Below are 54,434 nucleotides of genomic sequence, written 5' to 3'. Positions count from 1 at the left end.
GCTGGTTGTTCTTCAAGGTCTTCTTCGCCGGCTGGGTTGATCCACAAACCGCCACAGAGTATATCGCCGGCATGATCCTGCTGGGCGTGGCGCCCTGCACCGCGATGGTGTTTGTGTGGAGCCAGCTGACCAAAGGGGATGCCAATTACACCCTGGTGCAGGTGTCGGTGAACGACATCATCATGGTGTTTGCGTTTGCTCCCATCGCCGGCTTGTTGCTGGGGGTCAGTGACATCACGGTGCCCTGGGATACGTTGCTGTTGTCTGTGGTGCTGTATGTGCTGTTGCCCCTGATTGCCGGGTTCCTTACTCGCCAATGGCTGGGCAGTGATGAGCGGGTGGCCCATTTTGTCGGGCGTCTCAAACCGGTCAGCGTTATGGGGCTGCTGGCTACCGTGGTGCTGTTATTCGGGTTCCAGGCCGAAACCATTCTCGCCAAACCCATGGCCATCGTGCTGATTGCCATTCCGTTGTTGATTCAGACCTACGGTATTTTTGTCATCGCCTACTGGGCGGCAAAACGCCTGCGGTTGAAACATAACGTAGCCGGCCCTGCCTGCCTGATCGGGACCAGTAATTTCTTCGAGTTGGCGGTGGCTGTTGCGATCAGTGTTTTTGGTCTGCATTCCGGTGCCGCCCTGGCGACCGTGGTCGGGGTGCTGGTGGAGGTGCCAGTGATGTTGTCACTGGTGGCGATTGTGAATCGTACCTCGCACTGGTTTGAAGAGAGCAATGAATAGTTAATAGTTAACAGCGAAATCAAAACCGTTTTTGATCAAGGATTCGTCGTTCCCACAGAGGCCCTTCGGCCACTTGTGGGAAGCGATGCTTGCATCACGAAGACGGCCTCCATTATTGCGAAAGAAGTCATCGTGCCATGAAAGATATGCCCAATCTCGATAACGATTGTTTCCAGGTCCCCACTGCCGACAGCGTATTCCGGGATCAGCCGTCCATACACAAGCCGCGTATCCTGCTGTTGTACGGATCGCTGCGTCAGCGTTCCTTTAGCCGCCTTGTGGTGCAGGAAGCAGCACGTTTGCTGCAGGCCATGGGGGCAGAAACAAAAATTTTCCATGCCGATGGTTTGCCGTTACCCGACAGCGAAGACGTGACACACCCCAAGGTGCAAGAACTGCGTGATCTGGTGACCTGGAGTGAAGGCATGGTGTGGTGCTCGCCAGAGCGTCACGGCGCCATGACCGGCATCATGAAAGCACAAATCGACTGGATTCCTTTATCGCTTGGCGCGGTTCGCCCGACCCAGGGAAAGACCCTGGCGGTGATGCAGATCAGTGGTGGCTCCCAGTCGTTCAATACGGTCAGTCAGTTACGCGTGCTGGGACGTTGGATGCGGATGGTCACTATTCCCAATCAATCTTCTGTGCCGAAAGCTTTCCTGGAATTTGATGAGAATGATCGTATGAAGCCGTCAGGCTTTTATGATCGCATCGTGGATGTGATGGAAGAGCTGGTGAAGTTCACCTACTTGACCCGTGATCGTAGTGATTACCTTACCGATCGTTATTCAGAGCGCAAGGAATCTGCCGAACAGCTCATGGCGAGAGTCAATCAACGGAGTATGTAGCGGGATACGCTACACGCTGCACGCAACAGGCCTTCATGCTACAGCGGATGGCGGCTGTGACTTACAGCAAAGGCAGGCAGGAATTATAGCGGTCATGGTCCGGCGCGTGGCGAAAGCATAGCTGCTTATCGCGGCGCGTTAGCGTGTCTTCCTTGCCCGGTGTCCAGGGGTTGTTCACCGGGTTATCTGTCTCCGGTTTATCAAGTTGTTTCAGTAACGCCATGCGTGCATCCAGATGCACCAGCCGCAGTAGATATTGTTTGAAATCCGGCGACGCGGTTTCCAGCAGAACATTGCCGATGGGGTTACGAATCGCCTCGCTCATCGAGGCGGGATCGGGGTGAAACTGGTCGGCTTTGATGGCGTCCACAGGTTGCTCAGCAAGCTGCGCATAGTGTTGGTAAAGCGGTAGCATGCGGTTAACGCTAATATGTTTTTTCAGGCCCGCCCTGAATTGTATTTCTTCAATCCAGCTTGCTGCTTCATTGCCATCCCGATATTGCTCATCAATGAAAAAATGCGCCATCATCGCGAACTCTTTCTGCAATGGTGCCTGAAAGCTTTTTTCCGCTGTGGTGAGCGGCACAAGCCTAAGCGTGGGCATTTTCCCTTGCTGCACCAGCAGGGCAGTCAGTTGCAGTTTTTCTGCCAGCATCGCATTGGCGATCATCTTGCTGATCAGGCTATGGTCCTGGGCCAGCCAGTGCCGTAGCTGCTGTATTTCCCTGTCGATATTTTTTTCGGGCGCGTCACTGAGGGCCCAGGCGAGGGATTGCAGTCGTGAGGCGGTGATCAGCAGGCTGTATTCAGGAAAGGTGGCATCCAGACGAGGCGGCGTGTTGTCCGAAAAATACGCAAAATCCAGGAAAGTCTGATAGCGATCAATCAGGAACTGATACCGGTTCACCAGAGCCTCAGCTTCCACGCGTTTTTCCTGTTGCTGAAGCAGGCAACTCGCGTCCATATTCCGGCATAGCAGGGGAGATGCATTCAGATCCCGGTAGCTATTGGGAAGTGGCAGATCAGGATGGTTTTTTTGCCGCTGTGCCAGTGCCTGGCCCTGCCGGGCAGGGGATTGATCGGCGGGCGCGCCAAAGCCCAGCAGATAAGCGTAAGCAGGGTTGTCATCGCTGGGTGTGGTGTCCAGCCACTGCCGGGCGGCGACATCAAGGGGCGCGTCCTGTAGCCACCAGGTGGTAAACCCTGCCAGCGCCAAGACGCCAATCACCAGTATGATTTTTTTCATTATCCCGATTCTTTACGTGTCGTGGGTTGTGATGATGTGGGCTTTGACCGCGTTACGGATCATTGCGTTGATATTGGCGGGCACCCAGCGCCACCATCACCAGCATCCAGCCGTTCATGATCAATTCAATGGCCAGCAACAGGCCGATCACCCATTGTCCGGATTGCGGCCACTGGGCAAAGATCATCCACGCCAGGGCCAGGCCAATAAGTGCGCTGAGCACCAGTAGAAAGACATTGGCGCCGCCGCGAACGTGCCAGGCAATCATTAATCGCAGGGCGGAAACAACGGCGATGGCGGCACCGATAATCAGGGTGAGGCCGTCGGCGGCGATGGCGGGGTGGGCCATCATGTAGCCGCCCAGCAAGGCATACAGCAGGCCCATTACCAGAAACGGCAGGCTGCGCGACAGAGTGGGGGTGCGAAATGCCTGAACGATTTGAATCAGCCCGGCCAGCAGCAAAAGTCCGCCTACCCAGAACACGCTGATCAGGGTGAACAGGCCTGTGGCGCCGAGGCCCAGGGTGCCGAGCACAATAAACACAATCCCGGTAATCAACAGGCCTTTCCAGTGTTGGGAAAGGTGTTCAAGCAGAGGTGGTGGTGTGGCGGGCATGGCGAACTCCGTGTCGGCGATGCGAGGGAAAGCACGGTGTGAATGTAGCACAGCTGCGCTTGAAATAACGGGTGCTGGGTTGGAGCGGGGCGATTGAACCGTTGTTAGGAAGGCGCCGGCTGAGGTGCCGACGCGGGTATCGTTGAGGTCTGCGTTGCGTGAATTCGGCTAGCCGGCACTGCGCGTATGTTTGATGGCCCGGATCATTTTCTTTTCCACGAACGGTGAGGTCATGGCGCGGACCAGAGCGCTGTAATTCACCCCGAAACGTACCTCGTCCCCTACCCGCAGGTGCTGTTTGCCGCAGTCCAGCAGCAGGTGGTCGCCGCTGGCGCCAAGAATGGTCAGGCCCTCCGGAGCCAGCAGGCCGTCCGGGTCCAGGTCCTGTTCGCCCACCGCCAGAATCGCCCGTGCCATGGCGCCACTATCGGTGGAGATAACGTCACCGCCGAAGGCGGTTTCCGCCAGTGTGCCCCAGGGCAGGGACGGTTTGGTTTTCGACTCGATTACTTCCGCCACCAGCGTGATGGCGTCGGTGTGCAGGCCGTCAACGGGCTCGCGGTGCAGGGGTTCGCAACCGAGAAAAATGGCTTCACCGAGGCGCAGATGGTTGATGCGGCCGGTGGCGCTGTTGCTCAGTGCCCAATCCAGGTTGGCAGAATTGCCGCCGGAGATCAGGGCCAGTTTCACATCCAGTTCCGCTTCCACACGGTCGGCCAGGGCGGACAGGGCGCCCATGTTGTCCGCATCCGGTGCCATGCCGCTGTGGCAGGCCAGGTTAGTGCCGATGCCGGTGAGTTCCAGGTTGGGCAGCCGCATGACTTCGCGGGCCGCACTGACCAGATCTTCGGGCAAGATGCCCTCGCGCAGGTCGCCCAGTTCCACCATCAGCATGATACCGTGGCTGCGTTCGGCTTCCTCGGCGGCGGCGGAGAGCCGGCGCACCACCGACAGTTCGGTGTTGAAGCTGATGTCTGCGTTTCGCACTACCCGTTCCACCTGGCTGAGCATGGGCGAGCGGATAAGCATGATGGGGGCAGAAATGCGCTGCTGGCGCATGGCTTCGATGTTCTCGATGCGCGAATCCCCCAACCCGCTCATGCCGGCCCGCAACATGGCCTTGGCAATGTCCAGTGAACCCAGCGCTGCCTTGGTGACGCCGGTGACGGCGATGCCCCGGTCGCCCAGGTCCTCCACCAGCATACGAGCGTTGTGGCTGATCTTGTCCAGATTGATGTCCAGTCGCGGCGCGCTCATTGCGGTGCGCCTGTCAGTCCGTGGCGCAGGGCGGGGAAGGCGGCAAACACCATCTCCAGCAGATGCCGCACTGGCCGGTTCAGGGTCAGGCCGATCACGCGGGTGTCGGCAAAGGTTTCGATCAGGGTAATTTCGTCCGCCGGGTTTGGCATGGCCATGGTGTCGAAATCGCAGCGGAAAGTTCGCCCTGGCGCATGCTGCAGCACCACCGCTTGCGGGCAGGCGCCGCGCAGAATAAAGGAGGTGGTGGAGAACGCTGGATGGCTCAGGGCGCCCTGGCCTTCGATGATGATCACGTCCGGCTGTTCGTTGTCGAACGCCTCGACGATGGTGGCTTCCAGTTCGCCGGCGCAAAACTGCGAGGGCACCGAATCCAGTGCCATACCGTAGCGGGCGCCCTGGATCAGTCCGGTCTGGCCGGTACCCACCAGCACCGCCTTGAGGCCGATGGCATTGAGAGCGGCGGTGAGCACGGTGGCGGTGGTGCGTTTGCCGATGGCGCAGTCGGTACCCAGCACGGCGATGCGCGGGCAGGTGACCTGATGGATGCTGCCGCTGAACATGCGCAGAAATTTCTTCGGCCGGGGCCGGCGCACATCGACGATATCCACTTTGTGGGCAATGCGGGCGGCGGCGAATTCCGGGTCGTCGTTAAGGAATTCATGCAAACCGTTAACGATGCTCATGCCCTTGCCCATGGCGGCCAGCACTACATCGCGCTGGACTTCGGAGAGCAGGCCGCTGGCCGGTGCCATACCGAAAATCAAAAAATCCGGCAGGGTGGCGGTCTGGCTCAGGGCGTCATCCATATCCCGGCATACCGGGATGCCGTTGGCGGTGCCGTCCAGAATCATGCCGGTATCAAGCCCGGCTTGGGTGCTGTCGATCACTGACAGCACGGTATATTTTTCCGAGTGACGAATCAGGCCGTTGGCGGTTTTACCGTCGATGTCGCCGAACTGACCTTCACAATAGATGATCGCGGTGGCGGTGCGGCTGATAGCAGGTTGGGGCAGGGTGTGGGCGTTATGCAAGGGGGGGAGGTGTTGGCGGGCGAAGGCTGAGTGCTGGCGGGCGGCGCCTGGGCTGAATAGGGACGGGGGCGTAACGAGATCGGGGAAACGGTACTCATGGTGGCTCCTCTGGGGGCACGAAGCTTAGAGGGGCAATGGCGATGGGCCGGTTTGAGGCACCGGTGAGCAGCGAGACGTCCCCACTAAGCGGTGGGGTTAAACGGCAAACAGAGTAACACGGACGGCGGCCGGACGTTGGGATTTAGCTGGGTGCCGCGTTTGCGCCGCCGCGGTGGGCGGCGATGACACCGGCAGTGGTAAGGTTGTACGTCAGGGGTACCACTGTGAAAGCGTTATTTCCTCGCTCTGTTCGGTGGTGCCGAACCAGACCTGACCGTCCTGAATCATGGCCTGCAACTGCATGGCCCGCTGGGCACAGGTGGCCAGTGCTGCTTCGCTGTCCGCATCCACATGCACAATGGTCAGGTTGTCGAAGCGACGTACCTTGTTCTTCATGCTGTCCCACCATACCTGCGGGGCGCGTGGGCCGTAACAGTAAATGGTCACGTGCTCGGCCAGGCCGCAGGCCTTGCGCAGGCGCTTCTCGTCGGGCATACCCAACTCGATCCAGTGTGCCAGGGTGTCGTTGGGGTGCCGCTGCCACAGGTCCGGCTCTTCCGGATTGGACAGGCCCCGCGAGAACGCCAGGTCTTCATGGGCATTCAGCGCAAAGGCCAGTAGCCGCAACATCATTCGCGATTCGGTTTCCGAAGGGTGTAACGCCACCGTCAGGTTATGGGTGGCGTAATAATCCCGGTCCATATCGGAGACGGTGAGCTCGGCTTTGTAGATGGTGGCGGTGAGGGCCATGAATGAATTCCGCTTGAGGCCAGATGCCGGACGCCAGACGTTGGCGCCTTGCAGCGCGACTAGAGTTGTAAGTATAGCGCGTGAGCATACGCTCTTTGGCGTCAGGCGTCAGGCGTCAGGCGTCAGGCGTCAGGCGTCAGGCGTGGCTACACCAACGCCCAGACCCCGAAACCGACAAACAGCACTGCGCTGATGCGATGGGCCCAGGTTTCAAAGCGCTTGCTGCCGAACTGGTGAGCCAGCCAGATCACCGGCAGGTTGGCGGCAACCATGCCCAGGGTGGAGCCACTCAGCACCGGCCAGAACTGGTCCTTGAACTGAACGGCCAGGGCGATGGTGGCCAGCTGGGTCTTGTCGCCGATTTCGGCAATAAAAAACAGCACCAGCGCGGTGAGGAAGGGGCCGAAGCGCGGGTTATCATCCACGGCTTCATCGCCGTCTGGAATCAGCATCCACAGGCCCAGGCCGATAAAGCTGATGCCCAGAATCCAGCGCAGCCATTCCATCGGGATGGCATCGGCCAGCCAGTCGCCAAACCAGACGGAGGCGCCGTGGTTGAGCAGGGTGGCGATGACCACGCCGGCGAGGATGGGCCAGGGTTTGCGGAATTTGAGAATCAGCGCGAGGGACAGCAGCTGGGTCTTGTCGCCGATTTCCCCAAGGGCAACCAGCAAGAAAGAGCTGAGCAGGGCTTCCATGAACGGTTCCAGCGGGGCGGGATTGAACGACAAGAGACATCACCGGCCAATCCCGCCCCTGCGGAATGCCTGCGATGTCTCAGGTCTCGTCAATCCGTAAGGATGCGGACGCAGCCACCATGCGCATGAGGCGCAACTATGTTGATGACCGCCAAGGGGCTTTGTGTGAAAGCGATCGAGCGACTACTCCCCCAAGACGGGCAAACCATAGCGGCAATATTCCGGGCAGGCAAGTACAATGGGCGCAGATGATGTTTGTAGGAGCGTCGCTGGCGGCGCGATGCAGACGGGAAGGCGTGCAGCCCGACGGTGGTTATAAGTGAGCAGAATATGAGTGAAGACCGTTTTCTTGATATCGAAACCAAGCTGGCCTATCAGGAGGATCTGGTGGAGTCGCTGAACAAGGTGGTCAGCGACCAGCAGCGTCAGATCGATGCGCTGGAAAAAACCTGTCGGAAGATGGCGGATCGGTTGATGGATCTGTCTGAGGCATTCGAGGCCACCCAGGTAGAAGACGCCCCGCCGCCGCATTACTGATTAGCTGCGAGCAACGAGCTTCCAGCAAAGAGAGAACCGCCGCTATTCGTTCAGGCTTGCATGGTTTCGGAAGTAAGCCATGCTCCTGCAAGCTAGAAGCTAGAAGCTAGAAGCTAGAAGCTAGAAGCTAGAAGCTAGAATGAAACAGGCCGCGCTCAAAGGATGGGCGCGGCCTGTTTCATTACAGCAAGGAGCCAGTTCGCGTTGCAGCTTGTGGCTTGCTTTTCTTCAGGCAGGAACGGGCTCGCCCTGGGCGGTCTCGCCATTGCGCTCGGAAACCTGGCCATTTAGCGTGAACAGGTCGTAGAGCACGCCGAAACCAAGCAGGCCGAAGGTCAGCAAGTAGAGAATGCCCGTGCCGATCTTGCCCATGTAGAAACGGTGTGCGCCAAATACGCCCAGAAACAGCATCAGTACCCAGGCTACGCTGTAGTCGGTGTCGCCGCTTTTGAACTGATTATTGGCATCCTGATTCATGCGGGGAATCAAGAATGCGTCCACGACCCAGCCGATGAAAAAGACGCCGAGGGTAAACATCCACAGCAAGCCGGTGAGCTGACGACCATAGTAAAACCGGTGATAGCCAAACAGGCCGCCAAAAAACCATAGCAGGTAGCCGATGGGTGTCAGGTGTGTTTCCTTTTCTTGTTGCATGGGTTTCCCCCTCCGTTGGTAAAGTAAAAAGCGTCCTTGTTATCGCGAGATCCAGTAGTAAGCGCAAAGCGGCAACGCGGGCGTTTCTCTGAAATGAGTAAGCCGCGCCCGGTGGATGGGCGCGGCCTCGTTGTTTTCAGGACGCAGGTGGCTTCATCCGCGTTGTTGCGTGAAGCGTGCCGCCTGCAGCGTCTCCTATTCCGTATCCTCGATACTCAGTCCCCGCGTTGCCACGTCCAGGCTGGAAGCGTCGGTTTCGTTGCCCAGCTTGATCATCAGGCGCAGGTCGTTGGGCGAGTCCGCGTGGAGCATGGCGTCTTCGTAGGTGATTTCGCCGGCGGAGTAGAGGTCGTAGAGGGCCTGGTCAAAGGTCTGCATGCCCTGCTCACGGGATTTGCTCATCAGCGCCTTGAGCTGGTGCACTTCGCCCTTGCGGATATGGTCCTGGACCAGCGGCGTGCCCAGCAGCACTTCGATGGCCGCGCGGCGCCCTTTGCCATCCGGGGTGGGAATCAGCTGCTGGGCGACGATGCCTTTCAGGTTCAGGGACAGGTCCATCCACAGCTGGCCGTGTCGGTCTGCCGGGAAGAAGTGGATGATCCGGTCCAGCGCCTGGTTGGCGTTGTTGGCGTGCAGGGTCGCCAGACACAGGTGCCCGGTTTCAGCAAAGGCGATGGCCTTGTCCATGGTGTCGGGGGTACGAATCTCGCCGATCAGAATCACGTCCGGCGCCTGACGCAGGGTATTTTTCAGGGCCACGTCGAAGGACTCGGTATCAATGCCCACCTCACGCTGGGTGACGATGCAGCCCTGGTGCTGGTGGATAAATTCGATGGGGTCTTCGATGGTGATGATATGCCCCTTGGAGTTCTTGTTGCGGTGGCCAATCATGGATGCCAGCGAGGTGGACTTACCGGTACCGGTGGCGCCCACGAAAATCACCAGGCCACGTTTGGTCATGGCCAGTTCCTTGATCACCGGCGGCAGGCGCAAGTCGTCCACGTTGGGGATCTTGGTTTCAATGCGACGCAGCACCATACCCACCAGGTTGCGCTGGTAGAACGCGGAGACCCGGAAACGGCCCACGCCCCGGGCGGAGATGGCAAAGTTGCACTCGTGGTTGGCGACGAATTCCTTGCGTTGTTGCTCGGTCATTACGCCGAACACGATGTCCCGGGTCATGTCCGGGGTCAGCGCGCTCTTGGTCACCGGCAGGATCTTGCCGTTGATTTTCATGCTCGGGGGGACGCCGGCGGTGATAAACAGGTCCGACCCGCCTTTCTGTACCATTAATTTGAGAAGCTCTTCGAATTCCATGCTTAAGGCCTGCCTGTGCTGATTCCGCCGGCGCCCTCAGTGGGTGCCGGTGCCGTGCGTTCGGGGTTAGATTGAGTCCGGGCTCTTGGCTTTTTCACGGGCCACATCACGGGCCACCAGGCCTTTCTGCACCAGCCCTTGCAGGCACTGATCCAAGGTCTGCATGCCCAGCGCGCCGCCGGTCTGGATGGCGGAGTACATTTGCGCCACCTTGTCTTCACGAATCAGGTTCCGGATCGCTGCTGTGCCCATCATGATTTCGTGAGCTGCTACCCGGCCGCCGCCGTTTTTCTTCATCAGCGTTTGCGATACCACCGCCTGCAATGATTCCGACAGCATTGAGCGAATCATGGATTTTTCTTCTGCGGGGAATACGTCGATGACCCGGTCAATGGTCTTGGCCGCAGAGGTGGTGTGCAGGGTGCCGAACACCAGGTGGCCGGTTTCTGCCGCGGTCAGTGCCAGGCGGATGGTTTCCAGATCTCGCAGCTCACCCACCAGGATGATGTCCGGATCTTCCCGCAAGGCCGAGCGCAGGGCTTCGGAGAAACCCAGGGTGTCGCGGTGCACTTCCCGCTGGTTGACCAGGCACTTTTTCGATTCGTGTACGAATTCGATGGGATCCTCAATGGTGAGGATGTGCTCGTAGCGGGAATCGTTGATGTAATCGATCATCGCCGCCAGGGTGGTGGACTTACCGGAACCGGTGGGCCCGGTGACCAGTACGATGCCCCGGGGCATTTCGGAGATCTTCTGGAACACCTTGCCCATGCCCAGGTCTTCCATGGTCAGCACTTTCGAGGGAATGGTCCGGAATACCGCACCGGCACCGCGGTTGTGGTTAAAGGCATTCACCCGGAAACGGGCCACACCGGGCACCTCGAAGGAGAAATCGGTCTCGTAGAATTCCTCGAAATCCTTGCGCTGCTTGTCATTCATGATGTCATAGATCAATGAATGGACTTCCTTGTGCTCCATGGCCGGCAGGTTGATGCGGCGCACGTCGCCATCCACCCGGATCATCGGGGGCAGGCCGGCGGACAAGTGAAGGTCAGAGGCGCCGTTTTTGGCGCTGAAAGCGAGCAGCTCGGTAATATCCATGATTTATACTTGCGTTGTCAGGTATTGGAAAGGACGCCCATAAGCACCCTTTTGTTATTATGTCGGCAGCCGGATCTCGGCTTACTCAGAAATTCGTCGCATGCCTAAAGTAACCCGACCTCTTGAGCCGTTCAATAATGACTGACGTCAAATCACCACTGCTGCACATTGATGAGCAAATAAATGCACTTTGCGCGCGCTCAGGCCGCGATCCACACAGTGTGCAGCTTCTCGCGGTCAGCAAGACCCGCACCGCAGACGAACTGGCCCAACTGGCAGACCAGGGGCAGCGCCATTTCGGGGAAAACTACTTGCAGGAGGCATTAGACAAGATAGCGGCGCTGCAAGGGCGAGGGCTGGTGTGGCATTTCATCGGGCCGATTCAGTCCAACAAGACCCGTGATATCGCCGCCCACTTTGATTGGGTGCACTCAGTCGATCGGCTCAAGGTGGCCCGGCGCCTTAGCGAACAGCGCGGGCCGGATCTGCCACCGTTGAATGTGTGCCTTCAGGTCAATGTGGATGATGAGGCCAGCAAGAGCGGGGTGCCCCTGGCGGGCGTAGCCGAGCTGGCGGAACAGATAGAGGCCTTGCCCAACCTGCGTCTGCGGGGGCTGATGGCGATTCCCCGGGCGGATAATACGGACGGCAATCGCGCCGCCTTCCGACAGCTCGCCATGACACTGTCACAATTGCGCAATACAATGCCCGCCCTCGATACGCTCTCCATGGGTATGAGTGCGGACTATGCGGTGGCCATTGAAGAAGGCGCCACCGTGATCCGGCTGGGCACTGCCCTGTTCGGCCCGCGCCGGCCCAAGGCCTGACAACAAGGACTGCGCAGTTATGGCACAACAACTAATCGGATTTATCGGCGCCGGCAACATGGCAACCAGCCTGGCCGGTGGCATGGTGGCGAAAGGAATTCGCCCGGCCCGTATCTGGATGAGTGATCCCTCCAAAGACCGCCTGGACGAGGTGGCCCAGCTCCACCGGGTGCACGTGAGCACCGAAAACCGTGATGTGGCCGGGCGCGTTGACGTACTGGTGCTGGCGGTGAAGCCGCAGATGATGGAGCAGGTCTGCACCGACCTGCGCGACCTGATCGCTGAGCGCCAGCCGCTGGTGATCTCCATCGCTGCCGGTGTCACCGTGGGCAACCTGCGCAACTGGCTGGGTAGCACCCCGATTGTGCGCTGCATGCCCAATACGCCGTCGCTGGTTCAGGCCGGTGCCACTGGCTTGTATGCCGCCGATGACGTGAGCGATGCACAAAAAGCCATGGCCAGGGAGATCCTGGGTTCCGTGGGTATTGCTTTCTGGTTCGACGAAGAGAAAGAGCTGGATGCGGTCACCGCGGTGTCTGGCTCCGGCCCGGCCTACTTCTTCCTGCTGATGGAATCGCTGATCGAAGCCGCCAAGGCCCAGGGGCTGGATGCGGGCACCGCCCGGCAGATGGTGCTGCAAACCGCCTGGGGCGCCGCCCAGCTGGCCATTACCAGCGAAGCCGGCCCGGATGTACTGCGCCAGCAGGTCACCAGCCCCGGTGGCACCACCGCTGCCGCGCTGAATGTGTTCGAAGAAGCCGGTTTCCGCGAGCAGGTGCAGGCGGCCGTCGCCGCTGCCCGGGAACGCTCGGAAGAGCTGGCGGGGTAAAAACAGCTGCGAGCTTCTAGCTGCTAGCGGCGAGGCGCGAGATAGGCTTGGTGTTTGTGCAGCTATAGTGCCCGCGTTTAAGAGTATGGCGCGGGCACGGTATTTCTCAGGCACTCACAACCTTGCCCGCGTCTCGACGCTAGTTGCTCACATCTCGCCGCTTGATTTTCCTTTCTTTTGCCCCAAACTCTGTCCCAGCTTCTGGCTAAACGCCGGTCAAGACATCGCAACGGAGTGATCCATGAACCCGCAGGGTGCCCTGGTTTTTCTGCTGGATTTTGCGTTCAGCGCCTACATCTTCATCGTACTGACTCGCTTCGTGCTGCAACTGGCCCGGGCGGATTTTTATAATCCGATCTCCCAGTTCGTGCTCAAGGCTACCAACCCGTTGCTTAAGCCTCTGCGCCGGATTATTCCTGGCTACGGCGGGCTGGATGTGGCGTCCTTGGTGCTGGTAGTAGTGCTGATCATGCTCAAGGCGGTGCTGATTCTCGGCATCCAGGTGGGTGGTTTCCCGGCCGGTATCGGTGGGCAGTTGGTAATTTACAGCCTGCAGGAGCTGGCCAGCCTGATCCTCAACTATGTGTTCTGGGCGGTGCTGATTCGGGTGATTCTCAGTTGGGTAGCCCCGGACCCGTATAACCCGGTGGTACGGGTCATTGTGCAGGTTACCGAGCCGATCATGGCACCGATTCGCAAACTGCTGCCGCCCATGGGCGGGTTTGATTTGAGCCCGCTGATTGTGCTGTTGGGCATCCAGTTACTGCAGATCCTGTTTAAGCTGCACTGACTGCCAAAGTGGGAAAAGGCGCCGTATGGCGCCTTTTTTTGTTTCAGTGGTATCAAAAAGCGGGCCTTTCTCTGGTGCAAAACGTTGCAAGGGTTTTTACTTGCCCAGCGGCTTTGGTTACAAAAGAGAAATAACAACGGCGCACCAATGCGTTGGGCGCTAATCCCGGGGAAAAAGATGGAAAACCGTGCAGATTTCAGTCTGATCGGCCTGAGAGAGTTACACCACCTGTCATTGCTGCCTGGCAGTGACTTTGCGCAACTGTATGCCGCTTACCTGGAGGTGGGTCGCCGCCTGCTGGGCCTGTCCATTGGTATTGTCAGTCGTATTGAGGACGGAGACTACGAAGTACTCGCGGTGCAACCGGGCGATGGGGGGATCAGCACTGGCGATCATTTTCCGCTGGGTGATACCTACTGTTCTACCGTGGTCAGCAAACAGGGGTCGGTGGCGTTGCACCATGTGGGCGAACTGGAAGAAATGCGCTCGCACCCGGTTTATGTGGGGATGAAGCTGGAATCCTACATGGCCGTGCCGCTTTATGTGCAGGGCGAGATTTTTGGCACCCTCAATTTCAGTGATCCGGTACCCCGCCACGAGCCGTTCGGCATCGAAGAAATGGAATTTCTGGAGTTGATGGGCAAGTCCCTTGGCCAGGCGCTGGAGCAGGACCACCTGGATCAGCAGCGGCAATTGGCCGTCAACAAGATGGAAGAGAACATGGCCCTGTTCGAGGGCGCGTTCCGTCACGCGGCCATTGGCATGGCCATTGTGTCCCCGCAAGGGGGCTGGATGCGGGTGAATCAGGCGCTGTGCAACATTCTGGGCTATGACGAGCAGAGCTTGCTGGCAAGTGATTTCCAGACCATTACCCACCCGGACGACCTGGAAAAGGACCTGAACCACGTGCAGGCGCTGTTGGCAGGCAAGCGCAACAGTTACTGGATGAAGAAACGGTATTTTCACCAGGACGGTCGTATCGTCTGGGTCTTGCTGGCGGTATCTATTGTCCGTAACGCGGATGGCACGCCCCGGTATTTTCTCTCCCAGATTGAAGATGTGTCTGCCCAGGTCACCGCAGAGCGTGCTTTGCGCCAGAAGCAGGACGAACTGGAGCAGCTCAATCAGGAGCTGGCGGACATGGCCCGCACGGACCCGCTTACCGGGCTGAATAACCGGCTGGTGCTGATGGAAAATCTGCGTCAGGAGTTCCGCCGCTGCGAACGCAGCCGTGAGCCGATTTCTGTGGTGTTCATGGATGTGGATTATTTCAAGCACTACAACGATACCTACGGGCACATGGAAGGGGATGTGGCGCTGCAGGCCGTGGCGGCGGCGCTGCGTCCGGTGATCCGTGATACCGATGTGCTGGCGCGTTACGGGGGCGAAGAGTTCGTTGCCTTGCTGCCCACCGCCAATGTGCAGGCGGCAGAGGGCGTGGCGGAACGTTGCCGCCATGCGGTGGCCGGCATTGCTTCGCTCAGCGCGCCGGTGAGCCTGAGCGTAGGAGTGGCGACTCTGTTGCCCTGCGGCGAAGCCGATGAAGCGAAGGATCCGGAAGCACTGCTAAGCGCGGCGGATCAGGCGCTCTACGCTGCCAAGGAAGCCGGCCGTAACCGCGTTCGTACGGCGTTGCTGTAACGCGCTCGAGGCGTTTCTTTTATGGCGGGGGCGGAAATAATGGCGCTCAAGTTGTAAGTTCCAAATAGGAACCTATAATGCAGGCAACGCCATTACCCCTGAGAATGACCATGAACCCTGCCACCATGACCGGCCTGGAAATCATGCAGGCTTTCGCCGCCGGCAAGATTCCCCGTGCCCCCATTTCTGAAACCATCCCCATGGACCCGGATACCGTGGAAGAAGGCCGTGTGGTCTTTATCGCGACCCCGGACAAGCGCCACACCAATCCGCTGGGCGGGGTACATGGTGGTTTTGCGGCCACCGTATTGGACTCGGTCACCGGCTGCGCCACCCACACCGTACTGGCTGCCGGCGAGAGCTACGGCACCACGGACCTGAACATCAAGATGTGCCGGCCGCTGACCTTCGACAAGGCCTACCGGGCGGAAGGGAAAGTGATTAACCGGGGGCGCAATCTGGTGATCTCGGAAGGGCGTATCGTGGACGAGGAAGGCAAGCTGTACGCCCACGCCACCTGCACTTGCATGATTGTGGCCCCGCGCGCGTAAACGTCTGCTGTAGGAGCGTCGCTGGCGGCGCGATACGATAACTTCAGTCTCGAGTTGCGAGAAGCGAGTTTCGAAAGGCAACCCCAAACCAGGGGAAAACCCAACGATTTTCGCTTCTCGTCACTCGTTACTCGCAACTGGGTTATCGCGCCGCCAGCGGCGCTCCTGCGGAAGTACGGGATTACCCTATGCAGGGTGTCTTGCCCTGTTTCTCCTGGGATTCCATCCAGTTCAGAATACGCCCGCCCAGCGGTCGCTGGGTCGCTTCGGCGGCCAGCGCCACGGCGCCCCGCAGCCCCTCGATATCGATACCGGTCTTCAGCCCCGCACTTTCCAGCAAGTACACCAGATCTTCCGTGGCCATGTTGCCGGTGGCACCGGGGGCAAACGGGCAGCCGCCCAGCCCGCCCACGGAGGCATCGAAACGGCGCACACCCAGATCCGCCGCCGCCCAGGCCATGGCGGCGGCCAGCCCGCGGGTGTCGTGCAGGTGCACATAGAATTTCTCTGCGCCGAATTCCCGAATCAGCGGCGCCATGATGTCTTTCATCTGCTGGGGGTTGCCGGCGCCAATGGTGTCGGCGATGGCCACCTCGTCGGAGCCGGCGGCAAACATGCGCTCGCTGAGTTGCTGGGGCAGCGTCACTGGCACCGGGCCGTCGTAGGGGCAGGCGAAGGCGCCAGAGATATAAGTGCGGGTGGCGATGCCGTCGGCTTTGGCCGCTGCAATGATCGCCTCACAGCTCTGCGCGGCCTGCTCCAGGCTCATGCGCAGGTTGCGCTCGTTGAAGGAATCGGTGGTGGACAGCACCAGCGCCACCGTGGGGTAGCCCGCATCCCGCGCCAGCTGGTAGCCCTTAAGGTTGGGCACCAAAGCGGTGTAGTGCAGTGCGTCACCTTGCGGCAATAGCGGGGTGAGGGCGGCAGCATCGGCCATCTGCGGGATCGCCTTGGGGCTCACAAAGCTCACCGGCTCCAGGTAGCGCATGCCTGCGTCGACCAGTAACTGGGCCAGTTTCGCCTTGGTGGCGGTGTCCACGGTTACCGGTTGATTCTGAAGGCCGTCGCGCAGCCCCACTTCGTTGATGATTGCCTGGTCTGTCATGGTGCTTGCCGTCGTACCGAAAAGGGCCCGCAAGTGTGCCATCGGTGCTGGCTTTGTGCACCCTGGGCGGACAGACGGTGGCTTGGTAGGGTGGCCAGAACTGACAGGTTCTTGGTGGTTTCGGTTTTCCTTGGTGGCGGCGTCTGCGGCAACCTTGGGGGGTAAGGAGCATCATTGCCGCCACTAACAATAACAGGAGCCAACCATGAGCAGCCTGCCCCCCTGCGCCATGCTCAAGCACGTGCACCACAGCGCCTACCGCTGCCGAGATGCCGAGCAGACCCGCTGGTTTTATGAAGATGTTTTGGGCCTGCCACTCACCCTGGCCATGGTGTTCGATGAAGAACCCGGCACCGGCCGCAAGATCGATTACATGCATCTGTTCTTCAAGATGGGCGATGACAATTTCATTGCCTTCTTCGATGCCCCGGAAGGGGCCGATGAAAAAATGTTCCGCCCGCGCAGTGCCTTCGATCTGCACCTGGCCTTTGAAGTGGACACTCTGGAGGAACTGAAGGAGTGGCGCCGACGAATCAACAAGGCGGGTCGCCCTTGCTTCGGCCCCATCGACCACGATTTCATTCACTCCATCTATTTCTTCGACCCCAACGGCATTCCGCTGGAGATCACCATCAAGGATGCCCGCTACGAGGCGGTGGTGGCGGAGGATGCTGCCAACGCCCATGGGGTGCTGAAGGCATGGACCGAAAAGACCCGCGCGCTGAAGGAAGACAATTTTGGTGCCGCGGCCCTGGATATGCGTGGCCTGGACATGAGCAAGACTGACTTCTCGAAAGTGAAGGGCGCCATGGACCAGCAGAAGGGCAAACAAAAAGAAGAACAAAAGGACGCCCCGCAATGAGCAAGCATTACGATCGCACCCCGTATCTGGTGACCTTCATGGAGCAATCCAGCTTCAAGGACACCTACGCCGGCCCCATGGATCTGGTGGCGCTGGAATCCCACCTGCTTACCCCGAAAAGCGGCCCGGGCAAGACCGTGGTGATCTTTATGCACCCGGTGGGTGGAGGTGCTTACCTGCCCATGGTCTCGGCGCTGGCGAAGGCAGGGCTCTCCGTTATCTATTGCAACAGCCGTTATCGCGGGGCCGACAGCGCGTTGCTGATGGAAAAAGTGGTGGCGGATCTGGGCGCCTGCGTGCGCGATGCCAAAGAACGGCTGGGTTTTGAAAAAGTGGTGCTGGCAGGCTGGTCTGGTGGTGGCTCCCTGAGCCTGCTGTATCAGGCCGAAGCGGAAGACCCACAGATTACCCACACCCCGGCGGGAGATCCTTATGACCTCACCGCGCAAAAGTTGATCCCGGCGGACGGCATCATGTTGCTGGCGGCCCATGTATCCCGGGCCATCACCATGACCGAATGGCTGGACCCGTCCGTGAAGGACGAAACCAACCCGGACGATCGGGATCGGGAGCTGGATATCTACCACCCGGACTGCCCCAATCAACCGCCCTACAGTGCTGAGTTCGTGGCCCGTTTCCGTCAGGCGCAGATCGACCGCAACCGCCGCATCACTGCCTGGGTGAAGGGCAAACTGGAAGATTTCCGTAGCCAGGGCCTGCACACGGAGGAGTACGGCTTCATCGTGCACCGCACCATGTGCGATGTACGCTGGCTGGACCCACAACAGGACAGCAATGACCGTGCCCCCGGCACCTGTTATCTCGGTGACCCGCAAACGGTAAACAACGGCCCGGTGGCGCTGGCGCGCTTCAACACCCTGCGCGGCTGGTTGAGCCAGTGGAGCTTTGACGATTCCCGCGCCAATGGCCCGGCCTGTGCCGCGCGTATCACGGTGCCGGCCCTGGTGATCGGCAACACTGCCGACAATGCCTGTACTCCCAGCCATACCCAACGGCTCTTCGATGGCTTCCAATCAGGGCAAGCCACCTTGAGAGAAGTGGCCGGTGCCAATCACTATTACTTTGGCCAGAACGACAAACTGGCTGAAGCGGTGGCGCACTGTACTGCCTGGCTGAACGAGCAGGGGCTGGGCTAGCGAGGTTGTGGTTTTTCCAGGCGGGAAGCCATGTGGCTCCCGTTGACGGGATGACTGGCGGTCAATTGTGAATTCTCTTCACGCCTTGTCCGACAGTCATACCAGCCCCGCTTCATCCTCCCCGGCACTGGCCTAGCGTCAGTAAAAACAACAACGGAGTAATCACGGGATGGGTTTGATCATTTTTCTGTTGGCACTGGCGGTGCTCGCCACGGTGTCCATCACCCTGCTGTTCTACCTGTGCTGGTACTACGACCGCCGCAGTTTTCCGCAACAGGCCGAGCTGCCCGGTGAGCAGCCGCTACGGCTGGTGCCCGCCATGTTGGGCATGGCCAAGGAAGCCGCCGCGCTGACGGTTTTGGTGTTCAGTTATCCGTTGCGGTTGATCCACGATACCTCGCCGGCGCGCAGCCGCCATCACGGTGAGCCACCGGTGATTCTGGTCCACGGCTATGGCGGTAACAGCGCCAACTTCCTGTTTATGCAGTGGCGACTGAAGTGGCGGGGCTGGTCCAACGTCTATTCCGTGAGCTATACCCCGCCACACATCAATGCCCGCAAGCTGTCCCAGCAGGTGGTGGACCATGTGGAGCGTATCCTGGCGGCCACGGGCGCGGAAAAAGCGCACTTGGTTTGCCACTCCATGGGCGGCCCGCTGACCCGGTACGCCCTGAAAAACCTGGGCCTGGCCGGCAAGGTCGATCGGGTAATCACCCTGGGCAGCCCGCACTATGGTTCGCGGGTCGCCGGCCTGTTTCCGCCATTGGGTGCTGCCGCCCAGCTGCGCTACCAGAGCCCTTTTATCCGGGAGCTGGCCACTGAAACAACCTGCCCGGGTGGCGCGCGGTACTTTTCCATCTTTTCCAACATGGATAATTTTGTGCTGCCGGTCTCCACGGCGGTGTTGCACGGTGCAGAAGAAAATATCCATGTCCCGTATCTGGGCCATTGTGCCTTGTTGTACAGCACGCGGGTGATGGATCAGGTGGAGCGTTGCCTTCTGGCCCCGGTGAAGGACAGCTGATCAGACATTGATCTGGAACATGGTTGCCTTTCCTCTCTTGCCGGATCATGGTGAAAGTGATCACGCGAGAGAGGGAGTTTGACCATGAGTGAATACGGCGCAACAGTGGCCTGGCACCTGCAGCGGGGCACTGAATTCGATTATGAACACTTCAACCGGGACCACGAATGGACCTTCGCTGGCGGCGAAGTGGTGCAGGCGTCCGGCTCCCCGGAGTTTTACGGCTGCGCCAACCGGGTGAACCCGGACGAAGCCGTCATTGCCGCCACGGCCAGCTGTCATATGCTGACTTTCCTGTCCATCGCCGCCAAGCGTGGCCTCAACGTCCTCAGCTATATTGACCAGCCGGTAGGCACGGTAGAAAAGAACCCGGAAGGCCGCATGGCGATCACCCGGATCGTGCTGCGCCCCCGAGTCGTCTTCGACGGCGAGGAGCCGGATGGCGATGCCCTGGAAAAACTCCACGACAGCGCCCATCGCAACTGCTTCGTGGCTAATTCCCTGAAGGCGGACGTGCGCGTAGAGCCAGCCTAGTCGACCGGGTTTCCCTCAAGCCTGACGGATTCTGTAGGAGCGCCCTTCCAGGGCGCGAACCCTCGTACGCCAATCGTAAACCCCCAAACTCCAGATTTGCCGGCGCAGGTCAAAGGCATCGATTCGCCTCACCCGTCGGGACCGGACAGTCACCCGGCAGTGATGTGACCGTCACGCCTTATGGCTAGAATGTGGACCATTGTTTCGCGGCCCACCCTGCGTGGGTCGTTGCCGTTCACTCACAGGACTAGCCAACATGCTTGATCAGAACGAAATCGAACTGTTTCGCGATAACGTCAAAAAATTCCTCGAAAACGAAGTCGCTCCTCACTACGACCAGTGGGAAAAAGCCGAAATGTTCCCCCGCGAGCTGTGGAACAAGATGGGCGAAAATGGCCTGCTGTGTGTGGACGTCCCGGAAGAATACGGTGGCTTCGGCGCCAACTTCCGCCTGTCTGCGGTGATTGTGGAAGAAGCGTCCCGCGCTGGCTTCGGTGCCCTGGCGTCCAACATCTCCGTGCACTCCGACATCGTTGCTCCCTACATCCTTCACCTGGGCAACGAAGAACAGAAGCAAGCCTGGTTGCCGAAAATGGTCACCGGTGAAGCCGTAGGCGCCATCGGCATGACCGAACCCGGTGCCGGCTCCGACCTGCAGGGCATGAAAACCCGTGCCGACAAAGACGGTGATGGCTACAGCATCAGCGGCCAGAAAACCTTCATCACCAACGGCCAGCACTGCGACGTGATCGTGCTCGCCACCAAGACTGACCCGAATGCCGGTTCCAAAGGCATGACCCTGTTCACCGTGGACTGCGCACTGGACGGCTTTGCCCGTGGCCGCAACCTGGAAAAAATGGGCCACCACGCGGCGGACACCTCCGAGCTGTTCTTCGAAAACGTGAAAGTCGGCGCCGACCAGATTCTCGGCGGTGAAGGCAAAGGCTTCGCCAACCTGATGAACGAACTGCCCCGCGAACGCCTGATCCTGGCCCTGGGCGCCATCGCCGCCTGCGAAGGCATGATCGAGCGCACCATCGAATACACCAAGGAGCGCATGGCGTTTGGCAAGCCGATCTCCAGCCTACAGAACACCCGCTTCGTGCTGGCGGACCTGCACGCCCAAGTCGTCGTCAACCGCGCCTACGGCGAACAGTGCATCGACCAGTACGATCGCAGCGAACTCACCGCCACCAACGCCTCCATCGCCAAGCTCACCACCACTGAGTTGCAAGGTGTGGTCGCCGACAAATGTCTGCAACTGTTCGGTGGCTACGGCTACATGCAGGAATACCCCATCTCCCGCGACTACGTGGATGCACGCATCCAACGCATCTACGGCGGTACCAGCGAAATCATGAAGGAAATCATCTCCCGGGAGATTATCGGGCGGTAAGTTGCTTCATTTTTCCGAATAAAAAAACGCGGCCGATGGCCGCGTTTTTTTATGCCTCCTCTTTCTGTAGGAGCACCACTTGAGGTGCGAACCTGATCCAGCCAAACGCCGGCGAATCCATGCTCAACAGAAAACCCGGCTTATTTGTAGGATATGGCTTACATAAAAAGCTAAACGGTTGATATAAAGTGGGTTTCACTAGGGAGAGGGTCAAGAAAGCGCAGGAAATAACCCGCTACTTCGACTTTTGTCAGATGATATCAATTCTCGACGGTGCTCCAGATCATTGTGGCCATTGAATTATTTGGCTCAGTGGCTGTTGCCTGGCTAAGAATTATGTCGAAAAAAGATATGTCGAACCGTTCGACTGAATACGCTGTTAAATCTATAGGGTGACGGAATGCGGGTTGCGATTTTTATTTTTTTCTTGGTGGCTTCATCCCCTTCGTTTTCAAGAGTTTGTGCTTTGGACGCTGAGAGGCCTAAAGCGGCGACCCATGAGGAAAAAATAGAATGTATACGTGAAGATGCTAAATACCTTTGGACCCAGATTGATTATTTTAAGTTTACTGTGGGTCGGTATCCCACGAACGAGGAGGGGTTTGAAGTGCTGGTTGCAGGCAGCGCCTTGCCTAAGCCAAATAATTACAGTAGGTGGGGTTATATTAAAGAAGAACTTAAAGACCCATGGAGTCGCAGGTACATATATCGGGAAAGCCCTTTGTCAATCATTTCCTATGGTCTAGATGGAAGCCCAGGTGGTGAGGGTAAAAGCAAGGATATAGTTTTTACGCGAAAGTAAATTTAACAATGCCATGCATACGACAAGCGCATGATGGCCGGCGTTAGCAGTCTTAGTCATGAAACTAGAAATTGATAACTATTGGGAGCTTCTAGCTCTCCATAAAAGCATGATGGCCGTAAAATTTGATAAAAAATCATGCTTGAAAGAGGCTCAGGGTAGTCCTTATACGGGTAGCTTGGCGTTCAAAATCTTTGATTTATTGCTTGCAAACTGCAATGAGAAACAACGTCAAGAATGGTTGGAGTGGCAATTGGCAGATGAGAGTCGCCTTGAAACTCAATTGCTAAAGAAACACATTGTAGATTCAAATTGGTGGGCAAGCTCAAGTATAGAGCAAAGGGAAAGCTTTGTTCGTGATTTCATGGCTCCCCTAACTCTTGAGCAGCAGCTCTTTCATGAGGTAACGACCAGCTGCTAACAAGCAGCGGCAGAGCGACAGCCAACGCTACGCACCTTTTGCGTTACTCGCTGGCGCTCAAACATTAACACAAAAGGCGCTCCGCGCTGGCTGCGCCTGCGCTGGGCGTTAGGCGTCACTGGAGGCATCAATGGAAATTGAGTTCCAAATTGGAAATACTCCTGTCAAGTTTCAGCGCAACTGGTTATTCGGTGGCATGCGCCTCGTCACTCCGCACGAGACAGCCCTGCTACAAAACCCGGCTAATCCGCTCACTCACTTTTCCACGCGGCTGAAGCAATCATGGAAAGGTCGAATCGAGGGGAAGAGCGTTGTGGTGGAGAAAGTCCGCCCGCTCTTACTAGCGGGTCTTCGGCCTCAAAGTTACAAGGTGTTCGTGAACGATCAGTTGGTGGCAGAGGCGCACGGCTACTAGCGTGTCGCCTAACAATTCGTTCAAGCCGAACTTGCTTCGCTATACCGACAGCGTGGCAGATAAAGCTTGCTACGCTGTCGGCTACGCTACGCAAGTCGGCTTAACTCGGGCGTTAAGTTTGGAGTCTATCTATGGATCACGACGAAGATATAAAAATTATAAATGGCTTTGTTGGTCGTGATTGCGAGAGGACGCTGGCCTGTAATTCGATTAAGTTAAGGTTTGCGGATAAGGGGGAATACATTTGGATTGATCCTCCATGGACCCTCAATAGCTCATCCGGAACGGTTATGTGCTCCGGCGAGTATCCCGGAGATACAAGCGAATTCGAGGAATGGAGTGAAGGTTTGAGCCCTCTTGATCATGTACGACTTACGTCATTTGAGTATCGAAGAGGCTGCTTGGCGCTGTTTTTCAATAATGAGCATACGCTGATAATTCCTCCTTCTTTGGCAGAAGTAGCCCAGGAAGATTTTTATCATCACTGGTATGCAAGTGCCTAATAACTTAACAAGGGCCTCCAGGCCGACCTTCGGCGGCTGAGGCAGGCGTTATGTGAATTCCATGTTTCCTAAGGAGGGGTGATGGAAGAGGAAGAAAACGAGGTTTTAAAAGCTCTGCTTAGTTGTGTGCCTCTCATAGTGCTGGGTGTTCTTGCGCCGGTTGCAGCGTATTACTCTTTTCTGCGTCCAGAGTCAGAGGCTGCAGATATTTGGTTTCAGCGTAGTGGTGCATTAAGTGTGCTCTTTGGAGTTTGGGCAGAGTACAACCTTTCAAAGGTTAATGAGCATATCAATCTCTCTGGGATCGTCGTGAGTTCGCAGACCGAGCTCAGTCAAAGATATAAGTTTCCGTATCGTGTAGCACAGTACTTAGGCGTCGTCCTGGCAATATCGGGTACGGTTATTTGGGGCTACGGTGATCTATTCGTGTAGGGCACATAACAAGCGGCGGCAGGCGGATCAAATTTCCGCTCGTTCCTCGCTCCAATTTGCCTGATCTGTAACCACTTTTGTGGACAGAGTTTTCTGTTCATAAGAGAGGTGTAGTGTGGGACACACAAGAAAGAGAAATTACGACCGTTATACCCTGGCTTATAAACTCCAAGCCGTTAAATTAGCTAATCACCCTGACGTTAGGTCCAAGGATGTGGCAGAGTCTCTGGGTATCCACCCGGTCATGCTTTATCGCTGGCAGATGGAGCACCGGCGAGGGGAGCTCAGGGAGAACAAGCACATGAAATCGTCATCGCCACCCCCGAAACGTCGTGCCAGCAGAGCGGATCCTGCGAAGGAAGCAGAGGAGAAGCTCGCGGCAGCTGAAAAGCGCATCAAAAAGCTCGAGCGAGAGCTTGAAAACCGAAACGATGAGATCGATTTACTAAAAAAGGCCGAGCGGTTCTTCCAGCGGAAAAAGTAAGGCTCTATGAGCTGGTTGAGAAGAACCGCCAAGGTCGGAATGTGCGTCGTTTATGTCAGCTTCTTGGCGTGTCGAGGAGTGGCTATTATGCCTGGCGTTCACGGTCTGAGAGTGAGCGAAGTCAGTATGACGGAAGGCTGAAAGAGGCCATGGTCGAGCTGCATCAGGGATTTCGGCGAGCCTATGGCGCTAGACGACTTCACCAGCAACTCCGCAAAAATGGCTTCACCTGCAGTGTCCGTCGGGTATCGCGGTTGATGAAAGAAGCCGGAATTCATGCTTCCAGCAAAGGATTGTACGTCTGGAATCCCGGAAGGCATGAGTTCTACAGTTCAGCAGGGAATGTGCTGGGGGCGGAGGAATCTGCTGACAGTGAGGGCAAGCACTGGGCCGGAGACTTTACCTATATCCGAACGGGCTCGGGTTGGCTTTATCACGCGGTAGTCGTGGATCTATATAGCCGCAGGGTTGTGGGTTGGTCATTCAGCCGTAAGCGAAACAGTGAGCTGACCAAGAGTGCGTTACGAATGGCGCTGTCACGTGAGCAGCCTCGCTTGGGTTGTGTGTTTCACTCGGATCAGGGAATTGAATATGCCGCTCATGAATATCGAGATCTGGTGGCTGCTGCGGGATTGCGCAGGAGCATGAGCCGAAAGGCAACGCCCCTGGATAATGCGATGGTGGAGTCGTTCTTCCATACGCTAAAGACGGAATTGGTTCATTTGCGTAAGTTTGAAAATGATATTGAAGCGGTTGCCGGGATTGTTGAGTTTATCGAGTTCTATAATCGGGAACGGCTTCACTCTGGGATTGGGTATCAAAGTCCGGCAAGCTATGTGCGGGCGTGTGTCTAAAAGTGTCCACGAAAGTGGTAGCAGATCAGCCCGCTGCGCCGGGCGTTAGGGCTACAAAGGAATCAGGATGCGGAGCGAGTTTCAATATTTCATGAGTCAAGATGATCATGCAGCCTTTGATGGCCACCTGCTTACCATCGATGGGGTAAGTATCAAGCAGGGGAAGAGCTTCGATGAGATTCTATTCGGTGATGGTTTCATTCAATATGAACGAAGCATCTTAGAAGAGGGAGTTCTTACGTCTGGCCGGATAGCAATTGCTTCAACTGATCGAGAAGGTGTCTACAACTTCTCCTCACACAAGGCTGTTGAAGAGCTGTACAAAAATTTAAGAAATTGGCTTAAAAAACGTAGTATCAACACGCTGGTTTGCTATAACGAGAAATAGGAAAACTACACGGTTGAAGCCGTTAAGAGCTTTTGGTTGGCAGCTGGCGCCGAGGCGCTGCTCAACGAGTCCGCCGTTAAGCTAAAACAGTTTAAATCGGGCAATGTCGTATTCAAACTGGCATAAAGCCCTAACAAGGCGCTCAAGCATGGACGCAGCAAAGCTGCGCCGCTTAGCTTGGCGTTATGTGTTGCGGGGGGTGTGAAGATTGAGGAGAGTGTTTCTGGTTTCTTTGACCGTTTCCCTGAGCCTAATTGTGGGGGCGGCAGTAGGTTGGTGGGCAAATTCTCCAGGCATGGACCTATTGTGTTCTAAGCCTTTTGTTGCTGAGCTGGTAGAAGATGTGGTGGCTAAAGGAGTCACTATTGAGGCCGGAACATTGGTTGATCTTCGTTCTTGTGAGTATGCCGAGCGGTTTACTATCAACCTTTACTACCCGAAGCATCCGGCGGCACCAATTTTTAAGCCAAGAAATAGTGCACCGAATCTGGGGAATCATGGCGCCGATCAATATGAAGTCAAAAAAGCCGAAAAATAAACACATAACAATGCCATGCATGCGACAAGCGCATGATGGCGGGCGTTAAGTGAAAGGGGGTGGGATGGCTATCACACAAGTACAGGTTGAAGCCGCTTATGCAGTAGCCAAAAGGGAATACGGGAAAGCCATTACGTCTGAAGCAGCAGCAAATCACTTGGTCTCTAAATATGGGTGGAATGAAAGCTCGGCTTATGGCTATGTCCACACATTTTTATGCATGATGGATGGCAAAGAGTATCAAAGAACAATTAATGCATATGCGACAGAATATTACCTGAGAAATATTCGTTCGGATTTTGGTTTTCCAAGGTTTCAGTGCGCCATTTCTGCTGTCAAGAAACATTTGGAATATTACATAAAAAAAGGAAAGTCTAAACAGTATAAAATCCAAGCCATTATAAAGAAGCTTGAGAATGAATTTTTTGTTGATAATAGCTTGGAGGTTATTAATAAAGACTTTCAAAAACAAGTTTATGAATCATTGTCGCTGAATAAAGAAACTAGAGATAAGCGCTTGGAAGTGGCGCCAAAAAAACCAGAATCCATTTCTGTAACAATAAAAGTGTATGTTCGTAATCCAGATGTTGTTGCTGCTGTTTTAGCGCGCGCAAAGGGTGTATGTGAAGGCTGTAAAAAGCCTGCACCATTCATTAGAGCAAAGGACAATTCTCCATATCTTGAGGTTCACCATAAAATTCAGTTGGCGAAAGGTGGTGAAGATACAGTTCTGAATGCAATTGCTTTATGCCCAAACTGCCATCGAGAGTATCACTATGGCATATAAAGCACTTAACAATGTCATGCATGCGACAAGCGCATGATGGCGGGCGTTATGCGGAGCAAGGGATGAATCATATTATACTGACGCTGCTCATTGCCGTGATGTTATCCGGTTGTGTGAATTTATCAAAAAGAAACTACATGATGGTGTCAGATGGAGGAACTGATTATTTTGATTCCTCTTGCGGTTATGATGCCTCTGTTGAATGGGCTAGGTTTGGTGACGAGAACAAAGCTTCATTTAAAGATGAAGGAATTCATGTCTCTATTTGCGCAAAATCATTTTATTCGAAGAGTGTTGCTTTCGGTCTTGTTGTTCCTTTATTTCCTGTTATTGGTGGTGAAGGTAATGCTGGTGTTGAGGGTAATGTAAATTCAGCTAGATGGATAAAAATTACTAACTTGAATGAAGAAGATGGGGTGCTGATTGAGGCAAAACTTCAGATTTGTGAAAGTAAATACCCCTCCGATAGCTGCGGGATAAATAGTGGTGTCAGTATTGAAAAAGGAGATTATCGGTGGGTGGCGCTTCCTGATTTGGATGAATACGAACTGAAAGTGAAAAGCTCGGGAAAACTCTATCTGCTGAGGTTTGTAAAGCAGTCAGCATATTCATGGTGGATGGTGACTGTATAACTTCGCATAACAAGGCGCTGCTGCCGACAAGCGGCAGAGCGCGGCGTTAGTTTTGAAGGAAGGGGTCGTGCCTAATCAAGACAAAATAAAGCTAGATGCGCTGCTTGAAGAGTACAAAGCTCAGCCAGTCGGCGATGGATATATTGATATTATTGTATCGCGGGCAAACTACCTACCATTTGCAAACGCGCTTTTAGAAAGCGGATTCATCATCGAAGCGATAAGCTGGTGGGAGTACCTTGAGAGCATTGATCTGCCAAACACTTATGGCATGGGTGGACCCGCAAGTAAGTATTATCCCGGGTGGTTTGCTGAAGCTTGTACGGATCTAGACACGATACCCGTGCCAAGTGATTCCTTATCAGCCATTATTGAAACCGTCGAAGGCAAAGTGCTTGGTGAGTATGAAGGGAAGCTTGTGAGTTTTAAAACCTCACATTCATTAACACCAGCATTTTGGCTAAAAGTCGATGAGAGCTGGAAGAGCAAGCAGTAGCGTTTAAAAACTAACAATCCAAGGCAGTGGGGCATATTTTGCTTCGCTGCGCTCAAAACGCAAAATATGCCCCTACTTGGGGCGTTATAAATTTCTATGAAAACACTTCTTCCTCTATCCATTTTGCTTATCACTGGCTGCGATTTCTCGCAGAATGCCCCGCACCTTGAGGAAACATTAAAGTCCTTAGAGTGGGTTGATGAGGCGGATCCTGTGGCAGATTCGCAGAACGCGATTGAGCGTGAAGATTTTCGGTTCAAAGGAGTTTACGGATACTCGTTATATGTACCGGGGGCCCCTAACGATTGCATTTTGGGTTCCGAAGGACGAAATAAGATTGTAGTTCCAATTGAAGGAACTTCTGACGCTATTCCTAGTTACGAGCATGCGCGGCTACAGGCAATAGCAACTGAATATGCCGAGTGGTACAACATGCAGATCCTCATATATCTTATCGAGAATGAGGCTTGGCAGTGTAATTTATAACAAGCGGCGGCAGTCGGACCAAATTTCTGCTCCTCCGTCGCTCCAATTTACCCGCTGTGCCGGGCGTTCGAGAGTTAAAAACCGGAGAGTCTGCTTGGAAAAGCGAAGACAAACGCACCTGGAGTCCATCAAAAAAGAGAGTGCCGAAGAAGGGCGTCAGCTTCTACGTATGCTGAAATTGACGCCTTTGATTGTCTTCTACGGTATGTATGTCTCTGGAATTTATAAAGCAGAAGGACTTTTATCTGCTTCAGTTGCCTGGCTGTGGGTTGTTTTTTTGATTGTCGATTGGCCGAAGGGGATCATAAAGAAAACGGGATTGGCCATGGTGTTTGGTGTTTTTCTTCCGTTTGTTGTATTGCCGTATTTGGGTCATTAGTAGAGGCGACGGCCATGTGTTCTGCAAACTGCCCCGTTATGGCAGGAGTGAGATGTCTCATCTATGTTTAGTGTCATGAACCAGCACAAGTATCTCGATATGGTTGAGATACAAGAAACCCATAAGGATTGCTTAAGGATCGTAATAGCTGAGGCTGGAGTATCTAATACTTATTCGGACATGTCACCAGAAGAAGAGCCCAATGATGCGCTACGTGAGATGTTGAACGAGAGCAATTCCATAGAGGTAACCGAAAGCAGTGCCCGCTATGAAATTGTATTCGATAACTACATAGCCTATGCAGTAACGGATGAAAGTTATGCTGGAGGTATAGAGGAAGTGTTCGAAGGCGGGTCTGCACGAATTTATTCGAAGTCAGCGTTTTTAAACTATATTGGCCAAGGCACGGTCGCCACAAAAGAATACCCTGGCCCCTTTGTACACTACGGATTTTATTGTTTAAACCAAGTTATAGATATAGTTTCTGAAAGGCCCCCTACGGTGAAATTAATCAATGCCAAGTAAGCCCGCAAATCACCTCTACGGGTCAAGGTTTAGGGGTCAGGATTTTTCCCATGCTTCAATGGAAAAAGACAAAGTCTAGCTCCGATAGTCCTACGTTCAAATTAAAGATGAGTTATTGTATGAACAGATATTTATTAACAATAATACTTTCTTCCATGATTTTTTCCGGTTGCGCTGGAAATCCAGCTAGTGACGCAGCTCTGCGATCGGCCAACCAGGCTTTAGAAAATCAATTTTCACCCTTGCGATATGTGTCGACGCCATCTGACAGCGGGGGATCAATAGCGAATGTTGAGTGGGCAGGGGTTCCCGGGCAAAGCATATCTGAGCGGGCCCCTCAGGTAAGGCAGGACATATTTGGTGCCATAATGAGGAATTGTGATCTTCAATCTTCTGCATTGGCTGAAACGCGTATAGTGAAGCACGAGGTTCCTACGTTTTATGAGGTTTGGCTATTTAATGATCCACTATCGGAGCGCACCGATAAGAAATCGGGCCTTGCCGTTGTAATGACACAACTTCCAAATGGTGGTGGCGTCGATATTCAATACTACGGTGATTGTCACAGCAAGGAGGCTCCTGCCTTCCATTTTTCAAATTGAAGAAATCTAACAAGACCTGACCCTCAATGTTCGCGCTGCGGCTGCGCAAGGCGTTGTGCACACAAAGGAGAGATTTAGTGGGTGCGTGGAGTGAAGATAATTTCGGGAATGACGATGCTGGTGATTGGGTTTTTGAGCTCGAGAAGTCCAAAGGTTTGGATGTGCTAATGTACCCAATAAATCGAGTGCTGAGTGAAGAGGCGTATTTGGAGTCTCCCGATTGTGCTGAGGCTCTTGCCGCTGCGGAAGTTATCGCTGCATCAGTGTCAGGTGACACATCCTTCATCCCCAAAGAGCTTGGGGTTTGGCTCGAAAAGAAGCAGGGCGTTCTGTTTGGAAAGAGGCCTCAAATAGACGTAACTCACGCCATGAAGGCGCTAGCGGCGGTCAAGAAAATCCTGGCTGGCTCTGAACTGCAGGAGCTCTGGGAGGAAGGCGGAGAGAATGGCACGTGGCGCGCGGTACAAAACAAGCTGATTTCAAGGCTCGAAAATGCATAACAAGGCGTGACACGAGATAGGGAAGTCTATGCCGAGTCAAACAGAAGTTTGTAAGAGATTCAGCGCAGAACCTTTGCCCTGCGATGGTGAAGAAAAGCTTGGGATCGCGCGGGAGACCATTGGTAAACTCCCAATTAACGGTCTCAGGAACAAACCTGAAAATGGCACCTGTGGATGGTATATCTGGTGTGGTGAAGGCATGTCTGAAGAATCCGATTTCTTCAAGCCACTCCATGTTTCTCACATCCGAGAATATCTGCCAGAAATAGAGCGCTATCTGGCACTACCGCCGGGTTTTAGGTTCTTGGTGGCAGGAGATCATGAGGATGTCTGGTATGACCCGGACATTGTCATGTGACAAGGGGCTCAAGCCGACCGGTACTCCGCAGCGCTCCGTCCCGGCGGCTTAGCCCAGGCGGATCACGCGACAAGCGCGTGTCCGCGGCGTTATTACTTCCTCCCCATCGAAATAATACACACAGTGTTGTCTATTTCCTTTCTTCCTATTCGACAATCTATTGAGGCATAACCACCGGCCTCTTTTGATGAATGAATAACCTCGATGAGGAATCAGTATGAAGATTGTTATAGAAATGGAAGTGAAGGCGCCCTTGGGCGTGGTTTGGGATGCCTGGGTAGCGCCAGAAGATATTGTTCAATGGAATTTTGCTGTTGATGAGTGGTGTTGCCCTCGCGCAGAGCTGGACTTTCAGGTTGGCGGTAAATTTAATTATCGGATGGAAGCCAAGGATGCTTCTGCAGGTTTCGACTTTGAGGGAGAGTTTACTGAGATATCGCCATTCAAATTGATTCGTTACCGGCTTGGGGATGATCGTGAGGTTGAGATTCGCTTCATGGAAGTCGAAAACGGCATTAAGGTTGTTGAAACGTTTGTCGCTGAGGACGAAAACTCCGCCGAGCAGCAGAGGCAAGGCTGGTTAGGCATTTTGAAGAATTTCAAGAAGCACGTTGAAAGTAAGTGCAACGTACAATAGAGCGAAGGGGCGCTTTGCGCCCCTTTTCTTGGCTGAGATAAGGCTTCAATGCAAATGAAAATATCGAATGGACTATTACTGCTGGCCACATTGCTCGTTTCCGGCTGCACCAATGTGGCCGGTGATGTCACCAGGACACTGGAGCCGTTGTCAGCGGATCCGTTTAACCGTGCGGCACTGTTTTCCAGTGCTAATGCGTTTTTCACTGACGCGGGCTACCAGTGCAGGTCGGCTTCTGATACGGAGGATTTTCGCTGCCGCAAAGATCTCCGTGATATCTATATTCACCAGACTCATGCGGTGGTGGAGATTTTCCCGGGTGATGATGGGGGAAATCCTCTGTTGGTGACGACGCGCTGGGATGAAGGGCTGATTCCGGGCGAGTTCATTTCCAGCCAGTTTAGTAATCCGGATGTGGCTGCGTTCTGTGATTACCTTGCGCAGGCGACGCTGGCTGTTTGCCGGAATGCGTCATGACCTGGCCTATGCCCCGGAGTGAATGGATGAGCAGAAAAAGGGCTGAACTGTGACGGAAATAAAGACGTTTGCGTTGTTTGTGATTACGGCGCTGGCGGAGATCGTGGGCTGTTACTTGCCGTACCTGTGGTTGCGTGAAGGCAAGTCGATCTGGTTGCTGGTGCCAGCCGCGCTAAGTCTGGCGCTGTTTGCCTGGTTGCTTTCCTTGCACCCCACTGCTGCGGGCCGGGTGTATGCCGCCTACGGGGGCGTTTATATTTTTATGGCGATTTTCTGGTTGTGGGCGGTGGACGGTATTCGCCCGACAGCCTGGGATTTGCTGGGTTCCGGTGTGGCATTGTTGGGGATGGCCATCATCATGTTTGCGCCTCGCGCCTGACCGATACCTTCCTTGCTGGCCATTCGGCCTGTTCCTTTCTCCTTCTCATTTTCCCTTTCTGCCTTTTCCTGGTCTGTTTATTGTTCAGCATGGTTATTTGCCGCGTTGCTGGTGGGTGCCGATGTGGCGGTGACCACGTAGCGCAGGGGGCCGCCGGGAGTGAGGGCACCGAAGGGGTAGCAGGTGATCAGTATCAGCTGTTGGTCGTCCCGGGGGATGTGTAAGGGATGCTGTTGGCTATTGATGACCTGCTGTCTGCTGATCTGAAAATGCTGCTGTGAACCGTCGGCCAATTGCACGGCGAAGGGCTGGCCAGGGTTCAGGGTTTGCAGAAAGGCGAAGTGGGTGTCGCGGTGGCCGGCCAGGGTGAGGGCCTGGTCGCTGCCGATGCCGCCGGCCAGTCGGCCGGGCCCGAAAGCCAGGGCTTCACCGCTGGTGCTTTCCAGCACATAGAGGGTTTCCCCGGCGGGAGTGGTGAGGCGCGCCAGCGGCCAGGTGTCTGCCCAGGGCCAGGGGCGCTGGGGTGCGCCCTGGTCCAGGGTGGTTTGCCAGGCGTGGGCAATCAGGTGCTGGGCCAGCCAGGCCTTGCCGTCCAGCCAGCTGGCCCAGCCTGCGAGCCCCAGAAGCCCCGCCAGACTGAGTGTCAGCACCCCGCGTTCAAGCCGCGCCATGGTTCAGCCTCCGCTGACGAAGCCAGAGCAGCAGGCAGACCATCAGCAGCACGCCAGCCAGCCGCCACAACAGCGGTGCCGGCGTGGCGGTGCCCGGCCAAGCCGCAGTGTGTTGCGTACCGTGCGGTGCCTGGTTGCGAACGGTGTCGTGCAGCAGGGGTTCATTGGCGGGCCGGGAGACTGTTTCTTCCACGGCGATAAAGCTGGTGTAGCGGCTGACCAGTTGATGGCGCAGGGCCACGTCGGTGATCAGCGGGGCGATATCCGTTTCCGCAGCACCCAGGGTGATGCGGTCCATCAGGTCAGCGATCTTGCGCCGGGCCCACAGGCTGGCGGTACCAGGGTGATTGTTGTTGGTGGGCAGGGTGACCGGTTGTTGCCAGTGTTGGGTGCTGTAGCCGCTGACGGTAATCTGTTGCGGCGGCGCGGACAGCTTCATGGCTACCAGCAGGGGCTCACCGGCATACAGGTCCGGCAGCTTTTGCGGCCAACGCTCGGCGACGATGCCGTCCGGGAGTTGCACCTGCAGGTTGCGCATCAGCGGCGATTCCAGGCGGCGAAACAGGGTGTCCATGCCTTGTTGTACCTGGTTCTGGTCGTTGATGTAGGTAAAGCTGCCGCGCCCGAACTGGGCGGCGCGGGTCATGAAATGGCTGTTGGGGGCGGAGCCGATGCCCACGGTGAACAGACGGGCTTCGCCGAGTTGCTGGTGGAGGGCGCGGAAGATGCCGCTTTCGTTACCCACGGCACCGTCGGTGATAAAGATCACCTGGCGCAGGTAGCCGTCGCTGGCGGGCTGACTCAGGGTGGCGCTGAGGGCGGGTAGCATGTGAGTGCCGCCGCTGGCTTGCAGGCCATCCACGAAATCTTGCGCTTGTTGGCGGCTGTTATCGCTGACCGTGACCGGCGTTTCAAACAGCAGGGTGTGCTGGCTGTCGAAGTCGGTGATGTTGAAACGATCGCCGGGCTTCAGGCGCTGCAGGGCCAAGTGCAGGCTGGCCTTGGCCTGGCGCATGGGCGCGCCGCCCATGGAGCCAGAGCTGTCGATGATGAACAAGGTTTCCCGCGGCAGCGCTGTCACCTGGCCGGTTTTCGGCGGAACCACCATCAGCAGGGCATAGTGCTCGCCGTCGATTTCTTCGTGAAAGCGGGTAACCAGTGGTTCGCCGGTGTCTTCCAGTTCCCAGTTGAGCAGAAGATCCCGATCCATGGCGATGGCGCCGGCTTTTGGGGTGATGGTGTAGCGCCGCCCGTGCCGCTGGTAGTGGATGGCGTGGCTGGGGCTGCCCAGCGTGGCCAGCCGCGCACCGGCGTCCAGATCGATATGGACGGACGCGGTGCCGGCATCGGCGGTACCGCCGGGGGCCGCTACGGTGTTGCGTAGCAGGGAATCCAGTGTGTGGGGTGCCTCCGTGGGCGGAGTGAAGCGCGGCGTCAGGGTGAGGGGCAGGCGCAGTTGGAAGCGGTGGCCATCCACATTCAGGGTCTGCTGGTAATGCAGCTCCACTTGCACCGTTTCGCCGGGGGCGATGTTGGCCACGGCGGTGGTAAACAGGTTGGGGCGTTGCTGGCTGACTAGGCTGGCCTTCTTGCCACTGGCGCGGGCCTGTCGGTAGGTCTTTTCTGCTTCGGCCTTCCTGTCGATGCGGCCGACGATGCGCCTGTCTCCGATGGTCAGCACCATGCCGTCCACGGCGGCGTTTTCCGGCAGCGGAAACAGGTAGCGCCCTTCGCGAAACTGCTGGCTGGGATTGTGAAAACGCTGGGTCAGCGTGACCTTTGCCACCGGGCCGCTGACGGTAATGCGGGCGTCGGTGTCCAGCAGGGTGGCGGGCTGAATCTGCCCCTGGCCATCGACCAGCAGCAAGGCGCCGGTGGCAGCCTCGCCCTGCCAGCGTTGTCCGTTTGCCTGGGCGGTGAACGTCAGTAGCAGTAGTGAGAAGAAAAGCGTCAGTTTCATGGTGGCCTCCTTGTGATGAGGGCCAGCATGGCAAGGGGATAAGGGCGCTTTATGGGGATTGTGTGGGGAGGCAATTAATAGTTAATAATGAATAATTAATAGTTCGCGACCTGACGTGAGCACTAAGAGCAAACACATGAGGCCGCGTCTTCCCCGTAGACGCGGCCTCATGCATTGGAAAAACAGAGACACCAGCTTCGCGCGTTATTAATTATTCATTATTAACTCTTCATTGCCTTCTTACGCCGCGCTGCGTTTGGCGATGGCGCGCAGGACGATCTGGCACTGGTTGTCGCCGTATTCGCGGATATCCGCTTCTGCGTCGGCCACATTGCGGCCGACAACGTTGACCAGCAGGCGCTTGAAGATCTGTAGCGAGACGTCGAATTCCGAGGTGTCTTCCTGCAGGGCGATAAACGAATAGCGCTTGAGCAGGGGGATCAGGTCCTGAATATCGGTGGCCAGGTAGCGGTTGTGGGCGAAACGCACGGTGGCGATTTCCACAAACCGGAAGGCCAGCTGGTGCGCGGCGCGTAGGTCGTCATTCACAAAGTGCTGTTCCAGCTGGGGCAGCATCTCCACCAGGTCCTCAATTTCACCGGGTTGCCAGCGGGCAGCGGCCAGCCCGGCCAGCCGTGATAGCAGCATGAACAGGAACTCATACAGGTCGCGAACCTGCTCATCGGTGACCTCGCAGACGCGAGCGCCCTTGCGCGGCTGAAGTTCGATCATGTGCTGCTTTTCCAGCAGCCTGAAGGCCTCACGGAGTGAGTTAGTGCTTACATCAAGCTGTTTGGCCAGTTCGTTTTCCGGCAGGCGACTGCCGGGGGCGAGCTCACCGGTAATGATTTGCTCACCCAGGTGTCGGGCGATTTGCTCGCTGAGGCTGACCGCTTGTAGCGACATGCTGGAGTCCTTGGTAAGGCGAGTGTGGCGTGCGGCTATTATCCGCGATCGGGATAAATATGTCATTAATTGAGTTGTTTGACAATTCAGGAAATCATGGATAATGTGACCTTCACATTGATGACTGTTACTGTTTGGCTTGAACTAGCGAGGTGTGAGCCATGTTCGAGAATATGAATGCCGATGTAATGCTAAAAATGAAAAAATACGGCTACCTGAGTTTCTGGGCCATTATGGTTCCATTGGTGCCTTTTTCTGCCTATGTGGGTGTGGAAAGCGGGACCCAGGATTATTGGGCCTGGTTTATGTACGTGTTTATTTTCGGCGTGATCCCGGTACTGGATTACCTAATCGGTAAAGACCCGACCAACCCCAGCGAAGATGTCCAGGTGCCCACCATGAGTGAAGAGCGCTTTTACCGGGTGTCGGCTATTGCCATGGGCTTTGTGTGGATTGCGGTGCTGTTCTACGCCGGCCATATCTTCATGACCAATGACTATGGGTTGTTGGGCAAGATTGGCTGGATCGTGTCCATCGGCACGGTGGGTGGCATTATCGCCATTAACCTGGGCCATGAGCTGATCCACAAGGATCCCAAAGTAGAAAACTGGATGGGCGGTTTGCTGCTGTCTACAGTGACTTATGCGGGTTTCAAGGTGGAGCACGTACGCGGTCACCATGTGCACGTGTCTACTCCGGATGACGCCTCTTCAAGCCGTTACAACCAGAGCCTGTACAACTTCCTTCCCAAGGCGTTCGTGCATAACTTCATCAATGCCTGGAGCCTGGAAAAGAAATACCTGGAGCGTAAGGGCAAGAAAAATATCAGCATCTACAACGAGCTGATCTGGTGGTACAGCATTTCTGCCTTGTTCGCGGTGACCTTTGGTTTGCTGTGGGGCTGGATGGGTGTGGTGTTCTTCCTGGGGCAGAGCTTCTTTGCGGCGCTGGCACTGGAAATCATCAACTACATTGAGCACTACGGCCTGCACCGTCGTGTGAATGAGAAAGGGCGTTTCGAGCGGGTGACTCCGGCCCACAGCTGGAACTCCAACTACTTGCTGACCAATCTGGCCCTGTTCCAACTGCAGCGTCACAGTGATCACCACGCCTACGCCAAGCGTCGTTATCAGGTGCTGCGTCACTACGAGGAAAGCCCCCAGCTACCGGCGGGTTACGCCACCATGTATGTGTTGGCAATGATCCCGCCGCTGTGGAAAAAAGTGATGAACCCGCGGGTGGAAGCCTATTACGAAGGCGAGCTGGACCAGCTGTTCCGTGACAGCAAGCGAGTCAACAATATCGCGTAAGAGCAGTTAACAGTTAATAATTAAGAGTTAACAGCTAGAACAAGAAAGCCCCGGCAATGCCGGGGCTTTTTTATGGTCGCTGGCACGCTTTCAACGAAGTCGCTGTAGGAGCACCGTTCAGGGTGCGAACCGTGCGAAGCACGAGGCGGTAAGGCATGACAGGTTCTCCCCTCCTCGCGTCACTTCCTTACTTCATTGTTTCCAGAACATCGGCGTGAACAGGACCAGCAGCGTAAAGATTTCCAGACGGCCGGCGACCATCAGTACGGTCATCATCCACTTGGCGCTGTCGGTGATGTTGGCGAAGCCGCCGCCCACCTGGCCGATCCCAACCCCCAGGTTGTTAAGGCTGGCAGCGACGGCGCTGACGGCGGTGGCCAGGTCCATGCCGGTCATGGTGAACAGCAGGGTGAAGATCACCGAAATGGTGATGTAAACACCGACAAACCCCCAAACGGCCTGTAGCACCCGGTCGGGAATGGACTGGCGCCCAAAGCGCAGGGCGAATACGCCGTTGGGGTAAATCAAACGGCGCAGTTCGCGAATGCTGTGGTGGAACACCAGGGCGGCGCGCACGGCCTTCATGCCGCCGCCGGTGGAACCGGCGCAGCCGCCGATAAAGCTGGTGAGTACCAGCAGATAGGGGATAAAGCCGGGGAAGGCAGCAGCATTGGTGCTGGTTAGCCCGGTGCCGGTGCTGAAAGACGCCACCTGGAACGCGGAGTGGCGGAGGGCATCGTCCACTTCGAAGTCGTAATGGAAGAACAGCAGGCCGGCGGTGATGATGGCGGTGTAGATCAGGAACAGGCTGATAAAAAAGCGAAACTCCGGATCACGAAGGTAGGCGAACAGGGAGCGGCCGCGCCACACTGCAAAATGCAGGGCAAAGTTGAGCCCGCCAATCAGAATGAACAGGGTGGCGGTCCAGTCGATCAGTGGGTTGTCCCAGTAGGCCATGGAGGCATCGTGGGTGGAAAAGCCGCCGGTGGCCACGGTGCTGAAGCTGTGACAAATGGCGTCGAACACGCTCATGCCGAAAGCCCAGTACAGCAGGGCACAGGCAATGGTAATAAACAGGTAGATAAACCACAGGGCTTTGGCCGTTTCGGCGATGCGTGGGGTGAGTTTGGCGTCTTTCATGGGGCCGGGGATTTCAGCTTTGTAGAGCTGCATGCCACCGATGCCGAGCATGGGCAGAATGGCCACGGCCAGTACTACTACACCCATGCCACCCAGCCACTGTAATTGCTGGCGGTAGAAGAGTACCGATTTGGGCAGAAAATCGATGCCGGACAGGATGGTAGCGCCGGTGGTGGTGAGCCCGGAAACGGATTCGAATACCGCATCGGTGAAGCCCACCGGAACATCGTCACTGATAATTAGCGGCAGCGCGCCGATCACGCCGAGCACGGACCAGAACAGGGTAACGACCAGAAAACCGTCGCGGGTTTGCAGTTCGGTTTTGTTGCGGAAAAACGGCAGCCACAGGCTTAAGCCCAGCGCCAGGGTAATGACAAAGGAGATCAGGAACGGGGTTTCGCTGCCTTCCTGATACCAGTAGGACACGGCTACCGGCGGCATCATGGTAAAGCTGAAGACCACCAGCAGCAGGCCGAGAATTTTCGAAATTAGCGCGAAGTGCATGAGGGTTCCCGCTGGCAGGCCGACACGCACCACGTATCACGCCGAAGCCCGGCATGGTCGTGTGCTGCCTGTTGCGTGGTGCGTGATTGCGTGTCTGCGTGCATGCGTTTCCTAAAAAAACGTAAAGCCGACCTGGAACAGTTTTTCCACGTCCCGGGTACGGCGTTTGTCGATCAGGAACAAAATCACGTGGTCGTCCGGTTCGATCACCACATGGTCGTGGGCAATCAGCACTTTTTCGCCGCGCACAATGGCGCCGATGGTGGTGCCTTCCGGCAGATCAATTTCGTCGATGGCCCGGCCCACTACCTTGGACGATTTGGCATCCCCGTGGGCAATGGCCTCGATGGCTTCCGCCGCGCCGCGGCGCAGGGAATAGACGTTGACCACATCGCCCCGGCGCACATGGCTGAGCAGGCTGCCGATGGTGGATTGCTGGGGCGAAATGGCGATATCGATGTCGTGCCCCTGCACCAGGTCCACGTAGGCCGGGTTGGAAATCAGCGTCATCACCTTGCGGGCACCGAGCCGTTTGGCCAGCAAGGAGGCCATGATGTTGGCTTCGTCATCGTTGGTGAGCGCGCAGAACACATCGGTGTTCTCGATGTTGGCCTTGAGCAATTCGTCCCGGTCGGTGGCCAGCCCTTGCAGTACTACGGTCTGGTGCAGTTTTTCGCCCAGCCATTCCGCCCGTTTGGGCATGCGCTCCAGGACTTTGACGTTGTAGCGATGCTGAATGGTCTTGGCCAGCCGGTAACCGATGTTGCCGCCGCCGGCGATAACGATGCGCTTGTAGTTATGCTCCAGGCGGCGCAGCTCGCTCATGACCGCACGGATATCGTTTTTGGCGGCGATGAAGAACACCTCATCGTCGGCTTCGATCACGGTGTTGCCTTCCGGGATGATTGGCCGGCCGCGGCGGAAAATAGCTGCGACGCGGGTATCCACGTTGGGCATGTGCTTGCGCAATTCGCGCAGCTCGTTGCCCACCAGCGGCCCACCGTAATAGGCGCGCACTGCCACCAGCTGTACCCGGCCACCGGCGAAGTTCACTACCTGCAGTGCGCCCGGGTGTTCGATCAGGCGCTTGATGTAGTCGGTCACCACCTGTTCAGGGCTGATGATCACATCAATGGGCAGGGCGTTCTCGTTGAACAGTTTTTCCGAGCGGCTGGTGTAGTGGGCGGTGCGAATGCGGGCGATCTTGGAGGGGGTGCGGAACAGGGAGTAGGCCACCTGACAGGCGATCATATTGACCTCGTCAGAGTTGGTCACTGCGATCAGCATGTCCGCGTCTTCGGCGCCGGCTTCCTTGAGTACTGCCGGGTAGCAGCCCATGCCGCGCACGGTGCCGATATCCAGGCGGTCACCCAGCTCGCGCAGGCGTTCATCATCGGTATCGATGACCGTGATGTCGTTGCGTTCATTGGCCAGGTTTTCGGCCAGAGTGCCACCCACCTGGCCGGCACCGAGAATAATGATTTTCATGAACTGAGTCGGGCCCCCGATTCTTTACGCAGGCAAGCCAGGTAGAAACCGTCCGGACCGTGTTGTTCCGGGAACAGCTGCCACCCTGCGTCCACCATTGTGGCCCCTTCCGGCCGTGGCGTCACATCCCGGGCCTGTGGCTGGCGTTGCAGGAAGTCACGAACCTGATGGTCGTTCTCGTCGCGCAGCACCGAACAGGTGGCATACACCAGCATGCCGCCGGGATTGAGCAGCGGCCATAGTGCATCCAGCATGCGCGCTTGTAAATCAACCAGTGCGGCGATGTCCGAGGCCTTGCGGTGCCATTTCACATCCGGCTGGCGGCGCAGGATGCCGGTGGCGGAGCAGGGGGCGTCCAGCAGGATGGCATCGAAGGGGGTGCCGTCCCACCAGGAGTGCGGGTCGCTGGCGTCGCCTTGCAGAAGGGTGACGTCGGTGCCCAGCCGTGCCAGGTTCTCGCGAATCCGGGCCAGCCGTTTGCCTTCCAGCTCCAGGGCGGTGAGGTCTGCGGCGGGGAATTTCTCGCGCAGTTGTCCGGTTTTGCCGCCGGGGGCGGCGCAGGCATCGAGGATGCGACCGTTGGCCGGGGCCTGCAGTAATTCGGCGGGCAGTTGGGCGGCTTCGTCCTGTACGGACAGGGCACCTTGCTCAAAACCGGGGAGCTGAAATACCGGCCGGGCCGGTTGCAGGTAAATGCTGTAAGGAGCAACGCTACCGGCACGGGCGCCCTCACCCAGGGCGGTGAGGGCATCGGCTCGTTGTTGCTGCTGACGATTCACCCGCAGGGTGAACGGTGGCGTTTGCAGGTTGGCGCGGGCCATGGCGTCGGCGTCGTCGGGCCAATCTTTTTGCCAGCGTTTAAACAGCCAGTCTGGCAGGCTCAGCTGGATATTGGCGGGGGCGTCGGCCACAGCCTCTTCAAGGGTAATCTGGCTGGCCTTGCGCAGCACCGCATTGCTCAGGCCGGCGGCCCAGGGGGCTTTCAGCTTGCGGCACAGTTGCGGGTAGGCATTGACGATGGCGTGGGCCGGGCGGTCGCTGAACCACAGTTCATAGAGGCCGGCCAGCAGTGCCAGCCGGACCGGCTGGGCGCTGGCCTTGAGGGGCTTGGAGAGTTGCTGGTTGAGCCAGTGGTTGAGAGGGCGCAGGTGACGGCACACGCCGAAGCAGATATCGCGCATCTGGCCGCCGTCGCTGCCTTGCAGGGGAAAGTCGCGCAGCACCTCGCGCAGGCTTTCGCCGTCGCCCTTGCCGGGGAGCACCCGGTTGAGGGCGCGCACGGCGCTTAGGCGCGGGTCAGGCGTCGCCACATTGATCACCAGACGCATCGACAATGGCATCGCCCAGCGGTTCGCCAACGGTAAACAGGGCCGGGTTGCCGCGCAGCAGGTCGGACACCGCCATGCGCCGTTTGCCGGGCAGTTGCAGCTCTTCGAGGATCAGGGCGCCATCGCCGGTGGCCACATGGATGCCCTGGTCGTCCACGGCCAGAATATGGCCGGGCTCGTCGTTGTCCTGCCCCGGTTGCGGGCTTTCGCTGGCCTGCCAGATGCGCATGGGCTGGCCGTTCAGGGGCACCCAGCTCACCGGGAAAGGATTGAAGGCGCGAATGCGGTTATAGAGGGCGCGGGTGGGCAAACGAAAATCCAGCCGCGCTTCGGCCTTGCTGAGCTTGTGGGCGTAGGTGACGCCTTCGTCCGGCTGTGGGGTGGCGTTGGCCAGGTGGTGCTCCAGATCGTTCAGCACGGTCACCAGCAGGCGGGCGCCCTGGGTGGCCAGCCGGTCGTGCAGTTCGCCGCCGGTTTCACTCTCGCCGATGGGCAGGGCTTCGCTGAGCAGCATGGGGCCGGTATCGAGCCCGGCTTCCATTTGCATGATGGTGTTGCCGGTTTCCGTGTCGCCGGTGGTGATGGCCCGTTGAATAGGGGCGGCCCCACGCCAGCGCGGCAGCAGCGAGCCGTGCACGTTCAGGCAGCTCAAGCGGGGGATGTCCAGCACCGCCTGGGGAATGATCAGCCCATAGGCCACTACCACCAAGGCATCCAGATCCAGGTCCCGTAGCTGCTGGCGGATGTCTTCACCCTTCAGGTTTTCCGGCTGCAGCACCGCAATATCCTGGCTTGCCGCCAGCTGTTTGACCGGGCTTTGCTGCACTTTCTTGCCGCGCCCGGCGGCGCGATCCGGCTGGGTGAGCACAGCCACGACCTGATGATCGCTATCCAGCACGGCCTGCAGGCTGGCGGCGGCGAAGTCCGGGGTGCCGGCGAAGGCAAGGCGTAAGGGTTTCAATGAGCGGCCTCTGGGTCGGTAAGTGGTGGAGCAGAGAGGTGAGTTGAAAGTGAAAAGTTGAAAGTTCAAACGCGAACCCTCGAGAAAGCCACACGTCTAACGCCACGGCCGCGCCGCAGGGCTGGAATCGCGGGCATGGCGATTCGCTATTCTGAAAGCCGTTTCGCGCTTTTCAACTTTGAACTTTCAACTTGCCTCTCTCTTAAGCCTGCTGGCGGTGGATCTTTTCCAGCTTCTTTTTGATGCGGTCACGCTTCAGTCGGGAGACGTAGTCCACGAACAGTTTGCCGTCCAGGTGATCGATCTCGTGCTGGATGCAGGTGGCGAGCAGTTCGTCCGCTTCTACTTCGAAGGCGTTGCCGTCCCGGTCCAGGGCATTAATCCGCACTCGGGCCGCGCGTTTCACCTTCTCATAGAACCCGGGCACCGATAGGCAGCCTTCTTCGTAGGGTGCCAGCTCATCGGTGAGTGGCGTGATCTGCGGGTTGATGTACACCTTGGGCTCGTTGCGCTCTTCGGACAGATCCATCACCAGCAGGCGCTGGTGCACGTTCACCTGGGTGGCCGCCAGGCCGATGCCGGAGGCGTCGTACATGGTTTCGATCATGTCGTCGATCAGTTTGCGAAGCTCGTCATCTACCTTTTCCACCGGCTTTGCTACTGTGCGTAGTCGGGGATCAGGGAATTCCAGTATTTCCAGTTTAGCCATGTACCTTCTCGGAAGTTGCGGTAGTACTCGAATTTCGGTTGCTAAATATATGATCGCATTGCTAATATCCAAAAGGAACCGCGTCTACAATAAGGGATCGCGGCCGCTCTCGGGGATGAGTCCAATAATGATAAAAGGAATCCGATGATGATGAAATCGGTCCAGCGCGCCTTGACCTTTGGCCTGGTGCTGGCGGTGTCCGGTATGGCCTCCGCAGCGGTGGTGCTCAAAGACGGGCACCCCAGCAAGTATTTCGTGAAAAACGGCGATACCCTTTGGGATATCAGCGGCCGTTTTCTGCAAGAGCCGTGGCAATGGCCGGAAATCTGGCAGATCAATGAGGAAATCAGTAACCCTCACTTGATTTACCCCGGCGACGAAATCCGGCTTTCCTACGTTAACGGTGAGCCGCGCCTGTCGGTAAAACGGGGCGTGGAAGAGACCGTGATGTCCAATGGTACAGTGAAACTCACCCCGCGGGTGCGTGAAATTGCCAATGACGAAGCGATTCCGGCCATTCCTGCCAGTGCAATCCAGTCTTACCTGAAGGAAGGGCTGGTGGTAGACCGCAAGGAAATCGTCGAAGCCCCCTACCTGGTGGGTGGCCGCGATCGCCGTGTGATCTTCGGTGAAGGCGATACCGTTTACGCCCGCGATACCGTGACCCAATGGGAAGATCTGGATCAGGGCTACGGTTTCTACCGCACCGGCGAGCAATATGTGGACCCGGATACCAATGAAGTGCTGGGTTACGAAGCCCGCCAGATCGGCCTGGGCCGGGTGGCCAGCCACGATGACGACATGATTACCCTGCGGGTCACCGACTCCAGTGAAGACCTGCGTATTGATGATCGCCTGTTCTCCACCGAAGATCGCCGCGTGCGTGCCGTGTTGTATCCATCGGCACCGGACACCAAGATTGAGGCGAAAGTGATTCGCTTCTTCGACCGCCTTAACAGTGTGGCCCGTAACGACGTGGTCGTGATCAACAAGGGACTGCGTGACGGCCTGAAAGAAGGCAACGTGCTGGATATCTATGGCCAGGGCGAAGTGGTCCGCGATCGTCAGCAGGGTGACATGGTCCAGCTGCCCCGTGAGAAAACCGGTTCCATGGTGATCTTCCGGGTCTTCGACAAAGTCAGCTACGGCTTGATCATGGAGTCCATGCGGCCTATCTATATGAACGACATCGCCGAAAGCCCGGCGGGCAGCTACTGATTTCTCTGCGGTAGCGCTCACTGCCGGCGCTTAGGCGCCCAACAAAACCGTCAACGCACACAAGGAGGTGGGCGAATGGACGGACAATTTAAACGCCTGCTATTGCAGGCGTTGTTTTCCCCGTCGTCAGCGGCTCTTGGCCGCGCCCTGCAACAACACCGGATTGCGTCTGCACCGGTATCGGATTTTCTTCCCCTGCTACCGGCCGGCCTGAAAGAGCGTGCCCGGCTGCTGGACAATACCGGCAAGCTGCCCGTGTACTTCGAGCAACTGCGTGAACAGGGCTGGCGCTGGATTGCGCTGGGGGATGCGGATTACCCGCCGCTGCTGGCACAGATCAACGACCCACCCGGCGTGATTGCCGTGCGCGGTAGCGTGGAGGCATTGAATGCGCCTTCGCTAGCCATGGTGGGCGCGCGCAATGCCTCTGCGGACGGCCTCGACAACAGCCGCCGCTTTGCCCGCCAGCTGGCCGGTAGCGGCTTTGTGATTGTCAGTGGCCTGGCGCTGGGCATTGATGCAGCCGCTCACCGCGGTGCGGTGAGTGCCGGGCGCACGGTAGCGGTCATGGGGAGTGGTCCGGATTGTATCTACCCGCCGCGCCATGGCCTGCTGGCCAGCCAGATTGTGGAAGCCGGCGGGGCGCTGGTGTCGGAATTCGCGCCGGGGTCGCGCCCGCTGCCTGCTCAATTTCCCATGCGTAATCGCATTATCAGTGGGCTCAGTCTGGCCACCATCGTGGTGGAGGCGGCCATCAAGAGTGGCTCGTTGATCACGGCGCGCACGGCGCTGTCCCAGAGCCGTGAGGTGTTTGCGATTCCGGGCAGTATCCACAATCCGCTTAGCAAGGGTTGCCACCAGTTGTTGCGCGATGGCGCCAGCTGGCTGGAATCCGTGGACGATATTTTCCAGGCCTTTGGGGATTTCCAGCGTAGCGTGGAAGCCAGCGGCATTCGTTGCGACCCTCCGGCCTTGCTTGCCCACCTGACCAGTGGACTGAACTCGCTGGATGCGTTGCAGCAGCGCACCGGAATGCCCATGCCGGAGCTGGCCGGGCAGCTGGCGGATCTGGAGCTGGAGGGTTGGGTGGAGCGGGTGGCGGGCGGCTATCTGAAACGCCAGACCAGCGAGGCCTGAGCCGTCTGCTGATCGGCAGACTTGAGTCGCCGGCCCGTGCAGGGTAATTTGCCGCTTTTGCTTTCAGGGCTTCGTCATGGACCAGCATCTGCTCAGCGCGGCACAGATTATTCAGGCGGGCGGCGTGATCGCCTACCCCACGGAGTCTGTCTACGGCCTTGGCTGCGACCCGTTCAACCAGGACGCGGTGATGCAGTTGCTGGCCATCAAACAACGGCCGGTGAGCAAAGGGCTGATTCTGATTGGTGAAACCCTGGCGCAGCTGGCGCCGTATCTGCGCCTGAACGACCAGCAGGCGGCCCGATTGCAGCAGCAATGGCCGGCGCCGGTGACCTATCTGGTTGAGGCCAATGAGCATCTGCCTGCCTGGGTGCGCGGGCAGCACCGCAAGGTGGCGGTGCGCGTGCCGGACCATCCGCTGGCTCGCCAGCTGTGCAACCTGGCCGGGCAACCGATCATTTCCACCAGTGCCAACATCAGCGGCCGTCCGGCTGCCTGCAATCGCTATCAGGTGGCCCGGCAGCTGGGTGACCAACTCGACTTTATTGTCAGCGGCGCCTGTGACCGGGCGAGCAAACCCTCTACCATTATTGATCTGGAAAGCGGGCGCATTTTGCGCCCGTGAACACACCGACCGCATCCGGGGAAAGTACCATGTCAGAGGTTTCACTGCAGGCGGTGAAAGACTACCTGCTGGATCTGCAGGACCGTATCTGTGACGCACTGGGCGCCGAAGATGGCTCCGCCACCTTCCGTGAAGACAGCTGGGAGCGCGAACAGGGCGGCGGCGGCCGTAGCCGGGTGCTGGAAAATGGCGCGGTGATCGAAAAAGGCGGGGTGAACTTTTCCCATGTGTTTGGCGATCAGTTGCCGCCATCCGCCACGGCGGCCCGTCCCGAATTGGCCGGGCGCAGTTTCCAGGCCATGGGCGTGTCGCTGGTGATCCACCCGAAAAACCCCTATGCGCCGACCAGCCACGCCAACGTGCGTTTTTTTGTGGCGGAAAAAGACGGTGAAGACCCGGTGTGGTGGTTTGGCGGCGGGTTCGATCTGACACCCTACTATGGGTTTGAAGAAGACGTGGTGCATTGGCACCAGACGGCCCGCGACGCCTGTGAACCGTTCGGTAACGAGATCTACCCGGAATTCAAAACCTGGTGTGATGACTACTTTTACCTCAAGCACCGGGATGAGCCCCGTGGTGTCGGCGGGTTGTTCTTTGACGATCTGAACCGCTTTGATTTCGACACCAGCTTTGCCCTGATGCGCAGTGTGGGCGATGCTTATGTGCCCGCCTATCAGCCGATTCTGGCGCGCCGTAAAGACCATGATTATGGTGAGCGCGAGCGTCAGTTCCAGCTGTACCGTCGCGGCCGTTATGTGGAGTTCAATCTGGTTTACGATCGCGGCACGATTTTTGGTCTGCAATCCGGCGGCCGTACCGAGTCCATCCTGATGTCGCTGCCGCCGCTGGTGCGTTGGGACTACGATTACCACCCCGAACCGGACAGTGCCGAGATTGAGCTTTACCAGAAATTTCTGATTCACCGGGAGTGGGTATGACTGCTGAGAAAGCCGCGCTAGAAGCTGGGTTGTATTGTGTTTTTGGCAATCCAGTGAGTCATTCCCGCTCGCCGGATATTCACCACGCGTTTGCCGCTCAGCGTGGCGACGCTGTGCAGTATGAAAAGCGTGAAGCGCCGTTGGATGATTTCGCCGGCGCTGTGCAGTCCTTCCGTGAGGCTGGCGGGTTGGGCGCCAATGTCACGGTGCCCTTCAAGGAGCAGGCCTTTGCATTGTGCGATGCCATCACCGAGCGGGCCGACCAGGCCGGTGCGGTGAATACCCTGTGGTGGGATGGCGAGCAGCTGCACGGCGATAACACCGATGGCGCCGGGCTGGTGAAAGATATCCGCGATAATCAGGGCTGGAGCATCCGCAAGAAACGGGTGCTGATCCTGGGCGCAGGCGGCGCGGTACGCGGTGTGCTGGGCCCGTTGCTGGCGGAAGAGCCCACCTTGTTGCGCATTGCCAACCGAACCAAAGAGAAAGCGGAAACGCTGGCCGCCAACGTAATGAAAGGCGAAGGCCCTCCGGTGTTGGGGGGTGGCCTGGATAATCTCATGGGGCAGTTCGATCTGGTGATCAACGCCATCTCTGCCGGTTTGCAGGGCGAAATGCCGGCGCTGCCGGATGGTTTGCTGGCAGAGGGGGCCGTGGCCTACGACATGGTTTACGGCAATGAACCGACACCGTTTTTGCGCTGGGCAGAACAGCAGGGTGCCAGCGCCACCGCGGATGGCTTGGGCATGCTGGTCGAGCAGGCCGCCGAAGCTTATGAAATCTGGCGTGGCTGGCGTCCGGACACGGCGCCTGTCATGGCCTCGTTGCGCTAGCCTGTCATGGCAGAAGGCGCGGTCATGTACGAAGTGGTGTATGCCTCCGTGGTCAGCCTGGCCATGGTGCTGACCACGGTGACGTTGCATTACTGGACGCTGGCGGGCCTGTCCCGCTTGCTCAAGCGCTGGCCGAATTTCCGGGGTGAAATCCTGGTGGTCGTTATCGCCATGTTCGCCGCCCATATGGTGGAAATCAGCCTCTATGCCTGGGTGTACCTGCTGCTGGATGTGGGAGACACCGCCATGGGTATTGGTGGGGCGGTGAACGGCAGCTTTCTTGACCACCTGTATTTTTCTGCCGCTTGCTATACCTCTCTGGGGCTGGGGGATCTGTTCCCGGTGGGTACCCTGCGTTTAATTGCCGGGGTGCAAGCGCTGAATGGTTTGATACTCATCACCTGGTCTGCGTCGTTTGCGTTTCTGGTGATGCAGCGCCGCTGGCGTTTTTAATCACGTTTCGACGTCGTCGTACGTGCTCGGGGCTCTTGGGCCCGTTATCACTGGGTGAAGTATGTCCCTGCGTTTTACTCTGTTATTAAGCGTTTTTTTACCGCTGCCTGTGCTGGCTGCCACGGTAGGTTTTTCCTGGGATAACGATCTGTTCGTCGGTGCCGATGGGCAGTACACCAATGGTGTGCGGATCAGCTGGGTGGGTGATGCCCATGACCATTGCGAACGCAATGGCAGTGTTACCTGCGGCCTGGCGAGCGCGCTGTCTCCCTTGCCCGGCATCAGCCTCAAGGATGAAAAGCATGCGCTGACGCTCAGTCTGGAACAGGTCATGATTACCCCGGCGGATATCAGTCAAAGCGTCCCTGATTACAATGATCTTCCCTATGCGGGTTACAGCAATCTGGAGATGGGGCTGTTCAGCTGGAACGGCGACAGCCTGTTTGGTTATGGCGCGCGTCTGGGTGTCGTTGGTCCGGAGTCCGGGGCGGAGCAAAGCCAGAAACTGGTTCACAAGATAACCGGTTCCACCGAGCCGCAAGGCTGGGATAACCAGCTGGGGACAGACTTGATCGGCGGCGTGTATTTTATCAATGCCCGCCGTTTCCAGCAGTTTCAGTGGGACTCGGGGCTGCAGGGCGAGCTGGGTTATGCCTGGGGTGTGGATGCCAACAATTTCCATGGGACCGCAACGGCTGGCGGTTTTTTCCGGCTGGGCCGAAACCTGCCGCGCAACTTTATTCCCGATTATGCCGGTATCGGCACAGCCGGTTCGCTGGTTGGCCTGTTTGATGGCAGTGGTTTTGGCTGGGAAGCGTTTGTGGGCAGCTTTGGTGAATATATCGGTTATTCCTACCTGGAACATCATGCCGAGGAATACGATGTGGAAGCCCGCGATGGCGTGCTGGCTCTGGTGGTGGGAGGCGGTGTGCGCTGGGACAACTTTTCTTTCACCCTGACACTGCAAAGTTCCACCTCTCCTCTGCGTAGCAGCGATGACACCTTCAGCTTCGGCAACATGTCTTTCATGTGGCAGATCTGAGCTACGAGCTACGCTCGATTGTGTAAAGGAAAGTTGAAAAGTTACTCAATATCTACTTTTCTACGAAGCCGCTGTAGGAGCACCGTTTAGGGTGCGAACCGCGCATAGCGCGGATATCGTCCGCAAGACGATCAAAGCTAGAAGCTAACCGCTACTGTTTTTCAAATACCGATCTTTCAACCGCACATAATTGCCGGCTACATAAGGCAAAAACGCTTTCTCTTCTTCGCTCAGCGGGCGCACCTGCCGCGCGGGCTGACCGCGATACAGATAACCGCTTTCCAGACGCTTGCCTGGCCCGACCAGTGAGCCGGCGGCGACGATGACATCGTCTTCCACGATGGCCCCGTCCATAATGATGGCCTGCATGCCCACCATCACCCGGTTGCCTAGCGTGCAGCCGTGCAGCATGGCCTGGTGGGCAAGGGTGACATCATCGCCGATCTGCAGCCCGAAGCCGCCGGGGTTGAAGGTGGAGTCGTGGGTGATATGCAGTACCGCATTATCCTGAATGCTGACCCGGGCGCCGATGCGGATGGCATGCATGTCGCCGCGGATCACTGCCTTCGGCCACACGGAACAATCGTCTCCCAGCTTGACCTCGCCGATCACCGTAGCGTCCTCGTCCACATATACCCGTTTCCCCAACTGCGGGGCCTTGTCTTCAAAGCGGCGAATCCCCATCACTGATACACTCGATAGTTCAAATTCATGGTTACAGGGGCACCTTTTGCAGACGCCCGCTCGTATACTGATAGCCATATTGATCTTGCTTGGCGTTTTTCTGCTAAGCAAGTGGCTGATATTCCAGACGCTGTTGCAGCCGGACGATACCGCTCGCCATCGGCTGCCAGCCGCACAGACACACGCTGAACCCAGAGCAGGACAGGACACCCATGAGCAACAACCCGCTGATTGATTACCCGGCACTTCCTCCTTTTTCACAGATCCAGCCCGAGCACGTGCTTCCTGCCGTGGAGCAGCTGGTGGCAGAGGGCCGTGCCCGTATTGAGCAGGTGCTGGCGGAGGGAAACTTCGACTACGCGCATCTGGTTCAGGCACTGGACCAGGAAGATGACCGCCTTGGTAAAGCCTTTGGTCCGGCCGGGCATTTGAATGCCGTGGCCCAGAATGAAGCCTTGCGTAATGCCTACAACAGTTGCCTGCCCCTGCTTAGCGAATACGGGACCGAGGTGGGACAAAATGCGGCCCTTTGTGCTGCTTACCAGGCACTGCGCGACAGTGAGCAGTGGTCAACCCTGAACGAAGCCCAGCAGAAAGATATCGACAACACCTTGCGTGATTTCCGTTTGTCGGGGGTGGATCTGCCGGAGGAAAAGAAAGCGCAATACATGGCGAATTCCAAGCGCTTGTCTGAACTGACCAGTCAATTCTCGGACAACGCCCTTGATGCGACCCAGGCGTGGAGCAAGCACATCACCGATGAAAGCGAGCTCAATGGCCTGCCCGACAGCGCCAAGGCCGGTGCTGCCGATCGCGCAAAAGCTGACGAAAAAGACGGCTGGTTGCTGACCCTGGATGCCCCGGTATTTATTGCGGTGATGAGCCACTGTAAGAATGCAGAATTGCGCAAGGAAATGTACACCGCCTGGACCACCAAGGCCTCTGATCAAGGGCCGCAGGCGGGCCAGTTTGATAATGCGGCGATCATGGATGAGATCCTTGCGCTGCGGCACAAGCAGGCTCAATTGCTGGGCTTCGCCAATTACGCGGAAGAATCCCTGGCCACCAAAATGGCGCGGGATGTGAATGAAGTCGTACAGTTTCTCGAAGACCTGGCCCGTCGTGCCAAGCCCCAGGCGGAACAGGAACTGGCAGAACTGAAAGCCTTTGCGGCCGAGCAAGGCGCCGGTGATTTGAACCCCTGGGATATCGGTTTCTGGAGCGAACGTTTACGTGAAGCTCGCTACGATATTTCTGAAGAAGAGCTGCGTCCCTGGTTCCCGGCGGACACGGTTATCAATGGCATGTTTTCTGTGGTCGGAAAATTGTTCGGCATTCAGTTTAAACAACGCACGGATGTGGATACCTGGCACGATGATGTGCGTTTTTACGAACTGGTGGATGATGATGGCAGCGTTCGTGCTGCATTTTATCTGGACATGTATGCCCGTACCGGGAAACGCGGTGGCGCCTGGATGGACGATGCACGTATTCGTCGTCGCCAGCCCGACGGCAGCCTGCAAACGCCCGTTGCCTACCTGACCTGTAATTTTGCGCCGCCGGCGGGTGGCAAGCCGGGCCTGTTGACCCACGACGAAGTGGTCACCCTGTTCCACGAATTTGGCCATGGCCTGCACCACATGCTGACCGAGCAGGATGTGTCCGGTATTTCCGGTATCAATGGCGTGGCCTGGGATGCGGTGGAGTTGCCCAGCCAGTTCCTGGAAAACTGGTGCTGGACCGAGGACGGCATCGCGCTGATTTCCGGCCATTACCAAACCGGTGAGCCGCTGCCGAAAGAAAAACTGGAAAAGATGCTCGCCGCGAAAAACTTTCAGGGTGCTATGCAGATGGTGCGGCAGATCGAATTTTCCCTCTTCGATATGCGCATCCACGCGGAGTATCAACCCGGCCTGAATATTTATCAGGTGTTGAATGAAGTGCGCGAACAGGTGGCCGTGATTCAACCGCCCGCCTTTAACCGTTTCCCCAACAGCTTCGGGCATATTTTTGCCGGAGGCTATGCGGCCGGTTACTACAGCTATAAATGGGCCGAAGTGTTGTCGGCAGATGCCTACTCCCGCTTTGAAGAAGAGGGCGAGTTCAACGAAGAAACCGGCCGTGCGTTCCGTACGGAAATTCTCGCGAAGGGCGGCAGCCGCGAACCCATGGAGTTGTTCAAGGCATTCCGTGGCCGCGAGCCCAGCGTGGAGCCACTGCTGCGTCATTGCGGTATTAATGGATAAAACGCTTGATGCCGGACGCCCGATGCCCGACGGCAATGTGTCCGGCATCGGGTGTTTGCCGTTAAGTGGAGAGGGATTATGAAACGTCAGTTTATTGCCGGGGCAACCTGCCCGGAATGTGGGCAGATGGACAAAATACAGCGGGTCATTGATGGCGACAGCCAGTGGATGGAATGTGTTGCCTGCGGAGCCCGTAAAGATCTGGACGACAAGCCGGCACAGGCTGTGGATGCACTGGCCCAGCCGGTGACCTTGCAGCCTGGTTCTAAAAAATAGATTGATGCCGGCTTTGTGAAGCCGGGGGCTGTGTCTGATCTTTCTTGCTGGAGTATAAAACGTCAACCGTCAGGCCTCCGGCATCGGTCGTTTGGCTCCCGGCAAGAAAGATCAGGCCCAGTCACCCAGCCATTTTTTCTTCGCTTTTTCCACCAGATCGCGGGCATCGTGCTGCCACGGGTGGAAGCGTGGGCTGTAGAACTTGAAGTAGGACGGTAGCAGTTTGCGGAATACGCCGGGTTTGCCCCACATGTAGTTCAGGCCGCCGAGCCAGGACTTCACATTGGTCAGCTCGCCTGTTCCTTCATAAGTTGCGTCAGATGCAGAGTAGAAAACAGCGGGAATAGAACGCTAACCAGTGCCATCTCGGTGACGCGGGTGAATTCGCTGCCGCCGATGTGCTTGTACACATCAAACGCCACGGCCTTGTGCTCGGACTCCTCGATGGCATGCCAGGCCCAGATCGGTGCCATGCGCGGATCCATTTCATCCAGGGCGTCATATTTGAGCAGAAATTCTTCCGCCATCAATGCGGTGAAATGCTCCACCGCCACGGTGTGCGCCAGTTGTCGCTCCGGTGACAGGTTCTTGCGCATCCAGTCCATGAAAGCCTGAATTTCACGATCCAGACGGCCAAGGCCGACGCCCCGTTCTTCCAGGTAGCCATTGAGCAGCTTGTGCTCCTTGGAGTGGTGGGCTTCCTGACCGATAAAGGCGCGCACGGCTTTTTTCAGTTCCGGGTCGTCGATGCGGTCCTGAAAGTGGCGTACGGAATCGATAAAGAACCGCTCCCCGGCGGGGAAGCTGGCGGAGAGTGCGCCCAGCAGCAGGGTTTTTAGCGGGTCATTGTCCCACCAGTATTTGGGCACATCGTCGGCCAGGTCGAAGTCCGGCTGGCGGACGGTGGGAATAACCATGGCCGGACGGGCATCGGCCGGATTGTTATGAAGCTGTTTTGCCGGTGCATTCATTTTGAGCCTCCTGGCGAAAAGGATACGTTGACGCTTGGCCCATACGGTACTGGTGAGTGCCCGGAGTGCGTGAGATGCTGGGCGGACAAAGCACTTGTCATTGGTGGCCAAATTGTCTGAATCCTTCACCCTGATCGACTGGAGCCGTTTCCCTGACTGGACCCGCCAGCGCAGCCAGGCGGTGACCTATGTGCGCATGTTTGTGGAAGTGACGACGCAGCGAGGTGTTTCCCGCGAGACCTTGCTGTCCACTGCGGGGGTGCCGGCAGCATTGCTGGAGGACCCATCCGGACGGGTGTCCCTGCAGGAAACGGTGCAGGTGTTTG

At 57.1% G+C, this 54,434-nt stretch carries 64 protein-coding genes and 1 pseudogene (2 of these 65 running past the window's edge); 45 read left to right on the top strand and 20 right to left on the bottom strand.

The features are described from left to right. Positions 1-740: the 3' portion of an ACR3 family arsenite efflux transporter gene (gene arsB / locus ADG881_RS10120; protein ID WP_007149941.1), read on the top strand. Its footprint begins 280 nt before the window's first position; only the last 740 of its 1,020 coding nucleotides appear in the window; its start codon lies beyond the left edge, outside the window; it ends in the stop codon at positions 738-740. A gap of 137 nt (positions 741-877) precedes the next feature. Further along, positions 878-1,588 carry an arsenical resistance protein ArsH gene (gene arsH, locus ADG881_RS10115; RefSeq protein ID WP_007148814.1) on the top strand — a complete coding sequence of 237 codons (711 nt, stop codon included), beginning with the start codon at positions 878-880 and terminating at the stop codon, positions 1,586-1,588. Between the two features lie 61 nt (positions 1,589-1,649). Here the strand turns inward: arsH and ADG881_RS10110 are convergent, their stop codons facing one another. The 6 genes from ADG881_RS10110 to ADG881_RS10085 form a co-directional block, all read right to left on the bottom strand. Next, complete coding sequence (locus ADG881_RS10110; RefSeq protein ID WP_007150237.1) at positions 1,650-2,834, bottom strand: hypothetical protein; 1,185 nt, start codon at positions 2,832-2,834, stop codon at positions 1,650-1,652. Between the two features lie 52 nt (positions 2,835-2,886). Then, positions 2,887-3,450: an HdeD family acid-resistance protein gene (locus tag ADG881_RS10105; RefSeq protein ID WP_007148745.1), complete on the bottom strand. Its 564-nt coding sequence runs from the start codon at positions 3,448-3,450 to the stop codon at positions 2,887-2,889. 168 nt (positions 3,451-3,618) lie between these two features. After that, entirely contained in the window at positions 3,619-4,707 is a 1,089-nt protein-coding gene (locus ADG881_RS10100; RefSeq protein WP_007151314.1) for an alanine/ornithine racemase family PLP-dependent enzyme, read from the bottom strand. Then, positions 4,704-5,741 carry a DUF1611 domain-containing protein gene (locus tag ADG881_RS10095; RefSeq protein WP_007148687.1) on the bottom strand — a complete coding sequence of 346 codons (1,038 nt, stop codon included), beginning with the start codon at positions 5,739-5,741 and terminating at the stop codon, positions 4,704-4,706. The genes ADG881_RS10100 and ADG881_RS10095 overlap by 4 nt, the downstream gene beginning before the upstream one ends. Positions 5,742-6,050: 309 nt before the next feature. Beyond that, complete coding sequence (locus ADG881_RS10090; protein WP_007151525.1) at positions 6,051-6,590, bottom strand: YaeQ family protein; 540 nt, start codon at positions 6,588-6,590, stop codon at positions 6,051-6,053. A gap of 146 nt (positions 6,591-6,736) precedes the next feature. Next, positions 6,737-7,321 (bottom strand): TMEM165/GDT1 family protein, encoded by a 585-nt coding sequence (locus tag ADG881_RS10085; protein ID WP_007150279.1) that lies wholly within the window; start codon positions 7,319-7,321, stop codon positions 6,737-6,739. Positions 7,322-7,618: 297 nt separating this feature from the next. On the opposite strand from ADG881_RS10085, the gene ADG881_RS10080 reads away from it, so the two are divergent. After that, complete coding sequence (locus ADG881_RS10080) at positions 7,619-7,825, top strand: SlyX family protein (protein ID WP_007150683.1); 207 nt, start codon at positions 7,619-7,621, stop codon at positions 7,823-7,825. A 228-nt stretch (positions 7,826-8,053) separates the two neighbouring features. Here ADG881_RS10080 and ADG881_RS10075 read toward each other — a convergent pair whose 3' ends face one another. The 3 genes from ADG881_RS10075 to ADG881_RS10065 all read right to left on the bottom strand — a co-directional run bounded on the left by ADG881_RS10075 (position 8,054) and on the right by ADG881_RS10065 (position 10,897). Further along, positions 8,054-8,479: a TM2 domain-containing protein gene (locus ADG881_RS10075; RefSeq protein ID WP_007148445.1), complete on the bottom strand. Its 426-nt coding sequence runs from the start codon at positions 8,477-8,479 to the stop codon at positions 8,054-8,056. A gap of 195 nt (positions 8,480-8,674) precedes the next feature. Beyond that, positions 8,675-9,796, bottom strand: a complete 1,122-nt coding sequence (locus tag ADG881_RS10070) for a PilT/PilU family type 4a pilus ATPase (RefSeq protein ID WP_007148919.1) — start codon at positions 9,794-9,796, stop codon at positions 8,675-8,677. Between the two features lie 66 nt (positions 9,797-9,862). After that, positions 9,863-10,897: a type IV pilus twitching motility protein PilT gene (locus ADG881_RS10065; protein WP_007148309.1), complete on the bottom strand. Its 1,035-nt coding sequence runs from the start codon at positions 10,895-10,897 to the stop codon at positions 9,863-9,865. A gap of 137 nt (positions 10,898-11,034) precedes the next feature. Between ADG881_RS10065 and ADG881_RS10060 the strand changes: the two genes are divergently transcribed. The 5 genes from ADG881_RS10060 (at position 11,035) to ADG881_RS10040 (ending at position 15,535) form a co-directional block, all read left to right on the top strand. After that, the gene (locus ADG881_RS10060; protein WP_007151482.1) at positions 11,035-11,724 is read left to right on the top strand and encodes a YggS family pyridoxal phosphate-dependent enzyme; all 690 of its coding nucleotides are present in this window, start codon (positions 11,035-11,037) and stop codon (positions 11,722-11,724) included. Positions 11,725-11,743: 19 nt separating this feature from the next. Continuing rightward, positions 11,744-12,553 carry a pyrroline-5-carboxylate reductase gene (proC, locus tag ADG881_RS10055; protein ID WP_007149373.1) on the top strand — a complete coding sequence of 270 codons (810 nt, stop codon included), beginning with the start codon at positions 11,744-11,746 and terminating at the stop codon, positions 12,551-12,553. A gap of 241 nt (positions 12,554-12,794) precedes the next feature. Continuing rightward, entirely contained in the window at positions 12,795-13,343 is a 549-nt protein-coding gene (locus tag ADG881_RS10050) for a YggT family protein (RefSeq protein WP_007150807.1), read from the top strand. Between the two features lie 177 nt (positions 13,344-13,520). Further along, positions 13,521-14,984 carry a sensor domain-containing diguanylate cyclase gene (locus ADG881_RS10045; protein ID WP_007149874.1) on the top strand — a complete coding sequence of 488 codons (1,464 nt, stop codon included), beginning with the start codon at positions 13,521-13,523 and terminating at the stop codon, positions 14,982-14,984. A 77-nt stretch (positions 14,985-15,061) separates the two neighbouring features. Beyond that, positions 15,062-15,535, top strand: a complete 474-nt coding sequence (locus ADG881_RS10040) for a PaaI family thioesterase (RefSeq protein ID WP_007148797.1) — start codon at positions 15,062-15,064, stop codon at positions 15,533-15,535. Between the two features lie 181 nt (positions 15,536-15,716). Here the strand turns inward: ADG881_RS10040 and ADG881_RS10035 are convergent, their stop codons facing one another. Beyond that, complete coding sequence (locus ADG881_RS10035) at positions 15,717-16,640, bottom strand: hydroxymethylglutaryl-CoA lyase (RefSeq protein ID WP_007151138.1); 924 nt, start codon at positions 16,638-16,640, stop codon at positions 15,717-15,719. A gap of 205 nt (positions 16,641-16,845) precedes the next feature. Here ADG881_RS10035 and ADG881_RS10030 point away from each other — a divergent pair, with 205 nt between their 5' ends. The 26 genes from ADG881_RS10030 (at position 16,846) to ADG881_RS09915 (ending at position 32,708) form a co-directional block, all read left to right on the top strand. Beyond that, on the top strand, positions 16,846-17,502 hold the full coding sequence (locus ADG881_RS10030) for a VOC family protein (RefSeq protein ID WP_039926571.1): 657 nt from the start codon (positions 16,846-16,848) through the stop codon (positions 17,500-17,502). Further along, a complete protein-coding gene (locus ADG881_RS10025) occupies positions 17,499-18,659 on the top strand; it encodes an alpha/beta fold hydrolase (RefSeq protein ID WP_007151171.1) in 1,161 nt (386 codons plus the stop codon). The genes ADG881_RS10030 and ADG881_RS10025 overlap by 4 nt, the downstream gene beginning before the upstream one ends. A 169-nt stretch (positions 18,660-18,828) precedes the next feature. Beyond that, on the top strand, positions 18,829-19,683 hold the full coding sequence (locus tag ADG881_RS10020) for a triacylglycerol lipase (protein WP_007148664.1): 855 nt from the start codon (positions 18,829-18,831) through the stop codon (positions 19,681-19,683). 84 nt (positions 19,684-19,767) lie between these two features. Beyond that, the gene (locus ADG881_RS10015) at positions 19,768-20,217 is read left to right on the top strand and encodes an OsmC family protein (protein ID WP_007150035.1); all 450 of its coding nucleotides are present in this window, start codon (positions 19,768-19,770) and stop codon (positions 20,215-20,217) included. 256 nt (positions 20,218-20,473) lie between these two features. Next, positions 20,474-21,613, top strand: coding sequence for an acyl-CoA dehydrogenase family protein (locus ADG881_RS10010; RefSeq protein WP_007150363.1), 1,140 nt, complete (start codon positions 20,474-20,476; stop codon positions 21,611-21,613). 400 nt (positions 21,614-22,013) lie between these two features. Further along, positions 22,014-22,415 (top strand): type II secretion system protein GspG, encoded by a 402-nt coding sequence (locus ADG881_RS17880; RefSeq protein ID WP_083787476.1) that lies wholly within the window; start codon positions 22,014-22,016, stop codon positions 22,413-22,415. A gap of 58 nt (positions 22,416-22,473) precedes the next feature. Further along, positions 22,474-22,836, top strand: coding sequence for a hypothetical protein (locus ADG881_RS10000; RefSeq protein WP_039926569.1), 363 nt, complete (start codon positions 22,474-22,476; stop codon positions 22,834-22,836). Between the two features lie 130 nt (positions 22,837-22,966). Then, positions 22,967-23,251, top strand: coding sequence for a hypothetical protein (locus tag ADG881_RS09995; RefSeq protein ID WP_039926568.1), 285 nt, complete (start codon positions 22,967-22,969; stop codon positions 23,249-23,251). A 131-nt stretch (positions 23,252-23,382) separates the two neighbouring features. Beyond that, a complete protein-coding gene (locus ADG881_RS17575) occupies positions 23,383-23,754 on the top strand; it encodes a hypothetical protein (protein WP_156790387.1) in 372 nt (123 codons plus the stop codon). A gap of 81 nt (positions 23,755-23,835) precedes the next feature. Then, positions 23,836-24,186 (top strand): hypothetical protein, encoded by a 351-nt coding sequence (locus ADG881_RS09990; RefSeq protein WP_039926567.1) that lies wholly within the window; start codon positions 23,836-23,838, stop codon positions 24,184-24,186. A gap of 115 nt (positions 24,187-24,301) precedes the next feature. Beyond that, a complete protein-coding gene (locus tag ADG881_RS09985; RefSeq protein WP_232211718.1) occupies positions 24,302-24,670 on the top strand; it encodes a transposase in 369 nt (122 codons plus the stop codon). Between the two features lie 11 nt (positions 24,671-24,681). After that, positions 24,682-25,524: an IS3 family transposase gene (locus ADG881_RS09980; protein WP_232211761.1), complete on the top strand. Its 843-nt coding sequence runs from the start codon at positions 24,682-24,684 to the stop codon at positions 25,522-25,524. A 67-nt stretch (positions 25,525-25,591) separates the two neighbouring features. Next, a complete protein-coding gene (locus ADG881_RS09975) occupies positions 25,592-25,912 on the top strand; it encodes a hypothetical protein (protein WP_039926564.1) in 321 nt (106 codons plus the stop codon). A 217-nt stretch (positions 25,913-26,129) separates the two neighbouring features. Continuing rightward, positions 26,130-26,450 (top strand): hypothetical protein, encoded by a 321-nt coding sequence (locus ADG881_RS17570; RefSeq protein WP_156790385.1) that lies wholly within the window; start codon positions 26,130-26,132, stop codon positions 26,448-26,450. A 64-nt stretch (positions 26,451-26,514) separates the two neighbouring features. Beyond that, positions 26,515-27,237 (top strand): HNH endonuclease, encoded by a 723-nt coding sequence (locus tag ADG881_RS17840; RefSeq protein ID WP_050760144.1) that lies wholly within the window; start codon positions 26,515-26,517, stop codon positions 27,235-27,237. A gap of 62 nt (positions 27,238-27,299) precedes the next feature. Next, positions 27,300-27,869 (top strand): hypothetical protein, encoded by a 570-nt coding sequence (locus ADG881_RS17565; protein WP_007148362.1) that lies wholly within the window; start codon positions 27,300-27,302, stop codon positions 27,867-27,869. A gap of 67 nt (positions 27,870-27,936) precedes the next feature. After that, positions 27,937-28,365 (top strand): hypothetical protein, encoded by a 429-nt coding sequence (locus tag ADG881_RS09955; RefSeq protein WP_039926557.1) that lies wholly within the window; start codon positions 27,937-27,939, stop codon positions 28,363-28,365. Positions 28,366-28,461: 96 nt separating this feature from the next. Continuing rightward, positions 28,462-28,851, top strand: coding sequence for a hypothetical protein (locus ADG881_RS17680; RefSeq protein ID WP_039926556.1), 390 nt, complete (start codon positions 28,462-28,464; stop codon positions 28,849-28,851). Between the two features lie 94 nt (positions 28,852-28,945). Continuing rightward, entirely contained in the window at positions 28,946-29,230 is a 285-nt protein-coding gene (locus ADG881_RS09945; protein WP_039926555.1) for a hypothetical protein, read from the top strand. A gap of 99 nt (positions 29,231-29,329) precedes the next feature. Continuing rightward, positions 29,330-29,755, top strand: a complete 426-nt coding sequence (locus ADG881_RS17240; RefSeq protein ID WP_156790384.1) for a hypothetical protein — start codon at positions 29,330-29,332, stop codon at positions 29,753-29,755. Positions 29,756-29,874: 119 nt separating this feature from the next. After that, the gene (locus tag ADG881_RS17560; RefSeq protein WP_156790383.1) at positions 29,875-30,357 is read left to right on the top strand and encodes a hypothetical protein; all 483 of its coding nucleotides are present in this window, start codon (positions 29,875-29,877) and stop codon (positions 30,355-30,357) included. 77 nt (positions 30,358-30,434) lie between these two features. Further along, positions 30,435-30,857 (top strand): DUF4259 domain-containing protein, encoded by a 423-nt coding sequence (locus ADG881_RS09935; protein WP_039926554.1) that lies wholly within the window; start codon positions 30,435-30,437, stop codon positions 30,855-30,857. 28 nt (positions 30,858-30,885) lie between these two features. After that, positions 30,886-31,215 carry a hypothetical protein gene (locus ADG881_RS09930; RefSeq protein ID WP_050760142.1) on the top strand — a complete coding sequence of 110 codons (330 nt, stop codon included), beginning with the start codon at positions 30,886-30,888 and terminating at the stop codon, positions 31,213-31,215. Positions 31,216-31,432: 217 nt separating this feature from the next. Next, positions 31,433-31,852, top strand: a complete 420-nt coding sequence (locus ADG881_RS09925; protein ID WP_007149497.1) for an SRPBCC family protein — start codon at positions 31,433-31,435, stop codon at positions 31,850-31,852. A 48-nt stretch (positions 31,853-31,900) separates the two neighbouring features. Continuing rightward, a complete protein-coding gene (locus tag ADG881_RS09920) occupies positions 31,901-32,329 on the top strand; it encodes a hypothetical protein (RefSeq protein ID WP_007149374.1) in 429 nt (142 codons plus the stop codon). 49 nt (positions 32,330-32,378) lie between these two features. Then, positions 32,379-32,708, top strand: a complete 330-nt coding sequence (locus tag ADG881_RS09915) for a YnfA family protein (RefSeq protein WP_007148406.1) — start codon at positions 32,379-32,381, stop codon at positions 32,706-32,708. A 77-nt stretch (positions 32,709-32,785) separates the two neighbouring features. On the opposite strand, the gene ADG881_RS09910 is transcribed toward ADG881_RS09915, so the two are convergent. From ADG881_RS09910 to ADG881_RS09900, 3 genes are all read right to left on the bottom strand, one after another. Then, on the bottom strand, positions 32,786-33,379 hold the full coding sequence (locus tag ADG881_RS09910) for a class GN sortase (protein WP_007150887.1): 594 nt from the start codon (positions 33,377-33,379) through the stop codon (positions 32,786-32,788). Further along, positions 33,366-35,339: a marine proteobacterial sortase target protein gene (locus ADG881_RS09905; protein WP_007149605.1), complete on the bottom strand. Its 1,974-nt coding sequence runs from the start codon at positions 35,337-35,339 to the stop codon at positions 33,366-33,368. The genes ADG881_RS09910 and ADG881_RS09905 overlap by 14 nt, the downstream gene beginning before the upstream one ends. A gap of 240 nt (positions 35,340-35,579) precedes the next feature. Beyond that, entirely contained in the window at positions 35,580-36,245 is a 666-nt protein-coding gene (locus ADG881_RS09900) for a GntR family transcriptional regulator (RefSeq protein ID WP_007150803.1), read from the bottom strand. A 161-nt stretch (positions 36,246-36,406) separates the two neighbouring features. Between ADG881_RS09900 and ADG881_RS09895 the strand changes: the two genes are divergently transcribed. Beyond that, on the top strand, positions 36,407-37,555 hold the full coding sequence (locus ADG881_RS09895) for an alkane 1-monooxygenase (protein WP_007149975.1): 1,149 nt from the start codon (positions 36,407-36,409) through the stop codon (positions 37,553-37,555). Positions 37,556-37,747: 192 nt separating this feature from the next. On the opposite strand, the gene ADG881_RS09890 is transcribed toward ADG881_RS09895, so the two are convergent. From ADG881_RS09890 to def, 5 genes are all read right to left on the bottom strand, one after another. Continuing rightward, the gene (locus tag ADG881_RS09890; protein ID WP_007150777.1) at positions 37,748-39,199 is read right to left on the bottom strand and encodes a TrkH family potassium uptake protein; all 1,452 of its coding nucleotides are present in this window, start codon (positions 39,197-39,199) and stop codon (positions 37,748-37,750) included. Positions 39,200-39,310: 111 nt separating this feature from the next. Beyond that, on the bottom strand, positions 39,311-40,687 hold the full coding sequence (gene trkA, locus ADG881_RS09885; protein ID WP_007151073.1) for a Trk system potassium transporter TrkA: 1,377 nt from the start codon (positions 40,685-40,687) through the stop codon (positions 39,311-39,313). Then, positions 40,684-42,015, bottom strand: a complete 1,332-nt coding sequence (rsmB, locus tag ADG881_RS09880; RefSeq protein ID WP_232211760.1) for a 16S rRNA (cytosine(967)-C(5))-methyltransferase RsmB — start codon at positions 42,013-42,015, stop codon at positions 40,684-40,686. Before rsmB ends, trkA begins: the two co-directional genes overlap by 4 nt. Then, positions 41,984-42,976 carry a methionyl-tRNA formyltransferase gene (fmt, locus tag ADG881_RS09875; protein WP_007150759.1) on the bottom strand — a complete coding sequence of 331 codons (993 nt, stop codon included), beginning with the start codon at positions 42,974-42,976 and terminating at the stop codon, positions 41,984-41,986. Before fmt ends, rsmB begins: the two co-directional genes overlap by 32 nt. A 202-nt stretch (positions 42,977-43,178) precedes the next feature. Further along, positions 43,179-43,685, bottom strand: a complete 507-nt coding sequence (gene def / locus ADG881_RS09870) for a peptide deformylase (RefSeq protein ID WP_007150787.1) — start codon at positions 43,683-43,685, stop codon at positions 43,179-43,181. A 147-nt stretch (positions 43,686-43,832) separates the two neighbouring features. Between def and ADG881_RS09865 the strand changes: the two genes are divergently transcribed. The 7 genes from ADG881_RS09865 to ADG881_RS09835 all read left to right on the top strand — a co-directional run bounded on the left by ADG881_RS09865 (position 43,833) and on the right by ADG881_RS09835 (position 49,931). After that, positions 43,833-44,903 carry a LysM peptidoglycan-binding domain-containing protein gene (locus ADG881_RS09865; protein ID WP_230457663.1) on the top strand — a complete coding sequence of 357 codons (1,071 nt, stop codon included), beginning with the start codon at positions 43,833-43,835 and terminating at the stop codon, positions 44,901-44,903. 75 nt (positions 44,904-44,978) lie between these two features. Beyond that, positions 44,979-46,040 carry a DNA-processing protein DprA gene (gene dprA, locus ADG881_RS09860; RefSeq protein WP_007149770.1) on the top strand — a complete coding sequence of 354 codons (1,062 nt, stop codon included), beginning with the start codon at positions 44,979-44,981 and terminating at the stop codon, positions 46,038-46,040. A 76-nt stretch (positions 46,041-46,116) separates the two neighbouring features. Beyond that, positions 46,117-46,665, top strand: a complete 549-nt coding sequence (locus ADG881_RS09855) for an L-threonylcarbamoyladenylate synthase (RefSeq protein ID WP_007149295.1) — start codon at positions 46,117-46,119, stop codon at positions 46,663-46,665. Between the two features lie 29 nt (positions 46,666-46,694). Beyond that, positions 46,695-47,603 carry an oxygen-dependent coproporphyrinogen oxidase gene (hemF, locus tag ADG881_RS09850; RefSeq protein ID WP_007150863.1) on the top strand — a complete coding sequence of 303 codons (909 nt, stop codon included), beginning with the start codon at positions 46,695-46,697 and terminating at the stop codon, positions 47,601-47,603. Further along, positions 47,600-48,436 carry a shikimate dehydrogenase gene (gene aroE, locus ADG881_RS09845; protein WP_007149320.1) on the top strand — a complete coding sequence of 279 codons (837 nt, stop codon included), beginning with the start codon at positions 47,600-47,602 and terminating at the stop codon, positions 48,434-48,436. The genes hemF and aroE overlap by 4 nt, the downstream gene beginning before the upstream one ends. A 24-nt stretch (positions 48,437-48,460) precedes the next feature. Beyond that, a complete protein-coding gene (locus tag ADG881_RS09840) occupies positions 48,461-48,889 on the top strand; it encodes an ion channel (RefSeq protein WP_039926553.1) in 429 nt (142 codons plus the stop codon). Positions 48,890-48,950: 61 nt separating this feature from the next. Next, positions 48,951-49,931, top strand: a complete 981-nt coding sequence (locus ADG881_RS09835; RefSeq protein ID WP_007151280.1) for a lipid A deacylase LpxR family protein — start codon at positions 48,951-48,953, stop codon at positions 49,929-49,931. A 144-nt stretch (positions 49,932-50,075) separates the two neighbouring features. Here ADG881_RS09835 and ADG881_RS09830 read toward each other — a convergent pair whose 3' ends face one another. After that, positions 50,076-50,615, bottom strand: a complete 540-nt coding sequence (locus ADG881_RS09830; protein WP_007149149.1) for a gamma carbonic anhydrase family protein — start codon at positions 50,613-50,615, stop codon at positions 50,076-50,078. 212 nt (positions 50,616-50,827) lie between these two features. On the opposite strand from ADG881_RS09830, the gene prlC reads away from it, so the two are divergent. Both prlC and ADG881_RS09815 read left to right on the top strand, forming a co-directional pair. Further along, positions 50,828-52,861: an oligopeptidase A gene (prlC, locus tag ADG881_RS09820; protein WP_007149086.1), complete on the top strand. Its 2,034-nt coding sequence runs from the start codon at positions 50,828-50,830 to the stop codon at positions 52,859-52,861. A gap of 78 nt (positions 52,862-52,939) precedes the next feature. Continuing rightward, positions 52,940-53,137: a YheV family putative metal-binding protein gene (locus ADG881_RS09815; RefSeq protein WP_007150347.1), complete on the top strand. Its 198-nt coding sequence runs from the start codon at positions 52,940-52,942 to the stop codon at positions 53,135-53,137. A 111-nt stretch (positions 53,138-53,248) separates the two neighbouring features. On the opposite strand, the pseudogene ADG881_RS09810 reads toward ADG881_RS09815, so the two are convergent. Then, a pseudogene (locus ADG881_RS09810) lies at positions 53,249-54,054 on the bottom strand (metal-dependent hydrolase). Between the two features lie 157 nt (positions 54,055-54,211). On the opposite strand from ADG881_RS09810, the gene ADG881_RS09805 reads away from it, so the two are divergent. Beyond that, positions 54,212-54,434, top strand: partial view of an AraC family transcriptional regulator gene (locus ADG881_RS09805; RefSeq protein WP_007149412.1) — the 5' portion only. The gene runs 854 nt beyond the window's last position; 223 of the gene's 1,077 nt are visible here — the first part of the coding sequence; it begins with the start codon at positions 54,212-54,214; its stop codon lies off the right edge, out of view.

The organism is Alcanivorax sp. DG881 (assembly GCF_000155615.1).
Lineage (GTDB): Bacteria > Pseudomonadota > Gammaproteobacteria > Pseudomonadales > Alcanivoracaceae > Alcanivorax.
This window is presented reverse-complemented; position numbering and strand designations above follow the sequence as displayed.

Excerpts from the sequence above, each read along its gene's own strand:
- arsH (WP_007148814.1), top strand. The coding sequence starts at position 878 with ATGAAAGATATGCCCAATCTCGATAACGATTGTTTCCAGGTCCCCACT.
- ADG881_RS10110 (WP_007150237.1), bottom strand. The coding sequence starts at position 2,834 with ATGAAAAAAATCATACTGGTGATTGGCGTCTTGGCGCTGGCAGGGTTT.
- ADG881_RS10105 (WP_007148745.1), bottom strand. The coding sequence starts at position 3,450 with ATGCCCGCCACACCACCACCTCTGCTTGAACACCTTTCCCAACACTGG.
- ADG881_RS10100 (WP_007151314.1), bottom strand. The coding sequence starts at position 4,707 with ATGAGCGCGCCGCGACTGGACATCAATCTGGACAAGATCAGCCACAAC.
- ADG881_RS10090 (WP_007151525.1), bottom strand. The coding sequence starts at position 6,590 with ATGGCCCTCACCGCCACCATCTACAAAGCCGAGCTCACCGTCTCCGAT.
- ADG881_RS10080 (WP_007150683.1), top strand. The coding sequence starts at position 7,619 with ATGAGTGAAGACCGTTTTCTTGATATCGAAACCAAGCTGGCCTATCAG.
- ADG881_RS10075 (WP_007148445.1), bottom strand. The coding sequence starts at position 8,479 with ATGCAACAAGAAAAGGAAACACACCTGACACCCATCGGCTACCTGCTA.
- ADG881_RS10070 (WP_007148919.1), bottom strand. The coding sequence starts at position 9,796 with ATGGAATTCGAAGAGCTTCTCAAATTAATGGTACAGAAAGGCGGGTCG.
- ADG881_RS10065 (WP_007148309.1), bottom strand. The coding sequence starts at position 10,897 with ATGGATATTACCGAGCTGCTCGCTTTCAGCGCCAAAAACGGCGCCTCT.
- ADG881_RS10060 (WP_007151482.1), top strand. The coding sequence starts at position 11,035 with ATGACTGACGTCAAATCACCACTGCTGCACATTGATGAGCAAATAAAT.
- proC (WP_007149373.1), top strand. The coding sequence starts at position 11,744 with ATGGCACAACAACTAATCGGATTTATCGGCGCCGGCAACATGGCAACC.
- ADG881_RS10050 (WP_007150807.1), top strand. The coding sequence starts at position 12,795 with ATGAACCCGCAGGGTGCCCTGGTTTTTCTGCTGGATTTTGCGTTCAGC.
- ADG881_RS10045 (WP_007149874.1), top strand. The coding sequence starts at position 13,521 with ATGGAAAACCGTGCAGATTTCAGTCTGATCGGCCTGAGAGAGTTACAC.
- ADG881_RS10040 (WP_007148797.1), top strand. The coding sequence starts at position 15,062 with ATGCAGGCAACGCCATTACCCCTGAGAATGACCATGAACCCTGCCACC.
- ADG881_RS10035 (WP_007151138.1), bottom strand. The coding sequence starts at position 16,640 with ATGACAGACCAGGCAATCATCAACGAAGTGGGGCTGCGCGACGGCCTT.
- ADG881_RS10030 (WP_039926571.1), top strand. The coding sequence starts at position 16,846 with ATGAGCAGCCTGCCCCCCTGCGCCATGCTCAAGCACGTGCACCACAGC.
- ADG881_RS10025 (WP_007151171.1), top strand. The coding sequence starts at position 17,499 with ATGAGCAAGCATTACGATCGCACCCCGTATCTGGTGACCTTCATGGAG.
- ADG881_RS10020 (WP_007148664.1), top strand. The coding sequence starts at position 18,829 with ATGGGTTTGATCATTTTTCTGTTGGCACTGGCGGTGCTCGCCACGGTG.
- ADG881_RS10015 (WP_007150035.1), top strand. The coding sequence starts at position 19,768 with ATGAGTGAATACGGCGCAACAGTGGCCTGGCACCTGCAGCGGGGCACT.
- ADG881_RS10010 (WP_007150363.1), top strand. The coding sequence starts at position 20,474 with ATGCTTGATCAGAACGAAATCGAACTGTTTCGCGATAACGTCAAAAAA.
- ADG881_RS17880 (WP_083787476.1), top strand. The coding sequence starts at position 22,014 with ATGCGGGTTGCGATTTTTATTTTTTTCTTGGTGGCTTCATCCCCTTCG.
- ADG881_RS10000 (WP_039926569.1), top strand. The coding sequence starts at position 22,474 with ATGAAACTAGAAATTGATAACTATTGGGAGCTTCTAGCTCTCCATAAA.
- ADG881_RS09995 (WP_039926568.1), top strand. The coding sequence starts at position 22,967 with ATGGAAATTGAGTTCCAAATTGGAAATACTCCTGTCAAGTTTCAGCGC.
- ADG881_RS17575 (WP_156790387.1), top strand. The coding sequence starts at position 23,383 with ATGGATCACGACGAAGATATAAAAATTATAAATGGCTTTGTTGGTCGT.
- ADG881_RS09990 (WP_039926567.1), top strand. The coding sequence starts at position 23,836 with ATGGAAGAGGAAGAAAACGAGGTTTTAAAAGCTCTGCTTAGTTGTGTG.
- ADG881_RS09975 (WP_039926564.1), top strand. The coding sequence starts at position 25,592 with ATGCGGAGCGAGTTTCAATATTTCATGAGTCAAGATGATCATGCAGCC.
- ADG881_RS17840 (WP_050760144.1), top strand. The coding sequence starts at position 26,515 with ATGGCTATCACACAAGTACAGGTTGAAGCCGCTTATGCAGTAGCCAAA.
- ADG881_RS17565 (WP_007148362.1), top strand. The coding sequence starts at position 27,300 with ATGAATCATATTATACTGACGCTGCTCATTGCCGTGATGTTATCCGGT.
- ADG881_RS17680 (WP_039926556.1), top strand. The coding sequence starts at position 28,462 with ATGAAAACACTTCTTCCTCTATCCATTTTGCTTATCACTGGCTGCGAT.
- ADG881_RS17240 (WP_156790384.1), top strand. The coding sequence starts at position 29,330 with ATGGTTGAGATACAAGAAACCCATAAGGATTGCTTAAGGATCGTAATA.
- ADG881_RS17560 (WP_156790383.1), top strand. The coding sequence starts at position 29,875 with ATGAACAGATATTTATTAACAATAATACTTTCTTCCATGATTTTTTCC.
- ADG881_RS09930 (WP_050760142.1), top strand. The coding sequence starts at position 30,886 with ATGCCGAGTCAAACAGAAGTTTGTAAGAGATTCAGCGCAGAACCTTTG.
- ADG881_RS09925 (WP_007149497.1), top strand. The coding sequence starts at position 31,433 with ATGAAGATTGTTATAGAAATGGAAGTGAAGGCGCCCTTGGGCGTGGTT.
- ADG881_RS09920 (WP_007149374.1), top strand. The coding sequence starts at position 31,901 with ATGCAAATGAAAATATCGAATGGACTATTACTGCTGGCCACATTGCTC.
- ADG881_RS09910 (WP_007150887.1), bottom strand. The coding sequence starts at position 33,379 with ATGGCGCGGCTTGAACGCGGGGTGCTGACACTCAGTCTGGCGGGGCTT.
- ADG881_RS09905 (WP_007149605.1), bottom strand. The coding sequence starts at position 35,339 with ATGAAACTGACGCTTTTCTTCTCACTACTGCTACTGACGTTCACCGCC.
- ADG881_RS09900 (WP_007150803.1), bottom strand. The coding sequence starts at position 36,245 with ATGTCGCTACAAGCGGTCAGCCTCAGCGAGCAAATCGCCCGACACCTG.
- ADG881_RS09895 (WP_007149975.1), top strand. The coding sequence starts at position 36,407 with ATGTTCGAGAATATGAATGCCGATGTAATGCTAAAAATGAAAAAATAC.
- ADG881_RS09890 (WP_007150777.1), bottom strand. The coding sequence starts at position 39,199 with ATGCACTTCGCGCTAATTTCGAAAATTCTCGGCCTGCTGCTGGTGGTC.
- trkA (WP_007151073.1), bottom strand. The coding sequence starts at position 40,687 with ATGAAAATCATTATTCTCGGTGCCGGCCAGGTGGGTGGCACTCTGGCC.
- rsmB (WP_232211760.1), bottom strand. The coding sequence starts at position 42,015 with ATGCGTCTGGTGATCAATGTGGCGACGCCTGACCCGCGCCTAAGCGCC.
- def (WP_007150787.1), bottom strand. The coding sequence starts at position 43,685 with ATGGCTAAACTGGAAATACTGGAATTCCCTGATCCCCGACTACGCACA.
- ADG881_RS09865 (WP_230457663.1), top strand. The coding sequence starts at position 43,833 with ATGATGAAATCGGTCCAGCGCGCCTTGACCTTTGGCCTGGTGCTGGCG.
- dprA (WP_007149770.1), top strand. The coding sequence starts at position 44,979 with ATGGACGGACAATTTAAACGCCTGCTATTGCAGGCGTTGTTTTCCCCG.
- ADG881_RS09855 (WP_007149295.1), top strand. The coding sequence starts at position 46,117 with ATGGACCAGCATCTGCTCAGCGCGGCACAGATTATTCAGGCGGGCGGC.
- hemF (WP_007150863.1), top strand. The coding sequence starts at position 46,695 with ATGTCAGAGGTTTCACTGCAGGCGGTGAAAGACTACCTGCTGGATCTG.
- aroE (WP_007149320.1), top strand. The coding sequence starts at position 47,600 with ATGACTGCTGAGAAAGCCGCGCTAGAAGCTGGGTTGTATTGTGTTTTT.
- ADG881_RS09840 (WP_039926553.1), top strand. The coding sequence starts at position 48,461 with ATGTACGAAGTGGTGTATGCCTCCGTGGTCAGCCTGGCCATGGTGCTG.
- ADG881_RS09835 (WP_007151280.1), top strand. The coding sequence starts at position 48,951 with ATGTCCCTGCGTTTTACTCTGTTATTAAGCGTTTTTTTACCGCTGCCT.
- ADG881_RS09830 (WP_007149149.1), bottom strand. The coding sequence starts at position 50,615 with ATGGGGATTCGCCGCTTTGAAGACAAGGCCCCGCAGTTGGGGAAACGG.
- prlC (WP_007149086.1), top strand. The coding sequence starts at position 50,828 with ATGAGCAACAACCCGCTGATTGATTACCCGGCACTTCCTCCTTTTTCA.
- ADG881_RS09815 (WP_007150347.1), top strand. The coding sequence starts at position 52,940 with ATGAAACGTCAGTTTATTGCCGGGGCAACCTGCCCGGAATGTGGGCAG.